General features: G+C 58.7%; 47 protein-coding genes, 3 tRNA genes and 2 rRNA genes (2 of these 52 only partly in view). 25 read left to right on the forward strand and 27 right to left on the reverse strand.

Features of this window, described 5'->3' with window-relative positions; genetic code table 11:
• The 5 genes from ACR3E7_RS15495 to ACR3E7_RS15515 all read left to right on the forward strand — a co-directional run.
• Positions 1-17: transfer RNA gene (locus tag ACR3E7_RS15495), tRNA-Ile, on the forward strand (it extends 60 nt beyond the left edge of the window).
• A gap of 10 nt (positions 18-27) precedes the next feature.
• Positions 28-103 (forward strand) — tRNA-Ala (locus ACR3E7_RS15500).
• Positions 104-582: 479 nt separating this feature from the next.
• Positions 583-3409 (forward strand): 23S ribosomal RNA (locus ACR3E7_RS15505).
• Between the two features lie 189 nt (positions 3410-3598).
• Positions 3599-3713: ribosomal RNA gene (gene rrf / locus ACR3E7_RS15510) — 5S ribosomal RNA — on the forward strand.
• Between the two features lie 51 nt (positions 3714-3764).
• Positions 3765-3841: transfer RNA gene (locus ACR3E7_RS15515), tRNA-Met, on the forward strand.
• Between the two features lie 605 nt (positions 3842-4446).
• Here the strand turns inward: ACR3E7_RS15515 and ACR3E7_RS15520 are convergent.
• The 4 genes from ACR3E7_RS15520 to ACR3E7_RS15535 all read right to left on the reverse strand — a co-directional run bounded on the left by ACR3E7_RS15520 (position 4447) and on the right by ACR3E7_RS15535 (position 8086).
• Positions 4447-5454 (reverse strand): DUF2955 domain-containing protein, encoded by a 1008-nt coding sequence (locus ACR3E7_RS15520; protein ID WP_480506122.1) that lies wholly within the window; start codon positions 5452-5454, stop codon positions 4447-4449.
• On the reverse strand, positions 5444-6508 hold the full coding sequence (locus ACR3E7_RS15525; RefSeq protein WP_170775834.1) for an HlyD family secretion protein: 1065 nt from the start codon (positions 6506-6508) through the stop codon (positions 5444-5446). Before ACR3E7_RS15525 ends, ACR3E7_RS15520 begins: the two co-directional genes overlap by 11 nt.
• On the reverse strand, positions 6505-7584 hold the full coding sequence (locus ACR3E7_RS15530) for an AI-2E family transporter (protein ID WP_170787525.1): 1080 nt from the start codon (positions 7582-7584) through the stop codon (positions 6505-6507). Before ACR3E7_RS15530 ends, ACR3E7_RS15525 begins: the two co-directional genes overlap by 4 nt.
• Positions 7585-7759: 175 nt before the next feature.
• The gene (locus ACR3E7_RS15535) at positions 7760-8086 is read right to left on the reverse strand and encodes a potassium channel family protein (protein WP_170775830.1); all 327 of its coding nucleotides are present in this window, start codon (positions 8084-8086) and stop codon (positions 7760-7762) included.
• A 496-nt stretch (positions 8087-8582) separates the two neighbouring features.
• On the opposite strand from ACR3E7_RS15535, the gene ACR3E7_RS15540 reads away from it, so the two are divergent.
• From ACR3E7_RS15540 to ACR3E7_RS15555, 4 genes are all read left to right on the forward strand, one after another.
• Entirely contained in the window at positions 8583-10466 is a 1884-nt protein-coding gene (locus ACR3E7_RS15540) for an SLC13 family permease (RefSeq protein ID WP_419555667.1), read from the forward strand.
• A 450-nt stretch (positions 10467-10916) separates the two neighbouring features.
• Positions 10917-11813 (forward strand): formylglycine-generating enzyme family protein, encoded by an 897-nt coding sequence (locus ACR3E7_RS15545; protein WP_480506126.1) that lies wholly within the window; start codon positions 10917-10919, stop codon positions 11811-11813.
• A 578-nt stretch (positions 11814-12391) separates the two neighbouring features.
• Positions 12392-12619, forward strand: coding sequence for a DUF1127 domain-containing protein (locus tag ACR3E7_RS15550; protein WP_170775826.1), 228 nt, complete (start codon positions 12392-12394; stop codon positions 12617-12619).
• Positions 12620-12667: 48 nt separating this feature from the next.
• Complete coding sequence (locus ACR3E7_RS15555; protein ID WP_480506128.1) at positions 12668-12871, forward strand: hypothetical protein; 204 nt, start codon at positions 12668-12670, stop codon at positions 12869-12871.
• Between the two features lie 79 nt (positions 12872-12950).
• On the opposite strand, the gene ACR3E7_RS15560 is transcribed toward ACR3E7_RS15555, so the two are convergent.
• Genes ACR3E7_RS15560 through ACR3E7_RS15580 form a run of 5 tightly spaced genes read right to left on the reverse strand, consistent with a single transcriptional unit; the run spans position 12951 to position 16709 of the window.
• Positions 12951-14093 (reverse strand): saccharopine dehydrogenase family protein, encoded by a 1143-nt coding sequence (locus ACR3E7_RS15560; protein ID WP_480506130.1) that lies wholly within the window; start codon positions 14091-14093, stop codon positions 12951-12953.
• 21 nt (positions 14094-14114) lie between these two features.
• On the reverse strand, positions 14115-14363 hold the full coding sequence (locus ACR3E7_RS15565; protein WP_170775820.1) for a SemiSWEET family sugar transporter: 249 nt from the start codon (positions 14361-14363) through the stop codon (positions 14115-14117).
• A gap of 12 nt (positions 14364-14375) precedes the next feature.
• Positions 14376-15419 carry a saccharopine dehydrogenase gene (locus ACR3E7_RS15570; RefSeq protein WP_480506132.1) on the reverse strand — a complete coding sequence of 348 codons (1044 nt, stop codon included), beginning with the start codon at positions 15417-15419 and terminating at the stop codon, positions 14376-14378.
• A gap of 13 nt (positions 15420-15432) precedes the next feature.
• Positions 15433-16047 carry a glutathione S-transferase family protein gene (locus ACR3E7_RS15575; protein ID WP_480506134.1) on the reverse strand — a complete coding sequence of 205 codons (615 nt, stop codon included), beginning with the start codon at positions 16045-16047 and terminating at the stop codon, positions 15433-15435.
• Between the two features lie 11 nt (positions 16048-16058).
• Positions 16059-16709 (reverse strand): histidine phosphatase family protein, encoded by a 651-nt coding sequence (locus ACR3E7_RS15580; RefSeq protein WP_170791769.1) that lies wholly within the window; start codon positions 16707-16709, stop codon positions 16059-16061.
• 349 nt (positions 16710-17058) lie between these two features.
• On the opposite strand from ACR3E7_RS15580, the gene gcvT reads away from it, so the two are divergent.
• The 3 genes from gcvT (at position 17059) to gcvP (ending at position 21508) form a co-directional block, all read left to right on the forward strand.
• Positions 17059-18153: a glycine cleavage system aminomethyltransferase GcvT gene (gene gcvT, locus ACR3E7_RS15585; protein ID WP_170791787.1), complete on the forward strand. Its 1095-nt coding sequence runs from the start codon at positions 17059-17061 to the stop codon at positions 18151-18153.
• Between the two features lie 18 nt (positions 18154-18171).
• On the forward strand, positions 18172-18537 hold the full coding sequence (gcvH, locus tag ACR3E7_RS15590) for a glycine cleavage system protein GcvH (protein ID WP_170775892.1): 366 nt from the start codon (positions 18172-18174) through the stop codon (positions 18535-18537).
• A gap of 115 nt (positions 18538-18652) precedes the next feature.
• On the forward strand, positions 18653-21508 hold the full coding sequence (gene gcvP, locus ACR3E7_RS15595) for an aminomethyl-transferring glycine dehydrogenase (RefSeq protein WP_480506172.1): 2856 nt from the start codon (positions 18653-18655) through the stop codon (positions 21506-21508).
• 32 nt (positions 21509-21540) lie between these two features.
• On the opposite strand, the gene ACR3E7_RS15600 is transcribed toward gcvP, so the two are convergent.
• Positions 21541-22740: a cytochrome-c peroxidase gene (locus ACR3E7_RS15600; RefSeq protein WP_480505133.1), complete on the reverse strand. Its 1200-nt coding sequence runs from the start codon at positions 22738-22740 to the stop codon at positions 21541-21543.
• Between the two features lie 84 nt (positions 22741-22824).
• On the opposite strand from ACR3E7_RS15600, the gene ACR3E7_RS15605 reads away from it, so the two are divergent.
• On the forward strand, positions 22825-23295 hold the full coding sequence (locus ACR3E7_RS15605; protein WP_170791366.1) for a tetratricopeptide repeat protein: 471 nt from the start codon (positions 22825-22827) through the stop codon (positions 23293-23295).
• A 30-nt stretch (positions 23296-23325) separates the two neighbouring features.
• On the opposite strand, the gene ACR3E7_RS15610 is transcribed toward ACR3E7_RS15605, so the two are convergent.
• The 6 genes from ACR3E7_RS15610 to ACR3E7_RS15635 are packed head-to-tail and all read right to left on the reverse strand — an operon-like array spanning position 23326 to position 28903.
• The gene (locus ACR3E7_RS15610) at positions 23326-24387 is read right to left on the reverse strand and encodes a TRAP transporter substrate-binding protein (RefSeq protein ID WP_170355481.1); all 1062 of its coding nucleotides are present in this window, start codon (positions 24385-24387) and stop codon (positions 23326-23328) included.
• A 25-nt stretch (positions 24388-24412) separates the two neighbouring features.
• On the reverse strand, positions 24413-25702 hold the full coding sequence (locus tag ACR3E7_RS15615; RefSeq protein ID WP_170783146.1) for a TRAP transporter large permease: 1290 nt from the start codon (positions 25700-25702) through the stop codon (positions 24413-24415).
• Complete coding sequence (locus tag ACR3E7_RS15620) at positions 25703-26290, reverse strand: TRAP transporter small permease (RefSeq protein WP_170355479.1); 588 nt, start codon at positions 26288-26290, stop codon at positions 25703-25705.
• 53 nt (positions 26291-26343) lie between these two features.
• Positions 26344-26859 carry a flavin reductase family protein gene (locus ACR3E7_RS15625; protein ID WP_170355478.1) on the reverse strand — a complete coding sequence of 172 codons (516 nt, stop codon included), beginning with the start codon at positions 26857-26859 and terminating at the stop codon, positions 26344-26346.
• On the reverse strand, positions 26859-27749 hold the full coding sequence (locus tag ACR3E7_RS15630; RefSeq protein WP_480505135.1) for an aldo/keto reductase: 891 nt from the start codon (positions 27747-27749) through the stop codon (positions 26859-26861). The genes ACR3E7_RS15625 and ACR3E7_RS15630 overlap by 1 nt, the downstream gene beginning before the upstream one ends.
• On the reverse strand, positions 27749-28903 hold the full coding sequence (locus tag ACR3E7_RS15635) for an LLM class flavin-dependent oxidoreductase (RefSeq protein WP_170791360.1): 1155 nt from the start codon (positions 28901-28903) through the stop codon (positions 27749-27751). Before ACR3E7_RS15635 ends, ACR3E7_RS15630 begins: the two co-directional genes overlap by 1 nt.
• Before the next feature lie 108 nt (positions 28904-29011).
• On the opposite strand from ACR3E7_RS15635, the gene ACR3E7_RS15640 reads away from it, so the two are divergent.
• The gene (locus ACR3E7_RS15640) at positions 29012-29722 is read left to right on the forward strand and encodes a GntR family transcriptional regulator (protein WP_480505138.1); all 711 of its coding nucleotides are present in this window, start codon (positions 29012-29014) and stop codon (positions 29720-29722) included.
• A 12-nt stretch (positions 29723-29734) separates the two neighbouring features.
• The gene (locus tag ACR3E7_RS15645; protein ID WP_480505140.1) at positions 29735-30826 is read left to right on the forward strand and encodes a Gfo/Idh/MocA family protein; all 1092 of its coding nucleotides are present in this window, start codon (positions 29735-29737) and stop codon (positions 30824-30826) included.
• Positions 30827-30828: 2 nt separating this feature from the next.
• On the opposite strand, the gene ACR3E7_RS15650 is transcribed toward ACR3E7_RS15645, so the two are convergent.
• The 8 genes from ACR3E7_RS15650 to ACR3E7_RS15685 all read right to left on the reverse strand — a co-directional run bounded on the left by ACR3E7_RS15650 (position 30829) and on the right by ACR3E7_RS15685 (position 42485).
• Complete coding sequence (locus ACR3E7_RS15650) at positions 30829-33453, reverse strand: molybdopterin-dependent oxidoreductase (protein ID WP_480505142.1); 2625 nt, start codon at positions 33451-33453, stop codon at positions 30829-30831.
• Positions 33450-33782, reverse strand: coding sequence for a nitrite reductase small subunit NirD (nirD, locus tag ACR3E7_RS15655; RefSeq protein ID WP_480505143.1), 333 nt, complete (start codon positions 33780-33782; stop codon positions 33450-33452). The genes ACR3E7_RS15650 and nirD overlap by 4 nt, the downstream gene beginning before the upstream one ends.
• Positions 33779-36211: a nitrite reductase large subunit NirB gene (nirB, locus tag ACR3E7_RS15660; protein ID WP_480505145.1), complete on the reverse strand. Its 2433-nt coding sequence runs from the start codon at positions 36209-36211 to the stop codon at positions 33779-33781. The genes nirD and nirB overlap by 4 nt, the downstream gene beginning before the upstream one ends.
• A gap of 6 nt (positions 36212-36217) precedes the next feature.
• Entirely contained in the window at positions 36218-37903 is a 1686-nt protein-coding gene (locus tag ACR3E7_RS15665) for an ABC transporter ATP-binding protein (protein ID WP_480505149.1), read from the reverse strand.
• Positions 37904-37908: 5 nt separating this feature from the next.
• On the reverse strand, positions 37909-38994 hold the full coding sequence (locus tag ACR3E7_RS15670; protein ID WP_170774962.1) for an ABC transporter permease: 1086 nt from the start codon (positions 38992-38994) through the stop codon (positions 37909-37911).
• Positions 38995-39092: 98 nt separating this feature from the next.
• Complete coding sequence (locus ACR3E7_RS15675) at positions 39093-40460, reverse strand: CmpA/NrtA family ABC transporter substrate-binding protein (protein WP_170774960.1); 1368 nt, start codon at positions 40458-40460, stop codon at positions 39093-39095.
• Between the two features lie 271 nt (positions 40461-40731).
• On the reverse strand, positions 40732-41904 hold the full coding sequence (locus ACR3E7_RS15680) for a CmpA/NrtA family ABC transporter substrate-binding protein (protein WP_480505152.1): 1173 nt from the start codon (positions 41902-41904) through the stop codon (positions 40732-40734).
• The gene (locus tag ACR3E7_RS15685) at positions 41901-42485 is read right to left on the reverse strand and encodes an ANTAR domain-containing response regulator (protein ID WP_170774956.1); all 585 of its coding nucleotides are present in this window, start codon (positions 42483-42485) and stop codon (positions 41901-41903) included. The genes ACR3E7_RS15680 and ACR3E7_RS15685 overlap by 4 nt, the downstream gene beginning before the upstream one ends.
• A gap of 285 nt (positions 42486-42770) precedes the next feature.
• Here ACR3E7_RS15685 and ACR3E7_RS15690 point away from each other — a divergent pair, with 285 nt between their 5' ends.
• The 3 genes from ACR3E7_RS15690 to ACR3E7_RS15700 all read left to right on the forward strand — a co-directional run bounded on the left by ACR3E7_RS15690 (position 42771) and on the right by ACR3E7_RS15700 (position 46437).
• Positions 42771-43925 carry a phosphoserine transaminase gene (locus tag ACR3E7_RS15690; RefSeq protein ID WP_480505154.1) on the forward strand — a complete coding sequence of 385 codons (1155 nt, stop codon included), beginning with the start codon at positions 42771-42773 and terminating at the stop codon, positions 43923-43925.
• 72 nt (positions 43926-43997) lie between these two features.
• Positions 43998-45593, forward strand: coding sequence for a phosphoglycerate dehydrogenase (gene serA / locus ACR3E7_RS15695; protein ID WP_170774951.1), 1596 nt, complete (start codon positions 43998-44000; stop codon positions 45591-45593).
• A 118-nt stretch (positions 45594-45711) separates the two neighbouring features.
• Positions 45712-46437: a metallophosphoesterase family protein gene (locus ACR3E7_RS15700; RefSeq protein WP_480505157.1), complete on the forward strand. Its 726-nt coding sequence runs from the start codon at positions 45712-45714 to the stop codon at positions 46435-46437.
• On the opposite strand, the gene ACR3E7_RS15705 is transcribed toward ACR3E7_RS15700, so the two are convergent.
• The 3 genes from ACR3E7_RS15705 to ACR3E7_RS15715 form a co-directional block, all read right to left on the reverse strand.
• Positions 46430-47941: a malonate--CoA ligase gene (locus ACR3E7_RS15705; RefSeq protein WP_480505159.1), complete on the reverse strand. Its 1512-nt coding sequence runs from the start codon at positions 47939-47941 to the stop codon at positions 46430-46432. The two genes, ACR3E7_RS15700 and ACR3E7_RS15705, sit on opposite strands and share 8 nt — an antisense overlap.
• Before the next feature lie 80 nt (positions 47942-48021).
• Positions 48022-48726 (reverse strand): GntR family transcriptional regulator, encoded by a 705-nt coding sequence (locus ACR3E7_RS15710; protein ID WP_480505161.1) that lies wholly within the window; start codon positions 48724-48726, stop codon positions 48022-48024.
• A 24-nt stretch (positions 48727-48750) separates the two neighbouring features.
• Positions 48751-50106: a formimidoylglutamate deiminase gene (locus tag ACR3E7_RS15715; RefSeq protein ID WP_480505163.1), complete on the reverse strand. Its 1356-nt coding sequence runs from the start codon at positions 50104-50106 to the stop codon at positions 48751-48753.
• Positions 50107-50187: 81 nt separating this feature from the next.
• On the opposite strand from ACR3E7_RS15715, the gene hutI reads away from it, so the two are divergent.
• The 7 genes from hutI to ACR3E7_RS15750 form a co-directional block, all read left to right on the forward strand.
• A complete protein-coding gene (gene hutI / locus ACR3E7_RS15720) occupies positions 50188-51396 on the forward strand; it encodes an imidazolonepropionase (protein WP_480505165.1) in 1209 nt (402 codons plus the stop codon).
• Positions 51393-52922 (forward strand): histidine ammonia-lyase, encoded by a 1530-nt coding sequence (hutH, locus tag ACR3E7_RS15725; RefSeq protein ID WP_480505167.1) that lies wholly within the window; start codon positions 51393-51395, stop codon positions 52920-52922. The genes hutI and hutH overlap by 4 nt, the downstream gene beginning before the upstream one ends.
• Positions 52922-53740: an N-formylglutamate deformylase gene (hutG, locus tag ACR3E7_RS15730; RefSeq protein WP_480505169.1), complete on the forward strand. Its 819-nt coding sequence runs from the start codon at positions 52922-52924 to the stop codon at positions 53738-53740. The genes hutH and hutG overlap by 1 nt, the downstream gene beginning before the upstream one ends.
• Positions 53737-55419 carry a urocanate hydratase gene (gene hutU, locus ACR3E7_RS15735; RefSeq protein ID WP_170774935.1) on the forward strand — a complete coding sequence of 561 codons (1683 nt, stop codon included), beginning with the start codon at positions 53737-53739 and terminating at the stop codon, positions 55417-55419. The genes hutG and hutU overlap by 4 nt, the downstream gene beginning before the upstream one ends.
• Positions 55420-55489: 70 nt before the next feature.
• On the forward strand, positions 55490-56368 hold the full coding sequence (gene serB, locus ACR3E7_RS15740; RefSeq protein WP_480505171.1) for a phosphoserine phosphatase SerB: 879 nt from the start codon (positions 55490-55492) through the stop codon (positions 56366-56368).
• A 46-nt stretch (positions 56369-56414) separates the two neighbouring features.
• A complete protein-coding gene (locus ACR3E7_RS15745; RefSeq protein ID WP_480505173.1) occupies positions 56415-56744 on the forward strand; it encodes an ArsR/SmtB family transcription factor in 330 nt (109 codons plus the stop codon).
• A protein-coding gene (locus ACR3E7_RS15750) for an SRPBCC family protein (RefSeq protein WP_170774929.1) crosses the window boundary here: on the forward strand, positions 56732-57022 show its 5' portion. Its footprint extends 138 nt past the window's final position; 291 of the gene's 429 nt are visible here — the first part of the coding sequence; it begins with the start codon at positions 56732-56734; the stop codon falls past the right edge of the window. The genes ACR3E7_RS15745 and ACR3E7_RS15750 overlap by 13 nt, the downstream gene beginning before the upstream one ends.

The raw sequence follows: 57022 nt of genomic DNA on the forward strand, positions 1-57022 counted from the left end.
TCCTCCTCGACCCACCAAAAAACTTTTGGGGCCTTAGCTCAGCTGGGAGAGCGCCTGATTTGCATTCAGGAGGTCAGGAGTTCGATCCTCCTAGGCTCCACCATTTACCCGATCAGATCGTTAAGCACCTTTTTGGTTCTTAACCGTCCGATTGGACGTCAATTGACATCGTATAGAGAGAAATCAATCAACACTGTTTGATCGCGCCGAGTGTGGCGTTGATCTCAGTCGTTCTCATCTTTGGATGAGCGGGTTGTGATGCGGGTGTTTCCTCGCCTGTCCACGACTATCCCGGCTGAAACGAACAGAGTTGTCCAAGTCAAGTACACTAACCCGCATAACTTAACGGTTATGCATGTCTTCTATCCTCTGCGTGGGGCCGACCGACATCGGCAGCGCGGGTTCCAGGATGGAAGGCGGGAAAGTATGCTTTTGGTTCAGAAGAAAGATGACCTTTAGTTACCAGCTGGGTCATTGCGATTGATTTGATTACTAGCGCAGCTTTGGTTGTGTGCGGTCAAACGCACTCAAGTAGCCGAATAGGCGGTAGTGCCAATATCAAGTCTTTCTTTTTCTGGATCAAATCAAGCGCGAGAAGGGCGTTTGGTGAATGCCTTGGCAGCAAGAGGCGATGAAAGACGTGATACTCTGCGATAAGCCATGGGGAGCTGAGAATAAGCTTTGATCCATGGATCTCTGAATGGGGCAACCCACCTGAATGTTTGTTATTGTTAGTTTTGCTAATCAATAATGAGCATGAACAGGTACTTAAGACCTGAATACATAGGGTTTTAAGAGCAAACCCGGGGAACTGAAACATCTAAGTACCCGGAGGAAAGGAAATCAATTGATACTCCCCTAGTAGCGGCGAGCGAACGGGGACCAGCCGAGCCAGATAAGTGACTAGAACACGTTGGGAAGCGTGGCCATAGCGGGTGACAGCCCCGTATAGGAAGCTTTGATGGACGTATTAAGTAGGGCGGAACACGTGAAATTCTGTCTGAAGATCGGAGGACCACCTTCGAAGGCTAAGTACTCCTTGCTGACCGATAGTGAACCAGTACCGTGAGGGAAAGGTGAAAAGCACCCCGACGAGGGGAGTGAAACAGTACCTGAAACCGAACGCCTACAATCAGTCGGAGGATCCTCGAGATCTGACGGCGTACCTTTTGTATAATGGGTCATCGACTTGGTCTTACGAGCAAGCTTAAGCCGTTAGGTGTAGGCGTAGCGAAAGCGAGTCTTAATAGGGCGTATGAGTTCGTGGGATCAGACCCGAAACCGAGTGATCTAGGCATGGCCAGGTTGAAGGTAAGGTAACACTTACTGGAGGACCGAACCCACATCCGTTGAAAAGGATCGGGATGAGCTGTGCCTAGGGGTGAAAGGCCAATCAAACTCGGAGATAGCTGGTTCTCTGCGAAATCTATTTAGGTAGAGCGTCATCCGAATACCCCGGGGGGTAGAGCACTGGATGGGTAATGGGGCCCCACAGGCTTACTGATCCTAACCAAACTCCGAATACCCGGGAGTACTAGATGGCAGACACACTGCGGATGCTAACGTCCGTAGTGGAGAGGGAAACAACCCTGACCTACGACTAAGGCCCCCAATTCATGGCTAAGTGGGAAAGCAGGTGGGACGACCAAAACAACCAGGAGGTTGGCTTAGAAGCAGCCATCCTTTAAAGATAGCGTAACAGCTCACTGGTCTAAATAAGTTGTCCTGCGGCGAAGATGTAACGGGGCTCAAGCCATGAGCCGAAGTCTAGGGATGCGTAAGCATCGGTAGCAGAGCGTAGTGTGACATAGTCTCATTCCTCCTTCATGCCTTCGGGCAGATTGGAGGAGAGAGGCTTTCGATGAAGCGGGCGCGTGAGCGATCCCGTGGAGAGATCACTAGTGAGAATGATGACATGAGTAGCGACAAAGAGTGTGAGAGACACTCTCGCCGAAAGTCCAAGGGTTCCTGCTTAAAGCTAATCTGAGCAGGGTAAGCCGGCCCCTAAGCCGAGGCCGAAAGGCGTAGGCGATGGGAACTAGGTTAATATTCCTAGGCCAGGAGGATGTGACGGATCACAGGTGTAGTTCAATCTTATCGGATTGATTGGGCTGCTGAGTGGTTCCTGGAAATAGCCCTCCATCAGACCGTACCCTAAACCGACACAGGTGGACTGGTAGAGCATACCAAGGCGCTTGAGAGAACGATGTTGAAGGAACTCGGCAAAATACCTCCGTAAGTTCGCGAGAAGGAGGCCCGGTTCCTAGGCAACTAGGGGCTGGGGGCACAAACCAGGGGGTGGCGACTGTTTATTAAAAACACAGGGCTCTGCGAAGTCGCAAGACGACGTATAGGGTCTGACGCCTGCCCGGTGCCTGAAGGTTAAAAGGAGAGGTGAGAGCCTTGAATTGAAGCCCAGGTAAACGGCGGCCGTAACTATAACGGTCCTAAGGTAGCGAAATTCCTTGTCGGGTAAGTTCCGACCTGCACGAATGGCGTAACGACTTCCCCGCTGTCTCCAACATCGACTCAGCGAAATTGAATTGCCTGTCAAGATGCAGGCTTCCCGCGGTTAGACGGAAAGACCCCGTGCACCTTTACTACAGCTTCGCACTGGCATCAGGATTGTGATGTGCAGGATAGGTGGTAGGCTTTGAAGCAGGAACGCAAGTACCTGTGGAGCCTCCCTTGAGATACCACCCTTCGCACTCTTGATGTCTAACCGCGGTCCGTTATCCGGATCCGGGACCCTGCGTGGCGGGTAGTTTGACTGGGGCGGTCGCCTCCTAAAGCGTAACGGAGGCGCGCGAAGGTTGGCTCAGAGCGGTCGGAAATCGCTCGTTGAGTGCAATGGCAGAAGCCAGCCTGACTGCAAGACTGACAAGTCGAGCAGAGTCGAAAGACGGCCATAGTGATCCGGTGGTCCCGAGTGGAAGGGCCATCGCTCAACGGATAAAAGGTACGCCGGGGATAACAGGCTGATACTGCCCAAGAGTCCATATCGACGGCAGTGTTTGGCACCTCGATGTCGGCTCATCTCATCCTGGGGCTGGAGCAGGTCCCAAGGGTACGGCTGTTCGCCGTTTAAAGAGGTACGTGAGCTGGGTTTAGAACGTCGTGAGACAGTTCGGTCCCTATCTGCCGTGGGTGTAGGAGACTTGAGAGGAGTTGCCCCTAGTACGAGAGGACCGGGGTGAACGATCCACTGGTGGACCAGTTGTCGTGCCAACGGCAGTGCTGGGTAGCTATGATCGGACAGGATAACCGCTGAAGGCATCTAAGCGGGAAGCCCCCCTCAAAACAAGGTCTCCCTGAGGGCCGTGGAAGACCACCACGTCAATAGGCCGGAGATGTAAGCGCAGTAATGCGTTCAGTTGACCGGTACTAATCGCCCGATAGGCTTGATTTGATCCAGTAATGGAAAGACAAGACCAAAGCATACACCAATCTTGACAAAGGACAGCGTCGCAGCGCCAAGCCGCGATGTTGGTTGATTAAATAACCGTGCGGGAACGCGCCTTTTGTAAACAAAAGACGCTGCCTCCCGCATGGTCGCTTTCTTGCACAGCAAGAAAGTCGACCGAGGGCTTTTCCTCGGTTTGGTGGTCATAGCGCAAGTGAAACACCCGGTCCCATCCCGAACCCGGAAGTTAAGCACTGCCGCGCCAATGGTACTTGGGCTTAAGCCCCGGGAGAGTAGGTCACCGCCAAACCTAGAAAAAGCCCAATTCTCTCTAACACGATGAAAACAAATCTGACTCTGACGCGGGATGGAGCAGCCCGGTAGCTCGTCAGGCTCATAACCTGAAGGTCGCAGGTTCAAATCCTGCTCCCGCAACCAGCGTCAGAAATCCCCTACACAGCCCGGTCAGACTAAAATTGATCCCCCGGATCAAGTGCTTAACGTCGCCACCGCGTCAGGCTCAAAACCTCAAAGCAAGTGCGCCAAAGCATACTCCAGAAACCAACACGGTTAACAAAATGCCGAACATGCCGCCTCACGGCGACTTTAGTTCATTCTGGGCCAACCCAATCATCGCTGCCACGGCACCCTGGAGTTCGATCTGAACGCCGTCCCTCTCATGCAAGACCGTGACCCGTTCGATAAGGACCCGGATGATCTCCAAAGCTCCTGTGAGGATCGACGGATCCGATAACGCATGTGCAAGACTAGCAACATTGGAGCGGCAGCGGAAAACCCCTCATTGGTGCGCATTGCAATGAAGGCCAGAGATGCAAACTATACGAGCCTAGAATAGAAAGTGTCCGTTTGAGCCGCAAGAGTGCAAAGCGTGAAAGTCGCTGTGTTCAAAAACTTGATAGTAAATTCGAATCCGAAAGAAATTTGCCCGAGTTGTCAATGCGCGCTTGAAAAGCGACATTGATGTCCAAGGGCTATCTAGTTGGTAGCTTTATTGGATGGTTGAACACTTTACCTAGTTAAGCTCAAGCGACCTGCACTTCTCTCTCCGGCCAGAACTCGTCGACTATGACATAGGCGACAATTACGAAGAATGCGGCCCCTGCGACTTGCAAAACGCGCGTAATACTTTTGACGTCGGCCTCATCCGAAAATGGCGCAATCGACCCACCATAAACGATCAGGACAGTCGTCAACGCCGAGCCGGCTGCCGCGGCGAGAGCGGCCTGAGACTTTCCAAGCGCTCCGAGGGTGAAGCAGAAGAACAGACATAACAAAATTGGCGTCAGAATAACTGGTGCGATCACGTTTACTTCATAACAGATGATCGACACCGCAGCTCCAAGCAGGTTTGCTGTCAACATCGCTTTAGCGACGGTCTTACCCATTGAAGGCATGGCTGCCAGTTGCTGACTCAAAAGGGCGACGAAGAACAGAACCAATAGGGCAGATGCGCCAGATAGAAAAAACACCATGGCAAATGGCACAGTCACAAGTGACATTCTGACGATCCGCCGGTGCGGATCAAATACGGGTGGCGCGTCAGCTTTCTTCTCGGCGGCTGATTGAAGATTTGCTGGGATCAGCACAAACATCAGCGTCGATACGAAACCTGCAAATAGCAAGTTTATCGGTATCCAGAACACGAGCACAAGCGCTAGGTCCTGCGATTGGAGGGCGAGGTTCGGGATCATCAATGCCCCCATAAGCGCTATGACACCAGGTAGAACACCAGCCCCTGAAACTGACCACATGAAGGACAGGATGATCCCGATGGCCACCAGAATAAGGAATACCACTGGGTAGGGTGCGAAGATCGACGACAACAGAAATGAGATGAACATCAATCCTATCGAGAAAACAAACAATTTGGTGAATGCTGCTAACGGCAGCGCAGCGGGTGCTTGCAGGAAGAGCGCAGTGAAAACTGCCCCTACAACCGCCAAGGGCCATCCTAAAAACAGGCCCAAGGTAAAGACGCCGGTCACACCCAAGGCGAGCCTGAAAATGGATTTCCGGCCCTCAATAGGCATAGGAAAGAATCGAAACCAAACGGATATAGGTCTGGCCGACCATGTTCAGCAGGGAATTGTCGCTCAGATACATGATCACGTCGGCCTGCCCGTTAAGTTGGAAGCGTAGGTCGTCTTCGGCGCTTCCGGCCTCATACCCCGGCAGCACGATCCGAACAGGGAACCGTTCTGGTTCGCGTAGAAACCCTTTGGTACTTGGCGGGCTCGCCAACTGGCCGGGTTCATCGCCTCCGCTCAAAGATACAGCCGCGCTGAAGCTCTCAATAACACCCGGGACGATTTTACCGGGGTGCATATCCAACACGACATCGACAGGAGAACCTATTGCAGCTCGGCCTAAGTTATTTTCAGTAAAATACGCCTCAATCCAAACGTCGGTTGCATCCAGGAACGTCAAAAGGTCCTGACCAGATCGTGCGTATGTACCAGGGGCTATCAACAAATTGGATATGACACCCGTCGCCGGAGCGCGAAGTTCCGTCCACTCGAGGTTTAGCTCTGCATCTGCCAAGGCTGCCAATGCGCGTTGTATTTTTGGATTTTCGATCCCGTCGTCACCCAACCTCTGCTTTGCTTTTTCCAAATCCGCTTTAGCGTTCTCATAACTTGCCTCAGACTCTGCCAATTGACCTCGGGCATCATCGGCTTTTGAGACGGCGATCAATCCCTTTCTTTCCAGCGCAAACACGCGCTCTGTTTGAATCCGCATCGTATCCAGATCGCTCTGGGCCCGGGCCAATTTGGCTTGCGCAGCCCTCACCTCTGCCGAGGATGCGCCCACTTCCTGCGTGGCGGCTTCCAGATCAGCTTCGGCCTTGTCGCGTTGAATTTCGTAGGGCCTGGGGTCAATCCGAACCAGAACATCACCTGCCGAGACAACCTGTCCATTTTCGACAAGAACTTCGGTCACTGTACCGGTGACCTGTGGAACAATTTGGGTCGCGACGGCCTTTACTCTGGCATTCCCGGTAAACGGGGTTTTGCGGTCCGCGACAAGGTACCAGACGAGGAAAATAAGAATGACGGCCAAAGTGGTCCAAATCGTCTTTCTCATTTCGCCGCTCCTTCAGCTTCACTTTCGGCTTCTGCAGGCGCATCGATCCAGACCTTGAACAGTTCATAGAATACAGCGAACAGAACAGGCCCCATAAAAATTCCGATCAAGCCATACGCCATCATGCCGCCGAGAACACCGATGAGGATGACTAGCATAGGTGTCTCAAGGCCTTTTGAGATAAATACTGGCCTTAGGAAGCTGTCCATTATCGCTACGGGAACGGCCAGTACGGTGAAGATCAACGCTGTGCCACCGGACATGGTGCTCCAGGCGTAGATGACCACTGGCAGAAGAACCAAACCGGGTCCAATCTGGATAATCGAAAGGATCAGGCAAATAAACGCCAGCGTCGCGGCCGAACCAATCCCGAACAGCGCCAACAATACCCAAACTACGACCGCCTGAATCGCAGCTACGCCAATCACACCCTTTGTCACATTGCGGATCGTCGCGCCTGCCAGTGTAACGAATTCGCCGCCCCGGGGCGCAAAGACTCGGTTGGCAAAACGCTGAAGGCCTTGCACAAGACTTGGGCCAGGGCTGAACAAGGCACCCATAATCAAGACGGACAAAGCCAGTGCCAAGAGCCCAAGTCCGATGCTCAGCACCCGTCCGAACAGCGATTTGGTGATCTCAAGAATCTGCGCGCCGTATTTGGCAAGCGCGCCATCAAGGTTTCGTTCAAATAAGCCCCAAACTTCAGAAATCTTGTTGCCGACCAGGGGCAGCTCTTTTAGCCCTTCTGGTGCCGGTGGGACTTTTAGCTCGCCGCTGTCAGCTTGCTCTGCAAACTCTGATCCAAGCTCGGCTGCCCCCGATACCGCTGTTGCGACCGGCCCCAAAGTCAGAAGAAGACCCAACAAAACCAAAATCGTCGTAGCAAGTTTCTTCCGCCCGCCCAACTTGGACTGTAGCCAATCGAAAACTGGATAGAGTGCGACGCATAGAATCGTCGCCCAGATCACCACGCTTGCCAGCGGTGCCACCATTACCAAAGCGCTGTAAAGGAATAGTCCGAGAAATAGCAGTCTTATCGCGAGATCGACAATCTTCGCGTCCTGGGTCTTTTCCATACCATCCCTCCAATATTTGTTTTCTGAATGTTACACTCAAAAAACGAAATATGTATATTTTTAAATTGGAGGGACCTGCAGAAACCTGAATTCTCTCGTAAATTCGTATTTCAGAGGCCTGGTCTGTAGATGTATAGCCTGCGTATGAAATTGCGTTGGCTCATTGGAGCAAAAATTAATCGTCCCCTTTGGTGTCATCTTGGGACAGGATTGTATCCGCCACCGTGGTCGCTGCAGTCACGAAAATGCCGAGCCCCACGATGATGTAGAACATTGTAAAGATTTTGCCTGCTGCGGTTTCAGGAGAAAAGTCGCCAAACCCTACAGTCGATATTGTCACAACAGAAAAGTAGATGGAGTCGAGCCAACTCCAACCTTCGACATAGCGATAGAATACAGACGCCCACAGGATCATACCGGTTGTGAAGGCCAGAAGGCCTTTGACCCTGCCATCTTTAAAGGCGACGCCTATTCCTCGCGTAATTCTGGCTATCGAATTCATAAAGCGACAATATCAAGGTAAAAACAAATATATACTATTTTTTGAATTTTTTCGTACTAGCCCGAAAGTCTTGTGCGCTCTCACCGCGCGTATCGTGCGGAAATTGTAACCGACTGTTCGCCCCAACCGCTTTGGGACTACTCGGTTCTGTTTTTACTCTATTGGCAGTTTCGGCAATGGTGAAATGCGATACCTGCAACGAAAGGCTAACGGAAATTTCAAGTTCATACTGCATCAGCGAAATCCACTTTCCCAATGTCAGTAGGGTCCGCTAACAGGGACTGCGCAGTCTGTTTTTGAATGTCCGGTTCGGGCTGTATTCTGTTACAGGCGACGGTGGAACGTGGTTCCCCGCATTCACCATGAAGCGAAATCCTTTTACTTTGCCCTGAAATTTTGTTTCGTAGCTTGGCCAAAAAGCGAAATTTCATGACAGCGTACGCGCGATGGTTTAGGTTTTTACTTTAAATAGAATATCCAAGTCTCGGTGGGCTCCTTGGAACAAGTTACCTTTACGTTTGAGATGGGTGTGGTTTGCGTTTTGTTGGCCTTCACCGTCTTCTTGTTCGTGTCAGAAATTGTCAGAATTGACCTCTCCGCCATACTGGTTCTGGTTCTCGTCGGACTTCTCAGCTACGTACCCGGGCTTGAGAACCTGGCGGATGTTTCGCATCTGTTCGATGGGTTTGCGTCGAACGCTGTGATTTCTATTATCGCGGTCATGATCGTCGGTGCCGGATTGGATAAAACTGGTATCATGAACAAGGTTGCTGCGGTCATTCTAAAATATGGCGGCACGGCTGAAAGCCGGGTCCTGTCGATTGTGTCAGGAACGGTCGGCATCATATCCTCATTCATGCAGAATGTCGGAGCGGCTGCGCTGTTTTTGCCGGTCGTCAGCCGCATTTCTACGAGGTCGGGAATACCCTTGTCCCGCCTGCTGATGCCCATGGGGTTTTGCGCCATTCTTGGCGGCACGATGACTATGGTCGGGTCTTCTCCGCTGATTTTGCTGAACGACCTGGTCCAGACTGCAAACGAGGGGCTACCTGAAGGCCAAAAAATCCAACCCTTCGGGCTGTTCTCGGTAGCGCCAATTGGCGCGGCCTTAATCCTGACCGGGATCGGTTATTTTCTTCTGTTTGGGCGTTGGGTGCTGCCTGAAGACACCGGGTCCGACAACACCGGCACAGGACAGGGTACGCAGGAATACCTGCAACGGGTTTACGGCTTGCAGGCGGATATTTTCGAAGTGATCGTGCCAGAAAAAAGCCCGTTGGTCGGGCAGATACTGGCTGACATCAACCATGAAAATCATCTCTACATAATATCCACATTTTATCGCGGTAAGACTTCCATGGTTCAGGTTCTTACCGCCGAGATTGCCGCTCCGTGCCGGCTTGCCATCATAGGAAACCGCTCGGTTGTCGAACAGTTTGCAGAGAAATTTGGTCTGACTGTTCTTCCTGAACTGGATATCTTCGTAGAAGAGTTTGCGCCAACCAATGCCGGAATAGCCGAAGTCGTCGTGACACCTGATAGCAAGCTGATCGGGAAATGCCCCCGCGAGCTTTTGTTCCGAAAGACGTACGGCATGTCATTGCTTGCTATTCATCGAGGAGAAGAAACTCTCAGTCACGTCGAGACTGATACGCACGCGTCCACTCAGATCGGACTTGAAGAGTTTCACGCAGGCGACATGCTTGTCGCGCATACGAGGTGGGACAACCTGATGCGGGTCAAAAAGGATCCAGACTTTGTGGTTGTGACAACAGATTTTCCGCAAGATGAGCTACGGCCTCAGAAGGTCGGTTGGGCTTTGGCCTTCTTTGCGATATCGCTGTCGCTGATACTGTTCACCGACGTTCGCTTGTCCCTTTGCCTTCTGACGGGCGCCGCTGGAATGATGCTCACGCGGGTACTCAGTGTCGATGAGGCATACAGGGCAGTCGGATGGAACACGGTTTTCCTGCTGGCATGCCTGATACCTCTGGGGCAGGCGGTGCAAAATACCGGCACCGCAGCTTGGATCGCCCAGCAAATCATGATCATTTTGAACGGTTGGCCGATTTGGGCGCTTCAAGCCGGTGTCGCAATATTGGCCACCGCGTTTTCCCTGGTTATGTCGAATGTCGGGGCAACCGTGCTGCTCGTGCCCCTTGCTGTTTCAATTGCCGTAGCTGCCGGCGGAAACCCAGCGGCCTTTGCGCTAACAGTTGCAATCTCGACCTCGAACAGCTTCATCATTCCGACCCATCAGGTAAACGCACTGATTATGGGGCCCGCGGGTTACAAGGTAATGGACTTTGTGCGTTCCGGGGGCATCATGACCGTCCTGTTTTTGTTGGTTTCCTTGGTGATGCTCAATGTGATTTTCTGAACCGACTGACGGGAACAGATATCAAACTTTAGGCACCAAACCAAAACCTAACGATGCCGGTTTTAACTTTTTGCCGCTTACCGGGTTCCACTGGTCATCTGAACTCGCCCATGCCCAATCTGTCTTTTTTAGCCGAGAACTTTCACGAGTTTGGCACGCTCGGTGCGTCAATTGCATTGCAAAGTTCAAACCCGAATTGGAAAGCACGCGGGTCACAACAAATTCGGTCCCGACCTTCAAACGGATTGCTATTTTGCGTCCCGTTGAACGTCCGAAAAGCCGGTTGGATGGCAGACACGGATCCCGGCGCTTAAGGTCCGGTTTTCTCCTCACTAACAATTTCACTATGAGTAACGGTTTTGTGAGGCTCATCGGTTCATGACTAGCTAATCAACTAGTTGAATCAGAATTAGTATTTTCAACAGAGACTGATTGTGTTGGGTGGCGAGTATGTATTCACTATTGTTTTCTATTTGGGCATCTCTTCCGTTTGACTTTGGCCAAAGGGCTGAACACTGCTCTAGGGCAGTGGAACAAGCACTCCTCATAGCTGGGCTTCTGACTGTTCCGGCGACGGTGTTTTCTGCGGAACATCAATTAGAGGACGGCACGACCGTCACGCCGCTTGAGATGTTCCAGGAATGCGATGTCTGCCCCGAGATGATCGCGCTTCCCGTGGGTGAGTTCATGATGGGTGGGCCTCCAGGGGAATCTCGGCGAACCAAGTATTTTGCTGATGGAAAAACGCGTACCGCTACGCCGGAGGCTCCTTACATCGCAAAACATGAGGGTCCGGTTCACCGTGTAGAAATCGACATTCCAATTGCAATGGGGCGCAACGAAGTAACCTACGATCAATGGATGGATTGTGTCCAAGACGGCGGCTGTGGCGGGATCGTGCCGAAAAACTGTATTCCTCAGTTCGACGGTTCATGCGTGCCATTGACTGGAAGCTTTCCGGTTATCTACGTCTCGATCGAAGATGCGATTAGCTACACGAATTGGCTCAATCAGAAGGTTGGAGCCGAGGTCTATCGGCTGCCCACTGAAGCGGAATGGGAATACGCCGCGCGGGCGGGAACTCAGACGCCGTTTGCCCAGGGCGAAGAGGTTTCTACTGATCAGGCAAACTTTAGCGGTTCCGCGACCGCGAAGATGTTGGGAGTAGATCGCCCTGATCTGGTCTCACGCCGGCTACCTGTACAGGTTGACCAACTCAATGCCGCGAACGCGTGGGGGCTAAGGCATATGTCAGGCAATGTTGCGGAATTGACGATGTCTTGTGGTCTAAGAGATACGAAGGGTGGCCGACGTCCAGCCGTTATTTGGTCGAAGCGGAACTTTTAGATTGCGAACTAAGAGTAACTCGTGGAGGAGCTTACCGCTTTGCAATGGACTATGCGCGTACGGCTTCTCGTGGAAGAGGCTATGAAACGAGTCGGCGGAATGCAGTTGGGTTCCGTGTACTCAGAGAATTGAATTATTACGACTAAATTTTGGAGAGTTAATATGACTTGAGTCCATGGTGACAGAGATCCCCACACAGTAATTGGTCCATTTGCGGGGCTTCCAACGAGCTTAGGGGAACCTGTACGGACAACCACCTAAGGTCACGTTTTCTGGCTCACATGATCGCATCAATCTCCCCTCGAACATAATCCCAAAGACTGAGGCGACCGAGGAAGAGATTTCAGAAAAACTGGAAAAAGGCACAGCGCAACGACATCAATTCATAGTCCCAAAAAAGGGATAGCGAATTTCTGAACGCATCTCGTTCTGATTAGATTGACACCGTCAGACAAAGTGAAAACACGCTTTCAGTTTCGCCTAAACTTTCCTTAATCGTTCAGAATTGCAGCCTTAACTTCCGCCTCCTTTATCTGTTGTACGACATCAACAGGACACTAGGAATTGGAGGAATTAACATGGCCAATACTCATGCCGCCCCAGCGCCGAAAAACGTTTTTGCCGGGATGATAGCAGACTATGCAGAGGCACGGACCGAGCTCTTTCGGCGGCGGATTTTCGCAAAGACCGTGCGGGAGTTGGAAAGCCTGAATGATGCACAGTTGGCGGATATCGGCGTCCCGCGCGCCGAGATCAAACAGCGCGCTTACCAAAGTGTCTATCGCGGCGTTTCTTACCACAACTGACATGGCCCTCGACCAGCTCAAAGTAGCAAAGAAGGAAGGACCCTGAATATGTTTGATGACGTTTCATTGAATGGCAGGCTGACCCCGGCCGAAAGCGCATTGTTGCTGTTTGACAGAGCGATGAGGATCCAGGCAATCAGAGCCGATATCGTTCGTGCCGCACGATATCTGGACGGGTTCAGTGATCGCAAACTCTCAGAGCTAGGGATCAATCGCAGCGATATCGAAACAACAATCGACAGGTATATCTGACCGCATCACGCAGGGTTGGATAGCGTCTTATCGAAAAAGCCATTCCGGGGTCCTTGGAATGGCTTTTCAAGCTGAACGGTCAGTTGCAGTGGGTCTCTATCTGTAGGTGCTGTGCCAGCCTGTCGATCTCGGCCATCCATGTTTCCACGAGTTTCGGGTCACTGGGTGCTGCGTGAACCCCGGCTGGAATGGCCCGGTTTAGAACCGCTTCGACGGCTAGTGACACCGGCACTGAGACAAGGCGCGCCATCGCCGTGCCCCGCGCGTCGCCCCACGCGTCCATGACGTAGGTTTTGTGCCAGACAGGAATGCCGTCCTTCTCGGCTTTCAGGCCCACGCACAGGACCACGCGGTCAGGCTCGCCCGCGTCATAGGCGTTCTCGGCCCAGAACTGATCCGACATCTCTTTCAAACGCGCGTCACCTTCGGGGCCCGAGAGGGTCTCGATCTCGGTAAATACGTCCGCCCAGGCATCGGCCCAGCCGTTCAGGCGCAGAGTGCCGCGGACGAATTCCTTGACGGTCCAGTGATCCTCGAATTGGTACTCGGCCATGAACGGCAGAGAATCCCGGTTGGGATAGACCTCAAAGCTTTCGGGAGCGGGTAGCGGTGCAATATAGCTGGTGATGGCATCCCACGGGCGGGCAACGTCCAGCGGCGCGTAGTCGCGGATGGATTTTGACGGCGACCGCAGGGCTTTCAGAACGCCCAGAGGCGACCAGCTGAATTTATAGCGGAACGGGTTGGGGTTTTTGGGGATGCCGCCGCAATAGGAGATGAAGCTCAGGTGGTTTTGCGCGTCAAAAGCATCCGAGGCGCGGTAGTCAGCGACCAATGCGTGCGCCATCAGGTGGTCGATGCCCGGATCCAGCCCGACCTCGTTGACAAGGGCAACACCCGCTTCGCGCGCCTTGTCATCCAGCGCGCGCATTTCGGGGGCGATATAGGATGACGACACAAAGTTCGCGCCTTTGGAGATCGCCAATTCGGCCAGCGGTACATGCCAGTCGCCGGGTAGCATGGATACGATCACATCGCCCTTTTCCAACACCGCGCCCAAAGCGTCTATGTTAAATGCGCGAATGTCATCCGTCAGGTCGCCGACCTCAGCCTTGGCCTTGTCGATGGTCCGGTTCCAGACGGTGACTTTGTGACCGCCCTCGATCAGGCGGCGCAGGCCGGGGATGGCCGACAGGCCGGTGCCACACCAATGGATGGTCATTCGTATGCTCCTTTTTGGCTTTCAGCCGAATTTAAGTTTCGCAGTTACAATCGCACCGACAAGTAGGATCGATATCACATTGCCAAGGATCAACGGCCACGCAGCGATCATCAGCCCATAGATCAGCCACAGTGTCAGCGTGGTCAGAATCAGCAAGTTGGCGGGAAGGGACAGGTCTTTTGTTTCGCGGGTGCGCCAAGTTTTGAGAGTTTGAGGCAACCAGCATACTGTTCCCAAAATTGCCGCTGTTGCCCCGATCAGGTGTTCCATGGTTCGCCTTGCCTAACAATGTTTGACGAATTCGGCCCGTGCGCGGCCCCAGACGCCGCTGTCCAGATCGGTCAGGGTCAGCAGGGAGGGCAGCAGTTGCGTGGCATAGTCTTCCGAGCTTTCGACCGGCAGCATCGAGGGCAGGTTGTCGATGGCCATCACGTCCATCACCGGGTCGGTGGCCACGCGCAGCGCGGGGGCGTCCCATGTGGTCGCCCGGTCATAGACTGGCACTGGGTTATAGTCGCTGTCCGGATCGCAGGCCACGTCTCCGATGGCGGTCAAGTTGCGCTGTGCGCTGAGCGCCTCGCGCGGGACAAAGATCGGCGTGCCGGGGCGAGCGAAGATGCAGTTCAGGAACAGATCATGGTCGAGGATCTCGGGGAAGGGTCCACCGCTGGCGGTCTCGGCCATGTCCCACTTTGTAACAGTGACTCCCATCGCCTCGCACAAATCCGCAGCACCCGTGCCCACGCGGCCCAAGGCGCCGATGACGATAGCACGGGGGCGGGTGCCCGTGGCGTCCAGCTCGGCCAGCAACTCGGCGTTTAGCGCGTCTTTGTTGGGGTACACCCCGACCGGAGGGCATTCCTGCCCCCGCTGCTGCGCAGCCCATGTTTTCAGCGTCACCGCCGCGCCCGCATAACCGGCCCAATAGCCAAAGGCAGCGACCCGGCGGCCGTCTTCGTCGACCAGATATTCCAAATCATAAAGCGTTCCGCCCCCGGTCTTGAAGCGCTCTAATAGGGCGCGTCCAGAATGCTGGCCCTTATAAGCATGGCCGAACATGATATGGCGATGTGGCAGGGGCGTGCCGTCCTCTGGCAGTTCTTTAAGGCCAAAGATTATCGCGTCCAGCGGGGCTTGGGGCCAGGAGTTCTCAGCTGCGACCTCACACCCGGCCGCCTTATATCCGTCCAGCGGGATGGCGCGGACCGAGCTTTCCTCGACCGTCACGCGGATGCCTGCGGCGATCAAAGCTGCGGCGCCTTCGGGGGTCAGCCCAACCCGTTCTTCGTTCGGGCGCTGTTCTGCCCGGACCCAGAGATGTGTCATCGTCGTTCCTTTTTCAGAGCATTCCGGCAGCGCGTACGGTCTGCACCGATGCCCGCGCCTCCATCGCGTCTCGGAACGCGATAATCTTGGGAAAGGCTGTAACGTCAACGCCGTCGCCCTCGAGCCAACTGCAGACCACATACAGATAAGCGTCCGCCAGCGAGAACTCATCCCCCAGTACAAAAGGCCCACGCAGCCCGTTCAAGGAGATATAGTCGCAGGACGCGGTCATCGTCTGCGCTACCTTACCCTGCATGTCTTTCCAGCTGGATTGCTTGTCAGCCCACCGCGCCCCGCGCATCTTGTGGGCGTGGTTCACATGCATGGTCGAGGCAAGGTAGTACATCACCTCGCGCATCCGCGCGGCCATGATCGGATCAGAGGGCACAAGCCCGGCCTCGGGCGCTATGGTTGCGATATAGTCCAACAGTGCGCCCGTTTCAGTCAGGATACCTCCGTCTACTACCAGCGCTGGCACACGACCCTTAGGGTTGATTTGCTTGTAGGCGGGTTTGGTCTGCTCACCGCCTGCGAAATCCAGCTTGATCGCCTCGTATTCCAGCCCGGCCTCTTCCAAGGCGATGGCCACGGCGACTGAAATCGTACGGGGAGCATAGTAAAGCTGCATGAAGGGCCTCCTTACAGGTGGGTCTGGGCGTATTGCCGATCGGGTGCTTCCAGATGCGGCACTGCATTGAACAGCACCGGGCTCAGCTGCGCACCAATTGGGTGCAGACGATGCATCGACGTATTCATGATGGCAAGCGCCACACGCGCCATCGCCGGGATATCCAGCCCCATCGCCTGCCGCACGACCATCGAGATCAGCCCGCCTGATGTCACCACAATCGCAGGGCCCCCTGCGGTTCCAATATCGTGCAGAGCGTCGCGCACGCGGGTTTCGAAGGTCTCAAACGTTTCTGGTGCGTTGGCGATTTCACCACTCGCCCACGCGGCGAATGTGCGGGGCAGGTGTTCCACAAACCCTTCGCGGTCTGTGGGCACGGCCACGTTGTGTTGTGTTTCATAGAGCTTGGCGATGTTGAAATACTCGATCTCGTTCAAACGCGGATCTTGCACGGGGTTCGGAAAACCCATGCTGGCCGCTGTTTCCAAATGGCGTTTCAGCGTTCCTGAATAGACCCGAGGAAAGTTGGCTTGTGTGTCGCGCAGATGCGCCCCCAGCCAACGCGCTTGCTGATGTCCCAGTTCGCTCAGCTTGTCGTAATCAGCTTCGTCCCGCGCGGCGGTATTGGCCTGACCGTGGCGTATCAGAGTTATATGTGACATGTCCGTCCCTTCCGGGGCGAAGTCTTATGACAGCTTGAACCGAGGGACCAGAGGCTTCGGACTTGAACCAGGGAATTTCACCCTTTGGCGCGCGCTTTGCGGGAAAGCAGAAATGACTTGGGTTGCAATGGCAATTTCAAGTGTTGCGTAACGGAAAAAAGTTTCCTATACGCTACAAAACTGCTGTATGCGCCCGTATACACCTCTGGTTTCACCTGCCGAGTTGGGTCTTGTGTTTAAGGTTGTTGACTTGCGGCTGAGACCTCGGAAGCTTGTGGTGGGATCATGTTGAGCGACCAGCGCAAATAACGCGGCGGTACGGGATGCCAGGTTTTGAAAGGTTATAGATATGACATTACCGCGGCGCACGCCTTTGTATGACTTGCATGTTGAGTTGGGCGGGAAGATGGTTGATTTTGCTGGGTGGGAGATGCCTGTTCAGTATTCTTTGGGGATTATGGGTGAGCATTCGCAGTGTCGCGAGAGGGCAGCGGTGTTTGACGTCAGCCATATGGGTCAGGTGATTCTGCGCGGTGAGAATGTGGGGGAGAAGCTGGAAGCTTTGTGCCCGCAGGCTTTTGCGACGCTGAAAGAGGGCAAGGCGCGCTACGGTTTTTTTACGAACGAAGACGGCGGGATCATGGATGACCTGATCGTGTCGAATGCGGGGGACCATTACTTTGTGGTAGTGAACGCGGCGCTGCGGCATCAGGACATTCCGCATATGCGCGAACATCTGGACGGCGTCGAAGTGACCGAGATCTTCGACCGTGCGCTGGTTGCGGTGCAGGGACCCAAGGCCGAGGATGTGGTGGGCGATCTCTGCCCTGCGGCGCGGGATCTGAAGTTCATGGAAACCACGGTGGCGGATATCAACGGCGTTGAATGCCGTATCTCACGCCTGGGTTACACCGGTGAGGACGGGTACGAGATCTCGATCCCCGAGGACAAGGCCATAGAAGTGACCCGCGCGTTCCTGGCGCATGAGGATTGTGAAGCCGCCGGTCTGGGCGCGCGCGACAGCCTGCGGCTGGAGGCGGGGCTGTGTCTTTACGGCAATGACATCGACCAGAGCACCTCTCCGATCGAAGCTTCGTTGGCTTGGGCAATCCAGAAGCGCCGCAAGGAGGAGGGCGGCTTTCCCGGCGCTGCGCGTATCCAAAAGGAACTGGCCGACGGGCCTGCACGCAAGCTGGTGGGCATCAAGCCGACAGGTCGAGCGCCTGCACGTCAGGGCGTGGAAATCCAATGCGCCGAGGGCAATAGCATTGGCCAGATCACCTCGGGCGGGTTTGGCCCCACGGTGGGTGGACCGGTGGCGATGGGCTATGTGGCGGCGGGCCATGGCGCGCCGGGCGAGGTGGTCAACCTGATCATCCGGGGCAAGCCGCAACCGGCCGAGGTTGTGGCGCTGCCCTTCGTCACCCAGAATTACAAGCGTTGAAGTCAGGAGAGAAAGACCATGGCAACCTATTATTCCGAAGAACATGAATGGCTGGATGTGGACGGCGACACGGCCACGCTGGGCATCACCAAGCACGCCGCCGAGCAGCTGGGCGATGTGGTCTTCGTGGAACAGCAGGAAGTGGGTGACGAGTTCGAGAAAGACGGCGAGATCGGCGTGATCGAATCCGTCAAGGCGGCCTCGGAACTCTATGCGCCGGTGGATGGCGAGATCACCGAGGTCAACGAAGCACTGGCCGACAATCCCGGCGCGCTGAACGAAGACCCCGAGGGTGAGGCGTGGATCTACAAGATCAAGATCGCGGACGCGTCGCAACTCGAAGATCTGATGGACGAAGCTGGCTACAAGGCCTTCATCGGCTGATCCAGACCGGGGCCCTGTACAGGGCTTCGCCCGTTCGGGCCGAACCGGCTCGTGATGATGTATCGGAGGCCTGCGTGGTCTCCGCCCGACCTGACTTATTCATAGGAGCGCTGCAATGGCTTTCAAACTGACCGACTACGAAGCCTATGACTTTGCCAATCGCCGCCATATCGGGCCCAGCCCGACCGAGATGCGCGACATGCTCAAGGTGATCGGCTTCAAGACGCTGGACGCGCTGATCGACGCCACCGTCCCGCCCGCGATCCGCCAGAAAGAGCCGCTGGACTGGGGTCCGGCGATGACGGAACGCGATGCGCTGTTCCACATGAAAGAGGTGGCGAGCAAGAACAAGGTTCTGACCTCGCTGATCGGTCAGGGCTATTACGGCACCACCACGCCGGCGCCAATCCTGCGCAACATCCTGGAAAACCCGGCCTGGTACACCGCCTATACGCCCTATCAGCCCGAGATCAGCCAGGGCCGGCTTGAGGCGCTGTTGAACTTCCAGACCATGGTCAGCGATCTGACCGGGCTGGACGTGGCCAATGCCTCGCTGCTGGACGAAGCCACCGCCGCGGCTGAGGCCATGGCGATGGCCAAGCGCGGTGGTCGGTCCAAGGCCAACAACGCCGCCTTCTTTGTCGACCGCAACTGCCACCCGCAGACCATCGCTGTGATCAAAACCCGCGCCGAGCCCTTGGGCATCGACGTACAGGTGGGCGATCCCGACCAACTGGAAGCAGGCGCCGTCTTTGGCGCGATCTTCCAATACCCCGGCACCCACGGCCATGTGCGCGACTTCACCGCCGAGATCGCGGCGCTGCATGAGCACAAAGCGATTGCCATCGTCGCCGCCGACATCCTGTCGCTGGCGCTACTGAAGTCACCGGGTGAGATGGGCGCGGATATCGCCATCGGATCGACCCAGCGCTTTGGCGTGCCGATGGGCTATGGCGGGCCCCATGCCGCCTATATGGCGACCACCGACAAGCTGAAGCGCGCGATGCCGGGCCGGATCATCGGTGTCAGCATCGACAGCCGGGGCAACAAGGCCTACCGCCTGGCGCTGCAGACCCGCGAGCAGCATATCCGCCGCGAAAAAGCCAACTCGAACGTCTGTACCGCGCAGGCGCTGCTGGCGGTGATGGCCTCGATGTACGCGGTCTATCACGGCCCCGACGGCATCAAGGCGATTGCGCAATCGGTGCACCGCAAAACCTCGCGCATGGCCGCCGGTCTGGAAGAGGCGGGCTTCTCGGTCGAACCCGAGGTGTTCTTTGACACCATCACGGTCGAGGTCGGCCACTTGCAGACCACCGTTATGGAGGCCGCCGTTGCCCGTGGCATCAACCTGCGCAAGGTCGGCGAGACGAAAGTGGGCATCAGCCTGGATGAACAGACCCGCGCCGAGACGATTGAGGCGGTTTGGGGCGCCTTCGGCATCGACCGTCAGGATGACAGCTCGAACGTGGCGTACCGCCTGCCGGATTACGCCCTGCGCGAGACGCCCTATCTGACTCACCCGATCTTCCACAAGAACCGGGCCGAGGCCGAGATGACCCGCTATATGCGCCGTCTGGCCGACCGCGACCTGGCGCTGGACCGGGCGATGATCCCGCTGGGATCCTGCACCATGAAGCTGAACGCGACGATCGAGATGATCCCGGTCACATGGCCCGAGTTCGGCAATCTGCACCCCTTTGCTCCGGAAGATCAGGCGCAGGGCTATCATGAGATGATTGCCGATCTGAACGACAAGCTGTGCCAGATCACCGGCTATGACGCGATCTCCCAGCAGCCCAACTCGGGCGCGCAGGGCGAGTATGCAGGCCTGCTGACCATCCGCAACTATCACTTCGCCCGCGGCGAAGGGCACCGCAATGTCTGCCTGATCCCAACCTCGGCGCACGGGACCAACCCGGCCTCGGCGCAGATGGTGGGCTGGCAGGTGGTGCCGGTGCAATCGGATGAGAACGGCAATATCGACCTGAATGACTTCCGCGCCAAGGCCGAGAAGCATTCGGATCATCTGGCCGGCTGCATGATCACCTACCCCTCGACCCATGGCGTGTTCGAGACCACCGTGCAGGAGGTCTGCCAGATCACCCATGACCACGGCGGTCAGGTCTATATCGACGGGGCCAACATGAACGCCATGGTCGGCCTGTCGCGTCCCGGAGACATTGGCGGCGATGTCAGCCACCTGAACCTGCACAAGACCTTCTGCATCCCCCATGGCGGTGGTGGCCCCGGCATGGGCCCGATCGGTGTCAAGGCACACCTTGAAGAGCACTTGCCCGGTCACCCGGAATACGGCACCGCCGTGGGGCCGGTCTCGGCGGCGCCTTTTGGCTCTCCCTCGATCCTTCCAGTGAGCTGGGCCTATGTGCTGCTGATGGGTGGCGCGGGTCTGACGCAGGCGACCAAGGTTGCGATCCTGAACGCCAACTATATCGCAGCGCGTCTGCAGGATGCCTATCCGATCCTCTACACCTCCGAGACCGGTCGGGTCGCGCATGAATGCATCCTCGACACCCGTCCGCTGGACGCCGAGGCGCATGTGACCGTCGACGACATCGCCAAACGTCTGGTCGATTCAGGTTTCCACGCCCCGACGATGAGCTGGCCGGTTGCCGGCACCCTGATGGTGGAGCCCACGGAATCTGAGCCCAAGGATGAGTTGGACCGCTTCTGCGACGCCATGCTCTCGATCCGATCCGAAGCGCAGGATATCATCGACGGCAAGATCGACGCGGAGAACAACCCGTTGAAGAACGCCCCCCACACGGTGCGCGATCTGGTCGGCGACTGGGACCGGCCCTATAGCCGCGAACAGGCCTGTTTCCCTCCGGGCTCCATGGGCGTCGACAAATACTGGTCCCCCGTCAACCGCGTCGACAACGCATACGGAGACCGAAACCTCGTTTGCACATGCCCTCCAATGGACGCGTACGCGGAAGCGGCGGAATAAAAAGAAAACCCCCGCCTTGGCGGGGGTTTATCTTAGGGAACGAAGCCTTTCGGTACCCCGAATGGTGGAGAGTCCACGCTGGATCCCGTCAGTGCGTTGAGGAATGCCACGAGACTTGCGATGTCAGCTTCGGACAATTCCAATGGCGTGATGTCCATCTTGCCGCGCACACGCGCCATTTCCAACCGGTCGTCCCAGACGACGAAATCGGCTTTGTGCAACCAAGGAACGTTCGGCAGGTTAGCCATATCACGGGTCCATTGTGACAGGCTGCGTTCTGGATTCAGGTGGTGGCGTATCATGCTTTCTAGGTCCGGAAATGCTCCATTATGCCCATAGGGCGCCGTCAGAGCGACGTTTCGCAACATCGGAGTGCGAAAGCGGTAAGCATCTTCCAAGCGGTCGCTTTCCCCCATGCGGCCAACGTCACGCACATAGGGGTCCCATTGCCGCGTGCGGCCCGGCCCAAAAGGGGGCAGGGCCAAGGCGTGAAATTTCTGATCAGACATAAGCGGGCCGGAGTGGCACGAGGCGCAACTCGCCTTGCCGTAGAACAGGTCCATCCCGTCTTTCTGCTCTGCCGTCAGCGCCGAGGAGTCACCCGCGAGGTATTGATCGAACGCGCTGTCGGTGCTGCGCCATTCAACCGCCATGAACGCGGCTAAGGCGTTGGCGATCTGGGTGATTGTAATGTCCTCGGTCATGTTGACCTCATCAAAAGCGGCGACCATGGCCGGGCCATAGCGCGGATCGGTGCGCACGCGCTTGGCAAGGATCGGCCAGCCCAGATCAATCCGGTCGGCAACCGCTCCGGTCACCTGATTTTCGCCGACATTGCCGGCCATTTCGAATTGCGAGGTCAGCGGGAACAGCGCCTGTGCGGCGAGCAGCGAGTTCAGCCCCTCAGGCAACCATTCCTGGGCCGGAGAATTGAATCCGTTGCCGTAGACATCCGAGATACTCAGGCGGCCATCGTGGAATACGGTGTGAAGCTCTTTTGCTCCAAGGTTCCAAAGCCCCGGTGAATTGCGCGGGATGCGCTTGCGGATCTTTTCTGCGCCCACGCCGGGCATGCGGTCCGGTCCCAGACCCTGTCCGCCTTCACCGATCCCCAAAGACAACCCGTCCGACGTGCCGAAATCGGGGTGATGGCAGTGGGCGCAGGATATGTTCTGATTGCCCGACAGGATCGGGTCGTAAAACAGTTGATGACCGATGGCAGCCTGTTCCATATCAAAGAGGATAAAGTCATCATCGGTCAGCGGGCGCGGCAAATCCTGAGCCGCAGCCGCCCCGACGAAAAGGAAGAAAACCCAATGCGCCAGCTTGTATTTGCCCTTTGCTGTCTTGCCACCCCGGCGCTGGCCGAACTGGAACAGGCGCGTGACATGATGGAGGCCGGGGAGTTCGAGGCCGCGCGCGAGGAACTGATGCCAGCCGCGCGGTCCGGCAATGCCGAGGCCGAGGAACTGATCGGCGTCATGTACGGCCTTGGGCTGGGGGTCGAGCAGGATTACGAGCGGGCGTTTGATTGGTATCTGCGTGCTTCGATGAAGGGACATCCGGGTGCGCAATCGGGCGTCGGTTGGTATTATGAGCTGGGTCTGGGCATGCCCGCGCCCGATCTGGTGCGGGCGTATATGTGGTACACGCTCAGCGCGATTGGCGGTGATCCCGATGCGGCGATCAGCCTTGAGGAAGTGGTCAAGAAAATGTCGCCGGAGCAGATTGAAAGAGCGCATGTTCTGGTCAACGACTACAAAGGGTGGATGTACCCGTTTCGGTAAGGGCCGGACGAAGCGCCCGGCCCCTTTCGCTTAGTTCAGATCCGCATCGCGAGAGGCGTTGATATCAGCCTCGGCTGCAGCAACCGCTTCGGTCAGGGCGTTGAACACCTCGTCCCCGCGGGCCACGTTGGACTGGAACCAGTCATAAACCGGCGTTGCGGCCTCTTTGAACGCAGCTTTCTGGTCGGGTGTCGGCACATAGAGATCCCCGCCACCGGCGACGAAATCTTCATAGGCCTGGATCGACTTGCGCTTGGGCGAGGCAAAGGTGGCCTGCTGCAGAGCATAGAACCCATCGACCACCACGCGGCGCATGTCCTCGGGCATCTCCTGGAACTTGGCGTTATTCATCCACCACAACGCACCCATATAGGCGTGGCCGTCCAGCGTGACGTATTGCAGACCGGCATCGGGGAATTTCATACCCATGATGTCGGTGATGCCGTTCTTGGACCCTTCAACCACACCGGTCTGGAAGCTGGTGAACAGTTCCGGCCATGGGATCGGAGTAGGCGATGCACCAAGTGCCTTGACCAGCTCCTGAGGCAGGTCTGCGACCACGGTGCGGATTTTCAGACCTTCCATATCGGCTGGCTCAGCGATGCGACGCTGGGTGTTGGCGAAGTTGCGCCAGCCGCCGGTGTTGCCGATGGTCATCAGACGGATCGCGCCACCGGAATCCTCAAGCGCCATGTCGCGTACCTTGCGGGTGAAATCGCCGGACAAGACATGCTCGGCGACGCGGTCATCGGCCATTAGATAGGGCAGGTCCAGAACCTGCACGTAGGGGAAGATGCCTGACGCGCCGCCCGAAGTGGAGATATAGATGTCGATCGTACCGTCGGCCACGCCTTGCAGGCACTCGGCCCCGTTCGAGCACAATTGGGTGCCGATGAACAATTCGACCTCGATGGCACCGTTCGAGGCAGCCTCGACGTAGTTCTTGAAGACGATCAGACCATCATAGTCTTCGTCGTTTTCGTTTGAGTTCGCTGTGGCGCGCAGGGTGTAATCAGCAGCCGTTGCAGCTAGTGCGGATGCGGCCACCAGCGAGGTGGCCACCGCAGCGGTTTTGATGAAGTCTCTGAGCATTCGTTTCCTCCCTGTGATACTCAGTTCAGTTTGCAAATCCCGTTATCCTCGGGATCGTCATGGATAGTGCGGGGACATAGGTGATCAGGAAGATCACTATGATTTCGACAGCCAGAAACGGCAGGATCGCCTTGGCAATGGTTTCGACCTTTTCGCGCGATACGGCGGCGGCCACGAACAGCACCAACCCCATGGGCGGAGTGGCCAGGCCGACGGTCAGGTTGACGCTCATGATAATAGCAAAATGGATCGGGTCCACGCCGAGGCTTGTGAAAATGGGCGCAAGGATGGGGCCAAGGATGATGATCGCGGGGCCTGCATCCAGAAACATGCCGACGACGAACAGCAGCAGGTTGATCAGGAACAGCAGGATCAGCGGATTTTCCGACAGGCCAAGGATCAGTGCCGCCAGTTGTTCAGGCGCGTGGCTAAGGCTGACCACGGTCTTGAATGCCATCGCAGCGCCCACCAGCAGCAAAACCACCGCGGAGGTCAGACCCGCATTGCTGAGGATCTCGGGCACTTCTTTCAGGGTCAGCGTGCGCAGGACGAAGAAACCGATGATGAATGCATAGCCTACAGCGACCGCAGCAGCCTCGGTCGGGGTGAAGATGCCGCCGAGGATGCCCCCCAGAATGATGACGGGGGTCAGCAGCGGGAAGAACGCTTTGAGGCTTGCCTGACGACGCTCGGACCATGTGTATTTGCGGCTGGCGACGGGGAAGTCGTATTTGTCGGCCATGACTTTGATCATCAGCATCAGGCCGACGCCAACCATCACGCCTGGAACAATGCCTGCCAAAAACAGGGCGGCCACGCTTTCACCCATCACGTAGGCATAGATGATCATGATGCCCGAGGGCGGAATGATTGGCCCGATCACCGAACTGGCCGCTGTGATCGCAGCGGCGAAGCGGCGGGTATAGCCCTGTTTCTCCATCGCTGGGATCAGCATCGAGCCCAGTGCCGAGGTATCGGCGACCGCCGAGCCCGACAGGCCGGCAAACAGGATCGAACTCAGGACATTCACATGGGCCAGACCGCCGCGCAGGTGCCCCATCAGGGCCTGAGAGAACTCGACCAGACGAATGGTGATGCCACCACGGTTCATCAACTCTCCGGCCAGCATGAAGAAGGGGATCGCCATCAACGGGAAGCTGTCCATACCGTTATAGACGTTCCGGTACAGCAGCGTGATGTCGTTGGTTTGGCCGTTCAGCCAAAGCAAAATGCCGGGCGCGGCCAGAAGTGCGAAAAAGACCGGCAGGCCGATCATCAGGAAAATCAAGAAGGTGGGCAGGAACCAGATCAGCATCTATTCAGCCCCCACCGGTGCATCTGCGATTTCGGGTAGCAGGTCTCCGCCGCCCATCATCTTGACGATCGACCGCAGGATAAGCTCGATATTGACGACCAGCAGAAGTATGACCCCCACCAGCAACGATGCCATCATCCAGCTGCGCGGGACGCGGTACCACTCGTCAAACCCCAGCGAGGTCGGAATATAGAGCGCCGCCGTGGCGAAGCGGCCGCCAAAACCCGTGACCTCGGACCAGCCGATATTCACGGCGACGGCCAACACCGCCAGCGAGACGAAAAGCAGAAACAGCATCAACACCTGCCCCAGCACGCGCGGCAGCATCATGGGCAGCATATCAATGGCGACAAACCCGCCGCGCCGAAACGCGGTAGGAGCCATCAGCCCGGTCATCCACAACATGCAGAAGCGCGCGGCTTCGTCCGGCCAGGGCAGGGCGTTGCCTAAAACGTATCGGAAGAACACCTGAATCAGGATTGCGATCACCATCAATGCAATCGCAACGACACCAACCGCGCGGCCCAAACGCAGCACGGTTTCGTTCACGAATGCAATCGGCGCAAGCGCCGTTGCCAGTCCGCCCATGCGGATCCTCCCTTGTTCAGCCGCAGGTTTGTCCCGCGGTCGTCAAATCGCGCTTAGTGCTGCGCAAATTGGCCGAGTTTCCCGGCGTAGAATGTCAGCGCGTCTCCGTCCGCCATGCTGACTTTCAGGACTTTGCCCACCACGATCACATGATCACCTGCATCGTGATAGGCGTGCTGTTCACACTCAAACCGCGCCAGACAATCCGGCAGCAGAGGTGTTCCGTTCCCGCAGCGGTCGTGGTCGATATCCCGCAGGGCGAACGCGTCTTTAGAGCAGCCAAAACACAGATCGGCCTGCTCCGACGATAGCACGTGCACGCTGAAATGGCGCGCCTTGTGGAAATAGGGGAACCGGCGCGAATTTCGGTCTCCGGCCCACATCACCAGCGGGGGGTCCAGCGACAGCGATGAAAAGCTGTTGGCGGTGATGCAGACCGGACCATCGTCGCTGTCACAGGTGACGATAGTCACGCCGGTCGCAAACTTGCCAAAAGCGTCCCGCAAGGTGCGGGTGTCATCTTTATGCGGGACGAATGTGTGAGTGATGTCCTTTGAGATTGCGTTCATCATGGTACCTCATGCCCCAGCGCCGCCTCGTAAAGGCGGAACCAGTTTTCGCGATCCAGATTTACTTTCAATGCGTCCGAGATGCTTTTGATCCGGTCCTGATTGTTCGTGCCCATAACCGGCAGAATTCCCGCGGGGTGCGCCAATAGGAAAGCGATGGCGACTGCCGCGCGATCCACGCCGAATTCGGCAGCTATCTCATCTGCAACTATGCCGACCGGAGGGTTTCCGGCCATCAGCAACCCACCCCCCAGCGGAGACCACGCCATAACGTGCTGACCGTGCTGTTGATGAAAGGCAAGATCGCCATTGGTGAAAGGGTCGATCTGGCCCAGAGACAACTCGATCTGGTTGGTGACCAACGGCGTCTTCATCGCCGATTGCAGCAGGCTCCAGTCCCAGGGACGGAAGTTCGACACGCCGACAGCGCGCACCTTGCCGCTGGCGACCACCTCATCCAGTGCTGCGCCGGTTTCATGGTGGTCCATGAACGGATCAGGACGGTGGATCAGCAACAGGTCTATGTGGTCGATGGCCATCTCGGCCAAAGAGGTTTCGACCGATTTCAGGATATGCGCGCGCGAGGTGTCGTAGTACTTGACCTTCGCGTCCGAATACCGTCCGCAGGGCGCGACGATATCGCATTTGGTGACGATCTCCATCTTTGACCGCAGGGCCGGGTTGGCGCGCAGGGCGGCACCCAGAATGCCTTCGGCCGTGTAGTCGCCGTAGATATCCGCCTGATCGAAACTGGTGATCCCCTGATCCAGACAAGCCTGTATCTTGGCCTCGACATGCGCGGCCGAGGTGTCATCGTCATCCCCGATACGCCACATGCCATAAACGATGCGGCTCAGTTCCAGCGAGTTGGATAGTTTCACACGGTGCATCAGCGGCGAACTCCGGCGCCCAGCGGGGTGGCCGGGGTTTTTGCAGGCACGCGCCCGTATTTTTCGGGCAGCGAGCAGGTTTTCAGATTAGGCAGGACGCGGGCCCCGAAATGCTTGGCCTCATCCATGTGCGGATAGCCTGAGAAGATGAAAGCGCGGATACCCATCTTTTGATATTCTTCGATCTTGGACATCACCTGATCGGTCGATCCGACCAAAGCTGCCCCACAGCCCGAGCGCGCGCGGCCAACACCTGTCCACAGGCCCGGTTCTACATAGCCATACTCATCCGCCAGATCGCGGTTCTTGGCCTGATGCGCCACGCCCAGAGAGGTCGAATCCAGCGCCCGTTCCCGGATCGCACGGCCATATTCGTCATCCAGCTTCGAAACGATGTAGTCCGCATATTCCTGCGCTTCAGCCTCGGTATCGCGGACGATCATGTGAACGCGCAGGCCGTAGTCCAACGTGCGGTTGTAGTTTTCAGCCACTGCGTGAACGGCCTTCATCCGCTCGGCCAGTTGATCCTTGGTTTCGGGCCACATCAGGTAGACGTCGCAATGCTCGCCACAAAGGTCCAAAGCGGACGGAGAATAGCCTCCAAAATACAGTAGTGGACCGCCGGTCTGATAAGGCTTGGCCGGATCGGTGGTCAGGCCCGAGAAGTTATAGACCTCACCCGCATGGTTGATCTCATCCTGTGTCCACGCTTGCTTGAGGATCTCGACCACCTCGCGGGACCGCTGATAGCGGAACGCGCTGTCGGCCTTTTCGCCGGGGAAATCGGACGAGATGATATTCACCGTCAGCCGCCCTTGCAGCATGTGATCCAGCGTCGCAATGGTGCGGGCCAGCATGATCGGCTGCATCTCGCCACAACGCACAGCAGCCAGCAGGTTTATCCGGTCCGTGATCGGCGCGCAGCCTGCCACGAAACTCAGCGTATCCTGACCGACCTGATAAGAAGACGGGCACAGGATGTTTCGGAACCCTTGCGCCTCGGCCTCGCGGACGATGCCGGAACAATGCTCCCAACTCGACCGGAGGTCACCATCCGGGACACCCAGAAACTGATAATCGTCTGAGCACAAAGCGGCGAACCACGAAACCTCGGCCGCATCCAGATCGGGGGATGTGATGGGGACGATGGTCATTTGATTCGTTCTCCGTGCATCTTTTGACTTTCCTCTTGCGTAGCAATCACTTTGATGTAGATCAATAGTGTATCAATTTTTTCTGCGACTCGGTGAAGCACTCCGAAAATGACTGCCAACAGCCGCAACCCCAACGCGCTGCCGATCTATGTGCAGATCGCCGAGCTTCTTATCCGCGACATTGCCGCGGGTCGGCTGATCGACGGCGAGCGTTTGCCGCCCGAACGGGACATGGCTGCGAATCTCAATGTCTCGGTCGGGACGCTGCGAAAATCGCTGGCGGAGCTTGAGAAAAAAGGGATGTTGGAGCGTATCCAAGGCTCGGGCAATTACATCCGCGAGACCGGGACGCAGAACAGCGTTTATGCGATGTTCCGGCTGGAGCTGCCCGAGGGCGGGGGGCTGCCGCGCGCGGATATCCTGTCGGTGGATCATCTGGAAAAACCCTCCGATCTGCCGGAGTTTGGCACCTCGACCACAGGCTCGCGAGTGCGCCGGATGCGCTATTTGAATGACACAATCATCGCGGTCGAGGAAATCTGGCTGGATGAGTCCGCCGGAAAGGTCGATCAGACGCTGCTTTCGGATTCGCTTTATCGCTATTACCAACAGCAGCTTGGGTTCTGGATCACGCGGGCCGAGGATCGGGTTTCGGTCCGTGCGTTGCCCCAGTGGACGCCTGAGACCTTCACCAAACCCGCTGGCGAAGCGGCCGGTTACATTGAACGGTTCAGTTGGTCCGAGGGGCCAGAACCGGTCGAGTTTTCAAAAACGTGGTTCGATCCGGATCGGGCCACCTATGTCCAACGTCTGAAGTAGAAGGAAACGCGCATGACCCGGACCATCCACTACGGGCTGATCGGATGCGGCATGATGGGGCAGGAACACCTGCATAATATCGCGTTGCTGGAAGGTACGCGCGTCTCAGCGATCTTTGAGCCCGACGCCGCGATGGCCAAGGCGGCGCAGACGATTGTACCGGATGCGCAGATGGTGGGTTCGGTCGAAGATCTGCTGGCCGTAGATGATCTGGACTGCATCGTGATTGCCAGCCCTAATCATTTGCACGTGGATCAGATCAAGCAGATCGCGAGGGTGCGGCCCTTGCCTTTGCTGGTCGAGAAACCTCTGTTCACCGACCCTGCAGATGCGGCGCGGCTTGACGCCATCCAGCGCGACTACCCTCATCCGATCTGGGTGGCGATGGAGTATCGCTATATGCCGCCCATCGCGGCCTTAATTGAGGGGGCGCAGGTGACTGGCGGCGTTAAAATGCTGACCATCAAAGAGCACCGCTTTCCCTTTCTGGAAAAGGTCGGCAACTGGAATCGCTTCAACCGTAATACGGGCGGAACCTTTGTCGAGAAATGCTGTCACTTCTTCGACCTCATGCGCCTGATCCTGCAATCAGACCCTGTGCGCGTGACAGCAAGCGGGGGGCAGGCTGTCAATCATTTGGACGAGGCGTATGACGGAGAAACACCCGACATTCTGGACCACGGCTATGTCATGGTCGATTTCGCCTCGGGCGCGCGTGCCATGCTGGAGCTGTGCATGTTCGCAGAAGGCGCGCGGTATCAGGAGGAGATCTCGGCCGTCGGGCCGGACGCGAAGATCGAGGCGCTGGTGCCCGGACCGGGCCGTTTCTGGCCCGAGCATCTTGGCGATGCACCGGTGCCGCAACTGATTGTCAGCCCGCGCCATCCCAAAGGGCCGGTTGCCACGGATATTCCGGTCGATCCAACGCTATTGGCTGCGGGTGACCATAACGGGTCTACTTTCTATCAGCATCAAGAGTTCCTAGCCGTCCTGCGGGGCGACAAACCCGCCCCCGAAGTGACTCTGCAGGACGGGATGTGGGCTGTGCGCATGGGTCTGGCCGCGCAACAGGCGCTGGAGACCGGAGAGGCGGTTCGGTTCTAGGGTTACTGTGCGGCCTCTTTCTGATGTGCTGACGCCAGCAGGCTCGCCAGTTCCGGACGGCAAGAACCGCAATTGGTTCCGGCCTGCAAGGCCTCGCCAATGGCTTCGACGGTCATCAGTCCTTTGGTCTCAATAGCGGTCAGGATGGTATTCACACCGACGTCGAAACAGGAACACAGAACAGGGCCGGGATCGGGCCGGTCCGCAGGGGCCCGGCCTGACAGCAGGTCGGGCACCTGTGGCAGAGTCGCCAGATAGTCGCGCATCACCGCCACGGGCTCGGGAGAGATGAACAAGGCAGCGACCAATCGTCCGACTTCGTAAAACGCCAGCCGCGCCATGCCGCGCGCTGGGTCTTCGACGATCGTTATCTGCGCCTCGGGCAATCCGAAAAGATCACGCGCGGCGGTTTGCCAGTCATCTATTGTATCCATCCCGGCCAACTCGGCGCGATAGCCGAGTTTGGTGGGGGTTTGCGCCCAATAATCGCACGAAGGCCGCATTTCGCGATCTGACACCGCAAACCCATACCATTTGGCGTCAAAGCGGGTGACGTTCACCACGGACGCTTTGCTTTCGGGCTGTCCCGAAACCGGGTCCGTCGCCGCAGCGACCACGGCGTCGATTCGGGCCGCAGGGGCGGTTTCTCCGGTCCAGTGGATCGGCGCAAAGACCTGTCCCCGCGTGACATCGCTGGTGATCCGTGCCCGCAGGATGGATGTGCCATGCGGGCTTTCGACCTGCACCAGATCGGCGGAGTTTATCCCCTTGTCATGCGCATCATCGGGGTGAATATCCAGAAACGGCTCGGGCAGGTGGGCCGACAGCCGCGCCGACAGACCGGTACGGGTCATCGTGTGCCACTGATCGCGCAGCCGACCGGTGTTCAGCCAAAACGGATAGCGCGGTTCTGTTTTGGCCGCAGGCGCGCGCCATTTAACTGGTAAAAGCCGCGCCTTGCCGTCGGAGTGATAGAATTGCCCATCCGCAAAGAACCGCCCGCCTTGCCGTGCAGCGGTGACAGGCCAGCGCGTCGGCTGCAGAGCGTCATAACCCGCCGCATCCAAGTCGCTGAAGCCCGAGATATCGAAATCACGCCCGAACTTGGCGGCCACTCCGGACAGGGTTGCGTATTCTCGGAAAATCTCTCCGGGCGTTTGATAATCAAAGGCCGAGGCCCACCCCATCCGCCGTCCGACCTCGGCCAGAATGTCCCAATCCGCTCGGGCCTGTCCCGGCGCGGGCAAAACCGAGCGTTGGCGGCTGATCGTACGGTCGGAATTGGTGACTGTGCCGTCTTTTTCGGCCCACGCAGCGGCGGGCAGCAGCACATCGGCCAGCCGCGCCGTATCGGTTAGGGCGGTGATGTCCGAGACCACGGTGAACGGGCAGGCCGCGATCGCATCGCGCACCGCGTCGGCCTCGGGCATCGACACGACGGGGTTCGTGTGGATCACCCACAGCGCCTTGACGCGCCCGTCGCCCACGGCGCGGAAGAGATCCACGGCCTTGAGGCCCGGGGCCTCGGGCATCGTTGGTGCTGACCAGAAATCGCGCACGGCGGCGCGGTGATCGGCATTTTCGATATCCAGATGGCAGGTGAGCATATTGGCCAGTCCACCAACCTCGCGCCCGCCCATGGCATTGGGCTGGCCGGTGACTGACAACGGGCCGCAGCCGGGCTTGCCGATCCGCCCCGTGGCCAGATGGCAGTTCAGGATCGCGTTAACCTTATCGCTGCCCGAACTGGATTGGTTCACGCCCTGACTGAAGATCGTAACAACCTTTTCAGTGCTCAACCACATCTGACAGAACTGCGCGATGTCGTCGGTGTCGAGACCGGTGACCGAGACATCATCGGCCAGCGCACTGTCCAGCGCCGCCTGAAAGCCGGTGGTGTGGGTCAGGTAATCCGTATCCACCAACCCGGCGGCGTCGATCTGCGTCAGCAGATGATTGAACAGCGCGACATCGCTACCCGCTGCCAGCGGCAGGTGCAGATCAGCGCTGTCACACGATGCCGTCCGGCGCGGGTCGACAACGATGATCCTGGTGCCGCGCGCCTGCCGGGCTGCCATCAGGCGCTGATACAGAACCGGGTGGCACCACGCCAGATTGGACCCGACCAGCACAACCATATCGGCCTCATCCAAATCCTCATAGGTGCCGGGCACAGTGTCAGTGCCAAAAGCGCGTTTGTGGCCCGCAACGGTTGAGGCCATGCACAGCCGCGAATTCGTGTCGATATTGGCCGAGCCGATGAAGCCTTTCATCAGCTTGTTGGCGACATAGTAGTCCTCGGTCAACAACTGGCCCGATACATAGAAAGCCACCGAATCCGGCCCGTGCTCGGCGATGGTGTCGCGGAACCGGTCGGCAACCAGTTGCAGCGCGTCGTCCCAGCCAGTCTCTTTGCCCGCAACCACGGGTGCCAGCAGCCGCTGCGACAGGCCTACCGTTTCGGCCAAAGCCGAGCCTTTGGAACAGAGCCGCCCCTGATTGGCCGGGTGATCCGGGTCGCCGGTGACGGTCAGGCCCCCCGCGCCATCCGGTTGCAGCAGAACCCCGCAGCCGACCCCGCAATAAGGACAGGTCGAGCGCGTGATGCAGGCACTCAGGTCTTTCACGCGGCGCTCCTTTGCCCCAATGAGGTGCTGTCCAACAGGATACGCTCGCCGTCCAGCTGCACCGGATAGGTGGCGATCTGGCCTTCATCCGCGCCTTGTGCCCGACCTGAGTTCAGGTCGAACACCCAATTGTGCAGCGGGCAGGTGACGGATTGGCCATGCACGATGCCTTCGGACAGAGGACCGCCCTTGTGGGGGCAGGTGTCCGAGGCGGCAAAGACCTCATCTTTGGCAGTGCGGAACAGGGCGATGCAGCCGACCGGCGTTTTCACCACGCGTGCGCCGCGCAGGGGGATGTCGTCGATATGTCCGATGTCGATCCAACTCATTCTGCGGCCTCCAGTGTCAGATCGGCCATGGGCGCAAAGCGCGGGGCCTCTTTGGCCTGCTCGGCCCATGGGTCTTTGCGGTAGATGGATTGGCTGAGTTCGAACCGTTCAACCAGCGCGCGCCGGTTTTCCAGATTATCCACCACGGTTTCCTTGATCCAGTCGAGGCTGACCTTCGCCATCCATTTATACAAACGGTCCAGATACTTACCACCCTCGCGATAGGCTTGGGTGACGGCCATCACGACCTCAATCGCCTCGTCCTCGGTGGGGACTTGCACCAGCAGTTCGGTTTCCTTGACATCCATGCCAGCCGCGCCGCCGATGCTGATCTGAAAGCCTGAGTCCACACAGACCACACCGATATCCTTGCAAGTTGCCTCGGCGCAGTTGCGCGGGCAACCCGAGACCGCCAACTTCAGCTTGTGTGGCGTCCATGATCCCCACAGGATTTTCTCAAGCTTCACGCCGAGGCCCGTGCTGTCCTGCGTGCCGAACCGGCAGTGATCAGAGCCGACACAGGTTTTCACCGTGCGCAGACCCTTGGAGTAAGCGTGGCCCGAGACCAGCCCGGCCTTGTTCAGATCGGACCAGATATAGGGCAGGTCCGCGCCTTTCACGCCCAGCAGGTCGATACGCTGACCGCCGGTGACTTTGACCGTGGGCACGTCGTATTTCTCGGCCGCATCCGCAATGGCGCGCAGTTCCGCCGGGTTGGTGATGCCGCCCCACATGCGGGGCACAACGCTAAACGTGCCGTCCTTTTGAATGTTGGCGTGTTTGCGTTCGTTGACGAAACGGCTTTGCGGGTCGTCCTGATATTCCACCGGCCAGTCGGCCAGCAGGTAGTAGTTCACCGCCGGGCGGCAGACATGACAGCCGTTGAGCGTCTTCCAGCCCAGCTCCTGCCAGACGGCCTCCTGACTTTTCAATTCCTGCGATTTGATCAGGCGGCGGACGTCTTCGTGGGTCAGGTCGCAGCAGCCGCAGATCGGCTGCGCGGTGGGCATCTGGAAGTCATCGCCCAGTGTGACCTGCAACAGTTGCTCGACCAACCCGGTGCATGTCCCGCAGGACGCGCTGGCCTTGGTGGTCGCACGGATCGCGCCCAGATCGGTTGCGCCATCTGCAATGGCAGCGGTGATATCGGATTTGCAAACGCCGTTGCAGCCACAGATTTCCGCCTCAGGCGGCAATGCTGCAACGGCTGAGAGAGGGTCCGCAGAGCCGCCCCCCTGATAGGCCGGGCCGAAGATCAGCGTCTCACGCATCTCGGACACGTTCTCGCCATCGCGGATCAGGCCAAAGAACCAGTTGCTGTCGCCGGTGTCGCCATACATAACCGCACCGACCAGCTTGTCGCCTTCGAGAACCAGCCGTTTATAGACGCCGCGGGCTGGGTCGCGGAACAAGATGTCCTCGCGGGTCTCGCCCTCGGCAAAGTCCCCTGCACTGAACAGGTCGCAGCCGGTGACCTTCAGCTTGGTCGAGAGCGAACGTTGTTTGAACGCTGCATCCTCGCCCAGCAGGGTCTGCGCCAGCACTTTGGCTTGGTCGTAGAGCGGCGCGACAAGGCCAAAGACCTCGCCCTGATGTTCGACGCATTCGCCAACGGCATAGATATCGGCGTCCGAGGTGATCATTTGGTCATCGACATGAATACCCCGACCCACGGCAAGGCCCGTTTCCTGCGCCAGCGCGGTGTTGGGTCGGATGCCCACAGCCATCACCAACAGGTCGCAGGGCAATTCCGTGCCGTCCTCCAACAGCAGCGCCCGGGCCTTGCCATCCTTGCCCGCGATTTCGGTCGATTTGGCATTCAGCAGAACGGTGATGCCTTTTTCTTCCAGAGATTTCTTCAGCAGGTACCCTGCGGCAGGGTCCAACTGACGCTCCATCAGATGGCCCATGATATGCACGACGGTCACGTCAGCCCCGCGCGCGGCCATGCCTGCGGCGGCCTCAAGCCCCAGCAAGCCGCCGCCGATCACGACGACCTTGTTGCCCGCGCCCATGCCCATCATCTGTTCGGTATCTTCCAGATCGCGATAGGCGATCACGCCGTCCAGATCATGTCCTGGCATCGGGATCATGAAGGGGTTCGAGCCGGTGCCGAAGATCAGCTTGTCATAAGGCACATGACCGTTCTCGCCTTCGACCACTTTCAACTCGCGGTCGATTTTGACCACTTTCTCGCCAAACCGGCAGGTGATCCCGCGTTCGCCGTACCAGGCGTCGTCATGGGTGACGATGTCCTGGTATGTCTGATCACCGGCCAGCACAGGGCTCAGCATGATGCGGTTATAATTCCCGCGTGGTTCGGCGTTGAACAGGGTGATGTCGAACGCATCGGGGGCAGCGTCGGTCAGGTGCTCCAGCACCCGGCCCGAGGCCATGCCGGCTCCGATGACAACCAATTTCTGTTTCATATCAGTTCACTCCGCGGCAATGGCTTTGGGGGCAGGGGATTTAGGCTTGGGTTTGGCCCCATGCTCGTATTCCTCAAGGAAATCCAACACCTCTTGCCGGTATTCGTAGTAATCAGGATGGGCCAGCAGCGCCTTGCGGGTGCGCGGGCGCGGCAGGTCGACATTGGTGATCTTGCCGATGGTGGCCTGAGGGCCGTTCGTCATCATCACCACGCGGTCAGCTAGCAGGATCGCCTCGTCCACATCATGGGTGACGCAGATGGTGGTGACTTTGGTGCGCGACCAGACCTCCATCAGAACCTCCTGCAGCTCCCACCGGGTGAGGCTGTCGAGCATCCCGAAGGGTTCATCCAACAGCAGCAGTTTCGGCGACAGGGCAAAGGCGCGGGCGATGCCCACACGCTGACGCATCCCGTTCGACATATCAGCGGCGGATTTGTCCATCGCGTCGGCCAAACCGACCCGTTCCAGATAGTATTCCACCACATCCTGCCGCTCTGCCTGGCTGGCGCGCGGATACACGCGGTCCACACCGACCGAGACGTTTTCCTTGGCGGTCAGCCACGGAAACAGCGAGGGTGACTGGAACACAACGGCACGTTCCGGATCGGCACCCTCGACATGGCGGCCATCCAGCTTGATCGCGCCTTTCGAGATTTCGTTCAGACCAGCGGCCATGGTCAGCACCGTGGACTTACCGCAGCCCGAGTGGCCGATCAGCGAGATGAACTCACCACGGTTGAGCTTCAGATTGAAATCCTCGACCACGGTCAGCGGGCCTTTGGGGGTGGGGTAGACCTTGTGCAACTGGCTGAAATCCAGATAGCGCTCGTCGATCAGACCCGACTGCGCTTCTTTCACCGCTGCGGGGACACCGTGGATCGGGGTCACGTCGGGCAAGGTCTTGGTGCCTTCGACCTTGGCCTCGATACCCACATCCATCAGGTATTTCGTGACCTCGCCACGCAGAGACTTGAACGTCTCGTCATGGTTCATGGCGGACCGGTCGCGTGGGCGGGGGATCGAGACCTTGAACTCGGTCCCCAACGTGCCATCGGGGTTCAGCGGGATGATGCGGTCGGCCAGCAGGATCGCTTCGTCCACGTCATTGGTGATCAGGACACAGGTCTTGCGGTCGGCCTCCCAGATCTTTTCGATCTCTTCCGCCAGATTCCCACGGGTCAATGCATCCAACGCCGACAGGGGCTCGTCCAGCAGCAGAACTTCGGGGTCCATCGCCAGCGCGCGGGCCACGTTCACCCGCTGGCGCATCCCACCCGACAGCTCGGCGGGGCGACGGGTCGCCGCGTGGCTGAGGCCCACCATGCGAATGTAATGGGCTACCTTTTCCTCTTTCTCGGCCTTGGGCATCTTGGGGAACACCGCGTCCACGGCCAGCCGCACATTGCCCGTGACCGTCAGCCACGGCATCAGCGAGTAGTTCTGGAAGATCACCCCCCGCTCCGGCGCGGGGCCGGTGATGGCCTTGTCGCGAAAGGTGACGTTGCCCTTGGTGGGGAATTCGATCCCCGCCATCAGGTTGATCAGTGTGGTTTTGCCGGTGCCGGAAAAACCCAGCAGCACCACGAATTCACCTTCCTGAACCGAGAGGTTGATGTCTTTCAACACATCCGTCGCAGCGGTGCCGGTGCCAAAAGATTTGCTGACATTCTTGAAGTCGATCACAGCCATTTGGGTCACCGGTTGTTTGAGAAGGTAAACAGCGACTGCAGCGCATACATGACGCGATCCAGCAGGAAGCCGATGATGCCGATGGTGAAGACAGCCACCATGATCTTGGCGAGTGAGCTGGAGGAACCGTTCTGGAACTCATCCCAGACAAACTTGCCCAGACCGGGGTTCTGCGCCAGCATCTCGGCCGCGATCAGAACCATCCAGCCAACGCCCAGCGACAGACGCAGGCCGGTGAAGATCAGAGGCAGGGCCGAGGGCAGCACCAGCTTGGTGATCTTGGTGTAGGTGTTCATTTTCAGAACTTTGGAAACGTTCACCAGATCCTTGTCGATCGACGCCACACCCAGCGAGGTGTTGATCAGCGTCGGCCACAGCGAACACAGCGTCACGGTGATGGCGGAGATCAGGAAGGATTTCGCGAACCAGCCGTCATTGGTGACGTAAACGGCCGACACGATCATAGTCACAATCGGCAACCAGGCCAGCGGCGAGACCGGTTTGAAAATCTGGATCAGCGGGTTCAGCGCCGCGTTTGCGGTGGGCGATAGGCCCGCAGCGATGCCCAGCGGAACGGCGACAATGGTGGCGATCAGAAAGCCGAAGAACACGGTTTTGATCGAGGTCCATATCTGGTTGTAGTAGCTCGGCGCGCCGGTATAGGCGACCTCTTTGACCTTTTCGGGCTGGCCCGCGTCGATGAACTTCTGGTTGCGCTTTTCAACCATCGCCTCGAACTTGGCCTTTTTGGCTGCCTTGGCCTGCGCGTCCTGATGCAGGCTAATGGCTTCGGACCAGACCTGCGCCGGACCAGGCACTGCGCCCAGCGAGGTTTGCACCTTGGGTGCCAACGTGCCCCAGAGAACCAGAAAGGCACAGATGGCCAGCAATGGTACGACCAGCAGGCGCCAAATCTCGCCCATCTGGGCGCGCGGGTTGTCGCCTGCACCGGCCTTCAGGATGGGGGTGATCCAGGCCAAGCCCAAAACCTGAAACCATTTGTCGGCGGCGTTGATCCGGGTGAACAGGCGGGCGCGTCGTGCCTCGCGTTCAGCATCAGGGGATAGCGTATCGTGGTCGATGGCTGTCATCTTGCGGTCTCCTGGCCCGGTCGTTCAGCGCCGGGCGGGGTGGAATTCTGTATGAGTGGGAAAGCCCCCCAGCCACCAAGGGCCGAGAGGCAGGGGAGTTAACCCTGAACTTCTGTGCCGATGACGACCTGCTCGCCTTTCAAGCCGATCGGCAGGCTTTGCAGATAAGCGTTCGGCTGACGGGCGTCATAGGGAATGCCGTCGATGATATCTTCGGCGGGCGTGGGGGCTTTGTAGCCGTCGCTGTCCCAGGGGAAGTCGGCCTCATTCGCTAGACCCTCGTTCACCAGCATTTTCGCGGCATCCAGATAGATGTCGGGGCGGTAGACGGACTTGGCGACCTCGTCATACCAGGCATCTGTCTGCGGCTCGGCGATCTGGCCCCAGCGGCGCATCTGGGTCAGGTACCAGATGGCGTCCGAATAGAACGGGTAGGTCGCGTTGTAGCGGAAGAAGACGTTGAAATCGGGCACCTCGCGCTTGTCGCCCTTTTCATATTCGAACGTGCCCGTCATCGAGTTCGCGATCACCTCGTAGTCCGCACCCACATATTCCGGCTGGCTCAGCATCTCGACCGCGGCGGGGCGGTTGGCGTTGTCGTTTTCATCCAGCCACATCGCAGCGCGGATCAGGGCTTTGGTCACGGCGCGGGTGGTGTTGGGATACTGCTCGGCGAACTCGGCATTGATGCCAAAGACCTTTTCGGGGTTGTTCTTCCACAGTTCATAATCGGTGATCACCGGCACGCCGATGCCTTTGAACACGGCCTGCTGGTTCCACGGCTCACCTACGCAATAGCCATAGATGGTGCCCGCTTCTAACGTGGCCGGCATCTGCGGCGGAGGCGTCACCGACAGGAACACATCCGCACCGATCTGGCCGGTCACGTTCTCGGGGCTGTAATAGCCCGGGTGCAGGCCACCCGCCGCCAGCCAGTAACGCAGTTCATAGTTGTGGGTCGAAACGGGGAAGACCATGCCCATATTGAAGGGCTTGCCTTCGGATTTGTATTTCTCGACCACTGGGGCCAGCGCCTCAGCCGAAATCGGGTGCTGCGGGCGGCCGTCATCCATTTTCGGGATGTTCGGCTTCATCTCTTCCCAGACCTCGTTCGACACGGTGATGCCGTTGCCGTTCAGGTCCATCGAGAAGGGGGTGATGATATGCGCCTCGGTGCCATACCCGATAGTTGCGGCCAGCGGCTGACCGGCCAGCATATGCGCACCGTCCAGCTGCCCGTCGATTACACCGTCCAGCAGTACTTTCCAGTTGGCCTGCGCTTCGAGCGTGACGAACAGGCCCTCATCCAGGAAGTACCCATTCTCATAGGCCACAGCCAGCGGGGCCATGTCTGTCAGTTTGATAAAGCCAAAGGTCAGCTCGTCCTTCTCCAGCTCCAGCGTTTCGGCCAGCGCGGGGCTGATCAGGGCGGTGGTGGCGACAAGGCCTGCGAGCAATTTCTTCATGTGGGTCTGTCCCTTTTTTGGTCCCGGTCAGCCGGGTGGGTGAAAAACAAAAAGCCGCTGCACGCTCTGACCGGGAGGATTGGCCAGAGAGTGAGCGGCTTTGCTCAGTCGTTCCCAAACTTTGGGAGGAATTCTTGCGGCACACGCCTTTGCGTGCCGATGAGTTCAGAGTGGTAAATGCACCGTTGCCGATCAAGCGATTTTGCTGCGACGCGGCGTTAAATACTGCAATCGCGCGGTGCGGCGCGCGCGTCTGCCTAATTCTTGGGCGTCAGATATCCTGAGGGTCAAAAATGCGCCCATCCAAGAACGCATCCCGCTTCAGCGACAGCTGCCCGTTATGGGACGCAACCGGTGTGGTTTCACGAATCGCGCCCTCAAGTTTTTCCGAGGCTCCGGGCAGATCCGCCCCCAACCCTGCCAGTTGATTGCGGTAGATATCGCTGCGAAACACGCTGCCCGCTTGGGCCAGCGCCAGATGCGGGTCCAGACCGTATCGTTGCGCCAGACGGTGGGCGATCCACTTGGCCTGACTGCGCCATGGGAAGTTTGCGGCCCCGTCGTGGAACTCGATAAATCCCGGCACCTCGCGCTGTTCGGCGTGGCCTGTGATGGTAAAGCGCCCCGAAAGCGCCCGGTCGATCAGTTCCGAAGGCAGGTTCAGATAGGTGTCTCGGGCAAGGATTTCAGCGGCGGCGGTGTGGCTGCCCGGCTGGCCCAGCCAGCGCCCGGCGCGCCAGACGGCTCGCATCAGCTTGCCCAGCAGGTGCGGCTCGGTATCCGCCCAGTCGGTGCGCACGGCCAGCACCTTTTCCGGCGCAAAGGCCCAGATCGCCTGACCGGGCAGCAGTAACGCCCCCGCCTGCGATTCCACGGCGACCGAGCCCCAGGGCTCGCCCACACAGAACGCATCCACATCGCCCTCGGCCAAAGCCTGTGCCATCAGGGGTGGCGGGATGGTGCGCACCTCGACTCCGATTTTGGACAGTTCGGTAGCCTCAAGCCAGCAATGCAGCAGTTCCACATGCAGCGAGAACGGGAAGGGCACGCCGAAGACCAATGGCCCATCCGCGACCGAGGCCAGCGCGGCGGCGGCCTTGAAGGGGTCGCGAAAGTCGAACTCATAGCCTGCGTCGCGTAGGCGGGTTTCCAACGTGCGGCTAACGCCGATCATGTCGCCATTCACCGACAGGACCGAGACGGCGGACAAGGGTTGTGTCATCCCGCCCAGCCCCAAGGCCATTGCAACAGGGACCGGCGACAACAGCTGCGCCGCGTCCACCCGCCCAAAGGCCAACATATCGCGCACCGACGACCATGAGGGCGCTGCGATCAGGTCCAACTCGACTCCTTCGGCGCGGGCCAGACCCATCTCATGCGCCACGATCAAGGGGGCGGCGTCTACCAGCGGAACATAAGCAACGGGCAGGGTCACAGCGTTCATGACAACAGCCCCGAGGCCGTGACCAGCGCTTCGGCCACGTCGGCGACGCGGCGGCCCTGATCCATCGCGGCTTTGCGTAGCAGGGCATAGGCCTCTTCTTCCTCGACCCCGCGCGCCTTCATCAGCAGACCCTTGGCGCGGTCGATCACCTTGCGTTCTTCCAGCGCACGTTTGGTCTCGGCCAGTTCACGGCGCATTTGCCGGACGATCTGGAACCGGGCGATGGCCGCGTCCAGCACGGGCTTCAGCCGATCCGGTTGCATGCCGTCGACGACGTAGGCCGACAGCCCCGCCTCAATCGCGGTCGAGGTCAAATCGCCCGCCGCGCCCGAGACAAACATGGCTACTGGCCGTTCCAGTGGCCCGGATGCAAGGGTCAGTTCCTCAAGCATGTCGCGGGTCGGGTTGTCGATGTCGATCAGCACCACATCGGGCACCAGCGCGGCGATCTTGCGCGCAAGGCTCGAGACATTGCCGATCACATGCACATCATAAGCCCCAGACGCCTTGAGCGCATCGACGATGGCAATCGCGCGCTCGCGGTCTTCTTCTACAACGACAATGGTCAGGGTGTCAGGCATGGCACCTTTTCACTGCGCCGATGTCTGATCACAAGGGTTCCCGGCCTATTCCGTCACGATCCGCGCGTGACTGCCCAAAAAACAATCAACTGCTCACCGAGTCGCGTTAACGGACTGCAAATCTTTCGCCTATCGGAAACTCATGACCGCGGATGGGGTGAAATTGAATGTCGTTTTTCGACTTCGAAGAGTCTTTTCCGCTTGCTGCGACGCGGCAGGCTTTCTAGGTGTGGCGGCGGGACACCCCTCCCCAACGAGGGGCGTGTATCTGGAAGGGTAATACAGATGAGCACAAATACACCGGCAACGCGGCCGGCGAATCCGCGTTTTTCCTCTGGCCCCTGCGCCAAACCCCCCACATTCGAGCTGAACAAGCTGGCCGACGCTGCATTGGGCCGGTCGCACCGTGCTGCGGTGGGCAAGGACAAGCTGAAGGCGGCCATCGAAGGCACGCGTGAGGTGCTGGGCATTCCGGCGGATTACAAGATCGGCATCGTTCCCGCCTCGGACACCGGCGCGGTTGAGATGGCGCTGTGGTCGCTGTTGGGCGAACGCAAGGTCGAGATGCTGGCCTGGGAAAGCTTTGGTGCCGGTTGGGTCACGGACGTGGTCAAGCAATTGAAGATCGACGCCGAGGTGAAAACCGCCGAGTATGGGCAGATCGTTGATCTGGCCTCGGTCGATTTCGCCAATGATGTGGTGTTTACGTGGAACGGCACGACCTCGGGCGTGCGGGTTCCCAATGGCGACTGGATCGCGGATGACCGTCAGGGTCTGACGATCTGTGATGCGACTTCGGCTGCATTTGCGATGGACCTGCCGTGGGACAAGCTGGATGTGACCACGTTCAGCTGGCAAAAAGTGCTGGGTGGTGAAGCAGCGCACGGGATGCTGATCCTCAGCCCGCGCGCGGTTGAGCGGCTGGAAAGCTACACCCCCGCATGGCCGCTGCCCAAGATTTTCCGCCTGACCAAAGGCGGCAAGCTGATCGACGGTATCTTTACCGGGGCCACGATCAACACGCCTTCGATGCTGGCGGTCGAGGACTACCTGTTTGCGCTGGACTGGGCGCGCTCGGTCGGTGGGTTGCAGGGCCTGATTGCGCGCGCAGATGCCAATGCTGGAGCGGTTCATGCCTTTTGCGATCAAAACGACTGGATCGCCAATCTGGCCGAGGATGCGGCGACGCAATCGAATACGTCGGTCTGCCTGAAATTCACCGATCCGCGCATTCAGGATGGGACGACATTCGCCAAGGCCGTAGCCAAACGGCTGGAGGTCGAGAATACCGCGCTGGATATCAGTGCATATCGCGATGCCCCCGCGGGCCTGCGCATCTGGTGTGGCGGCACGGTCGAGACCTCGGACATTCAGGCCATGCTACCGTGGCTGGCCTGGGCCTTTGAGGCCGAGATCGCTGCGCAATCGGCAGCCGCCTGACAAGATTTTTCGACGAAAAATCTGGGCCCGACTGTGGCCCGGATACTTTCCCAAAATTTAAGGACCAGAAATATGGCCCCCAAAGTACTCGTATCTGACAAGCTCAGCGAAACCGCCGTGCAGATTTTCCGCGATCGCGGCATCGACGTGGATTTCATGCCCGATCTGGGCAAGGACAAGGATAAACTGGCCGAGGTGATCGGTCAGTATGACGGCCTCGCTATCCGTTCCGCCACAAAGGTCACGCCGACCCTGCTGGAAAAAGCCGACAATCTGAAAGTTATCGGCCGCGCTGGGATTGGCACCGACAATGTCGATAAGGAAGCAGCCAGCAAAAAGGGTGTGATCGTGATGAACACGCCGTTCGGCAACATGATCACAACGGCCGAACACGCCATTGCGATGATGTTCGCCGTGGCGCGGCAAATCCCCGAGGCCAGCACCTCGACCCATGCGGGCAAGTGGGAAAAGTCCAAATTCATGGGGATTGAGCTGACCAACAAGACTCTCGGCGTCATTGGCGCAGGCAACATCGGCGGCATCGTCTGCGAACGCGCGCTGGGCCTGAAGATGAAGGTCGTCGCCTATGATCCCTATCTCAGCGAAGAGAAAGCCGCCAAGATGGGCGTTGAAAAGGTCGAGTTGGATGACCTGCTGGCCCGCGCGGATTTCATCACGCTGCATGTTCCGCTGACCGATCAGACCCGCAACATCCTGAGCCGTGAGAATCTGGCCAAGACCAAGAGAGGCGTGCGCATCGTCAACTGCGCCCGCGGCGGTTTGGTCGACGAAGACGCGCTGGCCGAGATGCTGCAATCGGGCCATGTGGCCGGTGCCGCCTTTGACGTATTCAGCGAGGAACCGGCCAAGGAAAACGCTCTGTTCAACTTGCCCAACGTCGTCTGCACACCGCATCTGGGGGCAGCTACGACCGAGGCGCAGGAAAACGTGGCGCTGCAGGTGGCCGAGCAAATCTCGAACTACCTGCTGACCGGGGCGGTTGAAAACGCGCTGAACATGCCGTCCGTGACCGCCGAAGAGGCCAAAGTCATGGGGCCGTGGATTAAGCTGGCTGGGCATCTGGGCAGCTTCATTGGGCAGATGACGGATGAGCCGATCAAGGCGATCAACATCCTTTATGATGGTGTCGCCGCTGAGATGAACCTGGCCGCGTTGAATTGTTCTGTCGTTGCGGGGATCATGAAAAAGGTCAATCCCGATGTGAACATGGTGTCCGCACCGGTGATCGCGAAAGAGCGCGGGGTTAAAATCTCGACCACCAATCAGGACAAGACCGGCGTTTTCGATGGCTATGTGAAGGTCACTGTTGTCACCAGCAAGCGTGAGCGTTCGATCGCTGGGACTGTATTCAGCGATGGCAAGCCGCGGTTCATTCAGATCAAAGGCATCAATATTGATGCCGAGGTCGGGGCGCATATGCTCTATACCACCAACGAAGACGTGCCGGGCATCATCGGTACGCTGGGTCAGACCATGGGCGAGAACGACGTGAACATCGCGAACTTTACCCTTGGCCGGTCCGAAGCGGGCGGCGAAGCGATCGCGCTGCTGTATGTGGATGAACCTGTCCCGGCCGAGGCCCGCGCAAAGTTGGCCGAAACGGGGCTGTTTACCCAGATCAAACCTTTGGAATTTGACGTGGCCTAGTAGGCAGTGTTGAATTTCTGAGACAATCCCAACCCGCGCTGCCTAAGGCGCGGGTATTTTCTTTGTCAGGGGCGGTTTTCGCGTCACAAGCAAAGTGATTTTCGACCCGAGGTTTTTCATGACGTCTGCCATTTACGCCATTGGCGATATTCACGGCCAGCTTGAGATGTTGCAAACCGCCCTGCTCCGGATTGAGGCGGATGGAGGCCCAGATGCGCGAGTCGTGTTTCTGGGGGATTACGTGGATCGTGGGCCGAACAGTCGCGGGGTGCTTGACCTGTTGATCGAAGGTCAGCGTGCAGGACGCAACTGGGTCATGGTGCGGGGTAATCACGACCGGATGATGGCGCGGTTCGTGCAGGATTGCGAGGTCGCCGACAGCCATCTGCCCGTTGCGCTCAGCTGGTTGCATCCGCGTTTGGGCGGGCGCGAGACGTTGGCCTCTTACGGTGTGGATGTCACCGACAATGACCGTATCATCTATGTTCATCAACGCGCGGTCGAGGCTGTTCCACCGCAGCATCTGGATTTCCTCAATGCTCTGCCGAACTATCACCAAGAGGGCGAAATGCTGTTCGTTCACGCGGGTATCCGACCGGGCCTTCCGCTGGAGCAGCAATCCGAGAATGACCTGATCTGGATTCGCAACGAGTTTCTGATCGAAGCCGCGCCGCATCCGTGGCTGATTGTCCACGGCCACACACCTGTCGATCAGGCCGAGCATTGCGGCAACCGTGTCAATCTGGATGCGGGCGCAGGTTATGGCCGTCCATTGGCCACGGCGGTGTTTGAGGGGCGTAAGTGCTGGCTTTTGACCCCAAACGGACGCGTGCCGCTTAGGTAAACAGGTCGGCGAAACGCGCGCGCAGGGCGTTTTTCTGCACCTTGCCCATCGTGTTACGCGGCAGCTCGTCCAGAACGATCAGTTTGCGGGGATGTTTGAAACGCGCCAGTTCGGCCTGCGCACGGGCCATGATCGCGTCCAGATCAGGGGTCGCGCCGGGTTCCGCCACCAGCAGGCCCACGGGGGTTTCGCCAAAATCTGGGTGCGGTACGCCGATCACGGCGCTTTCCAACACGCCGGGCTGGTCGTCCAGCAGCATCTCAAGTTCCTTGGGGTAGATGTTGAACCCGCCTGAGATGATCAGATCCTTTCCGCGTCCGACGATATGGACATAGCCATCCTCATCCACTCGCCCCAGATCGCCGGTGATGAAAAACCCATCCTCGCGCAGCTCGGCGGCGGTTTTCTCGGGCATTTGCCAATAGCCTTGGAAGACGTTCGGGCCGCGGACTTCGATCATGCCGATCTCGCCCTGCGGCAGGGTCTCGCCGCTGTCGGGGTCGGTCACTTTCATTTCGACGTCGGGCAGGGGGAAGCCAACCGTGCCCGCGCGACGCTCGCCGTCATAGGGGTTTGAGGTGTTCATGTTGGTCTCGGTCATGCCGTATCGTTCAAGGATGCGGTGGCCGGTGCGTGTTTCGAACCGCTCATGGGTTTCCGCCAGCAAGGGGGCCGAGCCCGAGATGAACAGTCGCATATGCTGAGCCAGATCACCGGTGAACCGATCATCCCCCAACAGGCGGGTGTAGAAGGTCGGCACCCCCATCATTGAGGTCGCCTGCGGCATCAGGCGCAGCACATCGTTCAGATCGAACTTCGGCAGAAAGATCATCGACCCTCCCGAGGCCAGCACCACATTGGTCGCCACAAACAGCCCATGTGTATGGAAAATGGGCAAGGCATGCAGCAGCACGTCTTCGGCTGTGAACCGCCACTCCTGCACCAATGTTTCCGCATTCGATAGCAGGTTGGCTTGAGACAGCATCGCGCCTTTGGACCGCCCGGTGGTGCCGGAGGTATATAGGAAGGCGGCCAGATCGTCCTCGGTCCGGCGCGCGGGCTCGAACGCGGGCAACATCCCCAAAGCGCGCCGCATCAAACTGCCCGAGCCATCGGCATTCAGCGTCTCGAGCCGCGCTTCTTGCATCTTGGCCAGCGGTGCCAGGGCGGTTTGGTTCGCGTCGTCGCACACAACCAGCGATGCGCCGCTGTTTTCGATGAAATAGGTTAGCTCGTTGACGGTGTAGGCGGTGTTCAGGGGCAAAAAGACCAACCCGGCCTGCGCGCAGGCGGCATAGAGTGCCAAGGCCTCGGGCGATTTTTCGATCTGAACGGCAACCCGGTCGCCCGGTTCCAACTCGTAACCAACCAGCGTGTTTGCGAGCCGCGCCGCCATATCAAGGAATGCGGCATGTGTGATAACCTCGCCATCCGGCAGATGCAGAAACGGCGTGTCCTTACCTGCGTGAATGCCAAACAAGCGGTCGTATAGCGGGTTTGCCATTCTGTCTGCCTTTGTCAACGGAACTGTTGCCTGCGAATCTGGCGTGGATTGGCACAGTGGTAAAGCCCAATTTGACGCGCTCAGAACTGGGTGGTCATCCGGTATCCGGCGCCGAAATACATTTTGGCGTAGGTGACGGGTTGCCCCTCCAACCATGTGATGCGTTCACCGGTAAACACCGGCTCACCTTCAGGCAGGTCCAGAAAACGGGCGACGGTCGCGTCCGCCCGGCTGGCTAGAAAGCTGAGTTCCACATTGGTGAACGGCACAGTCTGGATCAGCCACTCATTTGGGCCGATTGCCGAAAAATCCGCCTGCGCCACTTGCGGCACGCTGTCCACTACGATCCATCGGTCTTCGTATTGAAACGGGGTATTGCCCGAAAAATGCATGCACCGCACATGCACGGTGCTTTGACTGGGCCGCAAAGCAAGACGCGCGGTCAGCCAATCCGGGGCGACAGTCGTCTTGGCTGAGACCAGCGCATAGCGATAGGTGCCACCGGTCGCTTCGACCTCGTCCCGGACCATGGGTATGCTGAACCGGGCCTGCCGCTGAGGCGCGCTGAGCACACGGGTGCCAGCCTTGCGGCGGCGTTCCAGATAGCCTTCATCCGCCAGTTCCCGCAAGGCGCGGTTGACGGTTGTGCGGGTACAGGAGAATTCAGCAGCCAAATCCTGTTCGTTGGGCAACAACGAGTCTGGTTGCCATTCGCCCGAGCGGATGCGCGCCAAAACAGTTTTCTTGATGTCTTTGTAGCTGGTGGTCTCGGTTGATTGCGGCATGTACCCTCGGCTTTCGGATGCGTTCTAGACCGCGGACAAAAGATCGGCAATTCCTACCCTGTAGGCAGCAATGATCTGGTCGCGGTTCACGTGGCGGCCTTGCCGCACCATATGCCGCCCGGCAGACCACAGATCGGTCACGACCCCGTCATGGGCGACAAAGCACAAGCCGTCCAGCAACTGATCGTCGGTCAAGGCGCAAAGGGTCGGATGGGTGCGGTCGATGGCCACCATATCGGCCAACTTGCCCACCGCAATCTGCCCTGCATCCCGCGATAGGGCCTGCGCGCCACCCTCAGCTGCGCAGGTATAAAGCGCGTGGCCCACCGATCCGGCCTGCTGAACCAGAACTGTACGTTCCCGGTCGCGAAGACGTTGGGAATATTCCAGCATCCGCAATTCCTCGGACAGGGAAATCCGGACGTTCGAATCCGACCCGACCCCAAACCGTCCGCCCGCCTGCATATAAACCGCGCCGTTGAAGATCCCATCACCCAGATTGGCCTCGGTGATCGGGCAGAGCCCGGCAACAGCGCCCGAGCGCGCCATGGCCTGCGTTTCCGCGTCGGTCATATGAGTCGCATGGATCAGGCACCAGCGGTCATTCACATCGGCATTGTCCAAAAGCCACGACACGGGCGTCGCACCCAATGCGGTCTGCACATCTCGCACCTCCTGCGTTTGTTCGGCGATGTGGATATGTACCGGGCCCTGCGGTGCCGCTTGAAACAGGGTCTGCAAGTCCGAAGGAGAAGTTGCACGCAGGGAATGGGGCGCAATGCCCACAAGGCTGTCGGGATGCGGGGCCCCTTTGCGGCAATCTTCGACCAGGCGCAGATAGGCGTCCACGCTATGACCGAACCGCAACTGCCCGCCCGCAAGCGGCTCTTGCTGAACGCCGCCATAGGTGTAAAGCACCGGGAGATGGGTTAGGCCTATTCCGGTCTGTTGCGCAGCGGCAAATATACGTTGGCTGAGTTCCGAGCGGGTCTCGTAGGGCTGCCCGCCGGGTTGGTGGTGAACATAGTGAAATTCACCGACCGAGGCATAGCCTGCCTCTTGCATCTCTATGAAAACCAAAGCTGCGATGGCTTCGATCTGGTCGGGCGTCAACCGATCCAGAAAGCGGTACATCAGGTTGCGCCATGTCCAGAAGCTTTCCCGCCCGTCGGCGCGGGTTTCGGTCATTCCGGCCATGGCGCGTTGAAAGCTGTGGCTGTGCAGGTTGGCCAAAGCGGGCATCAGAACGTCCACCTGATCGTCCTGCGGCTGAGGCCGCGCGCCGGTTTCGATCCGACTGATCCGGCCTTCTTTCACCTCGACCCTAAGGTCCGAGACCCAGTCAGAGCCGATCAGGGCGGTTTTGGCGTGCACAGTCATTGGGATTCCATTTTGTGTAGACTTTAGTGTTTTATACATATACTTAAAAAGCAACGAGAAAGGGAGCCCAAAAGAATCCTCATGGCAAAAAAATCGGTTCTTCTAAGTGCGCATATGGCAACTATGGTTGAGGGCATGGGGCCGTACGGCCTGTGTCAGAACGCAGCAATTGCTGTCGACGGGGGGTGGATCGTCTGGGTGGGCGCTCGGGCGGATATGCCCTCGGATTATGCGGATTGGCCGATTCAGGATTTTGGCGACCGGCTGATCACGCCAGCCCTGATTGATGCGCACACGCATGTGGTGTTCGGTGGCAACCGCGCCGCCGAGTTCGAGATGCGCCTGAACGGGGCCAGCTATGAGGAGATCGCCCGCGCCGGAGGAGGGATTCTGTCCACCGTGACCGCCACGCGTTCAGCCAGCCAAGAGGCGCTGCTGGCAGATGCCCTGACGCGCGTGGATGCACTGCTGGCCGAGGGGGTCAGTTGTATCGAGGTCAAGTCCGGCTATGGCTTGGATGTCGCGACCGAGCTTAAGATGCTACGCGTTGCACGGCGGATCGGGCAGGCCCGGCCGGTGCGGGTCAAGACCAGCTTTCTGGGCGCACATGCCGCGCCGCCGGACTACCGCGCGGATCCCGACGCCTATTTGACCAAGGTTTGCATTCCCGCCCTGCGCAAGGCCCATGCCGAAGGTCTGGTTGATGCGGTGGACGGGTTCTGTGAGGGCATCGCTTTCAACCCGACCCAGATCGCCAGGGTGTTCGATGTGGCGCGGGAGCTTGGTTTGCCCGTCAAACTGCACGCCGAGCAACTCTCCAATCTGGGCGGCGCCAAATTGGCCGCAGCCTATGGGGCGCTGTCGGCGGATCATGTGGAATATCTGGATGGCGATGGCGTCTTGGCCATGGCGGAAGCGGGTACGGTTGCGGTTCTTCTGCCCGGCGCGTTCTATACCTTGCGGGAAACCCAGAAGCCTCCGGTCCAACTGCTGCGTGACCGAGATGTTCCGATTGCGCTGGCGACGGATTGCAATCCGGGCTCGTCACCTTTGGCCTCGCTTTTGCTGACTATGAACATGGCCTGCACCCTGTTTCGCTTGACACCGGAAGAGGCGTTGGCCGGTGTAACCCGAAACGCTGCGCGCGCTTTGGGGCTGGCGGATACCGGGCAAATTGCGCCGGACCTGCGGGCTGATCTTGCGGTCTGGGATGTTTCTCATCCGGCGGAACTGGCTTATCGAATTGGCTTCAACCCCTTGCACGCGCGCCTGTTCGGAGGATCGGAATGACCGAGCTGACCCTGACCCCCGGCGCGGTCACTCTGACCGATTTGGCGCACGTGTATTGGCAGGATGCCACCGTGACGTTGGACCCCGCATGCAAGCCTGCGGTCGAGGCCGCAGCCCACCGCGTGCAGGCCGCCGCGCAAGGCGCAGACCCTGTTTATGGCGTCAATACCGGCTTCGGCAAACTGGCCAGCCACAAAATCGCGGCGCAGGATACATCTACCCTGCAACGCAACCTGATCCTCAGCCATTGCTGCGGGGTTGGCCCCGCAATCTCACGCCGCGTGACCCGGTTGATGATGACGCTCAAGCTGTCGTCCTTTGGCCGTGGGGCCTCGGGCGTGCGTTGGGATTTGATCGAGCTGCTCCAGCAAATGCTGGCACGAGGTGTGACACCCGTCATCCCGGCGCAGGGTTCGGTCGGGGCGTCGGGCGATCTGGCCCCCTTGGCCCATATGACCGCCGTGCTGATCGGTGCAGGTGAGGCCGAGGTGGACGGGACCGTCCTTCCAGGGCTTGAAGCGCTCAAAAAGGCCGGGCTAGAGCCGGTTCAACTCGGTCCGAAAGAGGGGTTGGCATTTATTAATGGGACCCAGTTCTCGACAGCATTTGCGCTGACAGGGCTGTTTCAGGCCTGGCGTGCAGCGCAAAACGCTTTGGTTGTGTCTGCCCTGTCGACCGACGCAATCATGGGCTCGACCGCGCCGTTGCGTCCTGAAATCCACACTTTGCGTGGGCATCGGGGCCAAACCGAGGCGGCCAGCGCCATGCGTGCGGTTCTGGACGGGTCAGAAATTCGCGAAAGTCACCGTGATGGCGACACGCGGGTTCAGGACCCTTATTGCATCCGTTGCCAGCCGCAAGTCACGGGCGCGGCCATGGATGTGATGCGCCAAGCGGCTGCCACGCTTGAAGTCGAAGCCAACGCCGCCACCGACAACCCGCTGGTTCTGGAGGACGCGATTGTCTCGGGCGGGAATTTTCACGCCGAGCCCGTGGGCTTTGCCGCCGACATGATCGCATTAGCCCTGTCCGAGATCGGAGCCATCGCGCAACGACGCATCGCCCTGATGGTGGACCCGGCGCTGAGTTTTGATCTGCCGCCCTTCCTGACGCCCAAACCGGGGCTGAACTCGGGCCTGATGATCGCCGAAGTGACAACTGCGGCATTGATGAGCGAAAATAAGCATCTGGCCAACCCCTGCGTCACCGACAGCACGCCGACCTCGGCCAATCAGGAGGATCACGTCTCGATGGCGGCCCATGGCGCGCGACGGCTGACGCGGATGGTCGAAAACCTGAATTATATCCTGGGGGTCGAGATGCTGTGTGCAGCCCAAGGCGTGGAATTCCGCGCCCCCCTGACAACAAGCGCCCCGTTGCAGCAGGCCGTAGCCCGGCTGCGCGCCGATATCCCGGCGCTGTCCGAGGACCGCTATCTGGCGCCAGAGCTTGAACAGGCGAAGGTGCTGATTGCCGATGGGTGCGTGTTGGACGCGGTCAAACAGCCCATGCCGGAGTTGTTCTGATGCAGGTGGTTTCGGTCCGTTCCAGTGACAGCCCGATTGTGCTGGGTCAGCCTCATGGCGGAACCCTTGTGCCCGATGACATCGCAGCGCGGTTGAACGACATTGGCCGGGGGCTTGCGGACACGGATTGGCACATCAACAGGCTCTATGATGGGGTATTTACGGATGCGACGGTAGTGCAGTCCAATATCCATCGCTATGTTATCGACGCAAATCGCGACCCCGACGGTGTGTCGCTCTATCCCGGTCAGAACACGACGACGCTGGTTCCGCTGACCGATTTCGACGGTCAACCGATCTGGGCCGATGGGCAAGAGCCCTCAGCGGATGAAATCGAATCCCGGCGTCACGCCTATCATGCGCCTTATCACGCCGCGCTGCTGCAAGAACTACACCGCGTGCGCGCGCGTCATGGGGTGGCGATTCTGTTCGATTGCCACTCGATCCGGTCCCGAATTCCGTTTCTGTTCGAAGGGGAATTACCCGTTTTCAACACCGGCACGAATGACGGTCAAAGTTGCGCACGCGTCATCGAACAGGCCGTGCAAGGGGTGGCTGAGGGTGCCGAAAGGATGCCCGCGGTGCTGAACGGACGCTTTCGCGGTGGTTGGACAACCCGCCACTATGGGCAACCAGATCAGAATATCCACGCGATCCAGATGGAGTTGGCGCAGCGCTCTTACATGGACGAAGCGCCGCCATGGACGTGGCGCGCGGACCGGGCTGTGGCCTTGCGGCCTTATCTCACCGACATGCTCACCCGCCTCAATGACCTCGCCCGATCGGGAGCACTGACCAATCAAGGAGCCCAGACATGAGCGATCCACGCAAAAACACACGTGATATCTATCCGCCCACTGGCCCCGAGCTGAACGCCAAAAGCTGGGTGACCGAGGCGCCTTTACGGATGCTGATGAACAACCTGCATCCGGACGTGGCCGAGAACCCGCATGAGTTGGTGGTTTATGGCGGGATCGGGCGCGCCGCACGTACATGGCAGGATTTCGATACTATTGTTGAGGGTTTGAAGGATCTGGAAGAGGACGAGACTCTGATTGTCCAGTCCGGCAAGCCCGTGGCCATCATCCGCACCCACAAGGACGCACCGCGCGTTCTGATCGCCAATTCCAACATCGTGCCACATTGGGCCAACTGGGATCACTTCAACGAACTCGATAAGAAGGGCCTGATGATGTACGGCCAGATGACGGCCGGTTCGTGGATCTATATCGGTACGCAGGGCATCGTTCAGGGCACGTATGAGACCTTTGCCGAGGCCGGACGCCAGCACTATGGCGGCGACCTGACCGGCAAGTGGATTCTGACCGGCGGCTTGGGTGGTATGGGCGGCGCGCAGCCTCTGGCGGCCGTCTTTGCCGGGGCTTGTTGTCTGGCGGTGGAATGCAACCCCGACAGCATCGACTTCCGCCTTCGCACCAAATACCTGGATGAAAAGGCCGAGACACTGGACGAAGCGCTTGAGATGATCGACCGCTGGACCAAAGCTGGTGAGGCGAAATCCGTAGGTCTGTTGGGCAATGCTGCGGAGGTCTTCCCCGAGATCTACCGTCGTATGGCCGAAGGCGGAATGCGCCCTGACATCGTCACCGACCAGACCAGCGCCCATGACCCGATCAATGGATACCTGCCTATCGGCTGGTCCATGGCACAGTGGCGGGAAAAGCGCGAAACAGAGCCTAAGTCGGTGGAAAAAGCCGCACGTGCGTCTATGAAACAGCATGTCGCGGCCATGGTTGATTTCTGGAATGCAGGCGTGCCGACACTGGATTACGGCAACAACATCCGGCAGGTGGCGCAGGATGAAGGGCTGGAAAACGCTTTTGCCTTCCCCGGTTTTGTGCCCGCTTATATCCGTCCGCTGTTCTGCAAAGGGATCGGCCCGTTCCGCTGGTGCGCCCTATCCGGCGACCCCGAAGATATCTACAAAACCGACGCCAAGATGAAGGAACTGTTCCCAGAAAACGAGCATCTGCACCGCTGGCTCGATATGGCGCAGGACCGCATCGCATTTCAGGGTCTGCCCGCGCGCATCTGCTGGATCGGGCTTGGGGATCGGCATCGCGCTGGGCTCGCCTTCAATGAGATGGTGGCTAATGGTGAACTAAAGGCCCCCGTGGTGATCGGGCGGGATCACTTGGACAGCGGTTCTGTTGCCAGCCCGAACCGCGAGACCGAGGCGATGTTGGATGGCTCGGATGCCGTCAGCGACTGGCCTTTGCTGAATGCGTTGATCAATACGGCCAGCGGGGCGACATGGGTGTCGCTGCACCATGGCGGCGGCGTTGGCATGGGCTTCAGTCAGCACGCGGGTGTGGTGATCTGCGCTGACGGGACCGAGGACGCCGCGCGGCGGCTCGAGCGGGTGTTGTGGAACGATCCAGCCTCGGGCGTGTGGCGTCATGCGGATGCGGGGTATGAGGCAGCGAAGGATTGCGCCCGTGCGCATGGGCTGCGGTTGCCGGGTATTCTGGGCTAGGGCGCATCTGTCCTCTGGCGAAAATGCTGCACCTGCGATATCCCGCAGGTGAGCTTGCCGGAGATTGAAGATGTACGTTGCCACCCTTTTGACTAACCCTGACAAAAATGCGCTGGAACAGACTCTGGTCGACTCCCTGCGTGACGCCTGGGGCGGCGGCGATGTGCAGTGGTTGAGCCCGGATGAGGCCGCAGAGTTTTCTCTGGCGGGCCTGCCGGACAATCAGTGGGACGTGTGGGCCGATTTGCAGAACATGGGTGTCGATCTGGTGGTCCAACCCGCCGAAGGACGGCGCAAGAAGATGCTGCTGGCCGATATGGACAGCACCATGATTCAGCAGGAATGCATCGACGAACTGGCCGATGAGGCGGGCGTTGGCGAGCGCGTCAAGGATATCACCGCGCGGGCCATGAACGGCGAGCTGGATTTCGAGGGCGCCCTGAACGAGCGTGTCGGGTTGCTGAAAGGTTTGGACGAGGCCGTGATCGACAAGGTGTTAGCCGAGCGTATTACCCTGATGCCCGGCGGCAAGGAACTGGTTGGCACGATGCGCGCGAATGGTGGTTATGCCGCATTGGTCTCGGGCGGGTTCACGGCGTTTACGTCCAATGTCGGGGCCCAACTGGGCTTTGATGAGAACCGCGCCAACACGCTGCTGGCCGAGGGCGGTAAGCTGACCGGTGATGTCGGGCGTCCCATTCTGGGTCGTCAGGCCAAGGTGGATGCTTTGGAACAGATCACTGCGCGGTTGGGTCTGTCCGAATCGGATGTGATCGCAGTGGGCGATGGCGCGAATGATCTGGGTATGCTGGGCCGGGCTGGAACCGGGGTGGCGCTGCACGCCAAGCCCTCGGTCGCGGAACAGTGTGAGGTGCGGGTAAACCACGGAGATCTTTCGGCTTTGCTGTTCCTGCAGGGCTATGCACGATCTGAGTTTGCGGCCCGTTAGCACGGCGCGGCTTTCTTTTATTTAACAAAAATGTTAAACAATGGTCATGAACACCCTTCTGACCACATTTTCCGCGTTGTCCGACGCAACGCGATTTTCCATCGTCGAGCAGCTTATGCAGGATGGAGAATTACCTGCCGGAGACCTGATCGAAGGACGCGGCATGTCCGGCGCCGCGATCTCGCGCCATTTGAAACTGCTGCGCGAGGCGGGGCTGATAAATCGGCGCGTGCAGGGCAGCCAGCGGATGTATTCGATCCGCCCCGAGGGGCTGCGCGCGATTGCGGAGTGGACCATCTCGAAACGTCAATTCTGGGAAAGCAGCCTGGACCGTCTGGGTGATGCAATCGAAAAGGAGACCTCATGGCCGATTTGAAACTGGAGCGCGCTTACCCGCTTGCACCGGACGATCTGTATGCGTGGATCAGCACCCCCGACAAGCTTCTGCAGTGGTGGGGACCCGAAGGGATGCATGTGCCCGAGCACAACCTGGATTTCTCTCGCACGGGTCCGTGGTATTCGGTGATGCAAAATGGCGAAGGGCAGCGGTTTAAGGTTTCGGGTCATGTGACGCATGTCGATCCGCCCAAATCGGTTGGGTTTACATGGGGCTGGCATGACGATCAGGACCAGCGCGGAGCCGAAAGCCATGTG

Source organism: Ruegeria sp. BK1 (genome assembly GCF_056535645.1).

Excerpts from the sequence above, each read along its gene's own strand:
- ACR3E7_RS15520 (WP_480506122.1), bottom strand. The coding sequence starts at position 5,454 with ATGCCTATTGAGGGCCGGAAATCCATTTTCAGGCTCGCCTTGGGTGTG.
- ACR3E7_RS15525 (WP_170775834.1), bottom strand. The coding sequence starts at position 6,508 with ATGAGAAAGACGATTTGGACCACTTTGGCCGTCATTCTTATTTTCCTC.
- ACR3E7_RS15530 (WP_170787525.1), bottom strand. The coding sequence starts at position 7,584 with ATGGAAAAGACCCAGGACGCGAAGATTGTCGATCTCGCGATAAGACTG.
- ACR3E7_RS15535 (WP_170775830.1), bottom strand. The coding sequence starts at position 8,086 with ATGAATTCGATAGCCAGAATTACGCGAGGAATAGGCGTCGCCTTTAAA.
- ACR3E7_RS15545 (WP_480506126.1), top strand. The coding sequence starts at position 10,917 with ATGTATTCACTATTGTTTTCTATTTGGGCATCTCTTCCGTTTGACTTT.
- ACR3E7_RS15550 (WP_170775826.1), top strand. The coding sequence starts at position 12,392 with ATGGCCAATACTCATGCCGCCCCAGCGCCGAAAAACGTTTTTGCCGGG.
- ACR3E7_RS15555 (WP_480506128.1), top strand. The coding sequence starts at position 12,668 with ATGTTTGATGACGTTTCATTGAATGGCAGGCTGACCCCGGCCGAAAGC.
- ACR3E7_RS15560 (WP_480506130.1), bottom strand. The coding sequence starts at position 14,093 with ATGACCATCCATTGGTGTGGCACCGGCCTGTCGGCCATCCCCGGCCTG.
- ACR3E7_RS15565 (WP_170775820.1), bottom strand. The coding sequence starts at position 14,363 with ATGGAACACCTGATCGGGGCAACAGCGGCAATTTTGGGAACAGTATGC.
- ACR3E7_RS15570 (WP_480506132.1), bottom strand. The coding sequence starts at position 15,419 with ATGACACATCTCTGGGTCCGGGCAGAACAGCGCCCGAACGAAGAACGG.
- ACR3E7_RS15575 (WP_480506134.1), bottom strand. The coding sequence starts at position 16,047 with ATGCAGCTTTACTATGCTCCCCGTACGATTTCAGTCGCCGTGGCCATC.
- ACR3E7_RS15580 (WP_170791769.1), bottom strand. The coding sequence starts at position 16,709 with ATGTCACATATAACTCTGATACGCCACGGTCAGGCCAATACCGCCGCG.
- gcvT (WP_170791787.1), top strand. The coding sequence starts at position 17,059 with ATGACATTACCGCGGCGCACGCCTTTGTATGACTTGCATGTTGAGTTG.
- gcvH (WP_170775892.1), top strand. The coding sequence starts at position 18,172 with ATGGCAACCTATTATTCCGAAGAACATGAATGGCTGGATGTGGACGGC.
- gcvP (WP_480506172.1), top strand. The coding sequence starts at position 18,653 with ATGGCTTTCAAACTGACCGACTACGAAGCCTATGACTTTGCCAATCGC.
- ACR3E7_RS15600 (WP_480505133.1), bottom strand. The coding sequence starts at position 22,740 with ATGGAACAGGCTGCCATCGGTCATCAACTGTTTTACGACCCGATCCTG.
- ACR3E7_RS15605 (WP_170791366.1), top strand. The coding sequence starts at position 22,825 with ATGCGCCAGCTTGTATTTGCCCTTTGCTGTCTTGCCACCCCGGCGCTG.
- ACR3E7_RS15610 (WP_170355481.1), bottom strand. The coding sequence starts at position 24,387 with ATGCTCAGAGACTTCATCAAAACCGCTGCGGTGGCCACCTCGCTGGTG.
- ACR3E7_RS15615 (WP_170783146.1), bottom strand. The coding sequence starts at position 25,702 with ATGCTGATCTGGTTCCTGCCCACCTTCTTGATTTTCCTGATGATCGGC.
- ACR3E7_RS15620 (WP_170355479.1), bottom strand. The coding sequence starts at position 26,290 with ATGGGCGGACTGGCAACGGCGCTTGCGCCGATTGCATTCGTGAACGAA.
- ACR3E7_RS15625 (WP_170355478.1), bottom strand. The coding sequence starts at position 26,859 with ATGAACGCAATCTCAAAGGACATCACTCACACATTCGTCCCGCATAAA.
- ACR3E7_RS15630 (WP_480505135.1), bottom strand. The coding sequence starts at position 27,749 with ATGCACCGTGTGAAACTATCCAACTCGCTGGAACTGAGCCGCATCGTT.
- ACR3E7_RS15635 (WP_170791360.1), bottom strand. The coding sequence starts at position 28,903 with ATGACCATCGTCCCCATCACATCCCCCGATCTGGATGCGGCCGAGGTT.
- ACR3E7_RS15640 (WP_480505138.1), top strand. The coding sequence starts at position 29,012 with ATGACTGCCAACAGCCGCAACCCCAACGCGCTGCCGATCTATGTGCAG.
- ACR3E7_RS15645 (WP_480505140.1), top strand. The coding sequence starts at position 29,735 with ATGACCCGGACCATCCACTACGGGCTGATCGGATGCGGCATGATGGGG.
- nirD (WP_480505143.1), bottom strand. The coding sequence starts at position 33,782 with ATGAGTTGGATCGACATCGGACATATCGACGACATCCCCCTGCGCGGC.
- nirB (WP_480505145.1), bottom strand. The coding sequence starts at position 36,211 with ATGAAACAGAAATTGGTTGTCATCGGAGCCGGCATGGCCTCGGGCCGG.
- ACR3E7_RS15665 (WP_480505149.1), bottom strand. The coding sequence starts at position 37,903 with ATGGCTGTGATCGACTTCAAGAATGTCAGCAAATCTTTTGGCACCGGC.
- ACR3E7_RS15670 (WP_170774962.1), bottom strand. The coding sequence starts at position 38,994 with ATGACAGCCATCGACCACGATACGCTATCCCCTGATGCTGAACGCGAG.
- ACR3E7_RS15675 (WP_170774960.1), bottom strand. The coding sequence starts at position 40,460 with ATGAAGAAATTGCTCGCAGGCCTTGTCGCCACCACCGCCCTGATCAGC.
- ACR3E7_RS15680 (WP_480505152.1), bottom strand. The coding sequence starts at position 41,904 with ATGAACGCTGTGACCCTGCCCGTTGCTTATGTTCCGCTGGTAGACGCC.
- ACR3E7_RS15685 (WP_170774956.1), bottom strand. The coding sequence starts at position 42,485 with ATGCCTGACACCCTGACCATTGTCGTTGTAGAAGAAGACCGCGAGCGC.
- ACR3E7_RS15690 (WP_480505154.1), top strand. The coding sequence starts at position 42,771 with ATGAGCACAAATACACCGGCAACGCGGCCGGCGAATCCGCGTTTTTCC.
- serA (WP_170774951.1), top strand. The coding sequence starts at position 43,998 with ATGGCCCCCAAAGTACTCGTATCTGACAAGCTCAGCGAAACCGCCGTG.
- ACR3E7_RS15700 (WP_480505157.1), top strand. The coding sequence starts at position 45,712 with ATGACGTCTGCCATTTACGCCATTGGCGATATTCACGGCCAGCTTGAG.
- ACR3E7_RS15705 (WP_480505159.1), bottom strand. The coding sequence starts at position 47,941 with ATGGCAAACCCGCTATACGACCGCTTGTTTGGCATTCACGCAGGTAAG.
- ACR3E7_RS15710 (WP_480505161.1), bottom strand. The coding sequence starts at position 48,726 with ATGCCGCAATCAACCGAGACCACCAGCTACAAAGACATCAAGAAAACT.
- ACR3E7_RS15715 (WP_480505163.1), bottom strand. The coding sequence starts at position 50,106 with ATGACTGTGCACGCCAAAACCGCCCTGATCGGCTCTGACTGGGTCTCG.
- hutI (WP_480505165.1), top strand. The coding sequence starts at position 50,188 with ATGGCAAAAAAATCGGTTCTTCTAAGTGCGCATATGGCAACTATGGTT.
- hutH (WP_480505167.1), top strand. The coding sequence starts at position 51,393 with ATGACCGAGCTGACCCTGACCCCCGGCGCGGTCACTCTGACCGATTTG.
- hutG (WP_480505169.1), top strand. The coding sequence starts at position 52,922 with ATGCAGGTGGTTTCGGTCCGTTCCAGTGACAGCCCGATTGTGCTGGGT.
- hutU (WP_170774935.1), top strand. The coding sequence starts at position 53,737 with ATGAGCGATCCACGCAAAAACACACGTGATATCTATCCGCCCACTGGC.
- serB (WP_480505171.1), top strand. The coding sequence starts at position 55,490 with ATGTACGTTGCCACCCTTTTGACTAACCCTGACAAAAATGCGCTGGAA.
- ACR3E7_RS15745 (WP_480505173.1), top strand. The coding sequence starts at position 56,415 with ATGAACACCCTTCTGACCACATTTTCCGCGTTGTCCGACGCAACGCGA.